At 53.8% G+C, this 57,671-nt stretch carries 51 protein-coding genes and 2 pseudogenes (1 of these 53 running past the window's edge); 27 read left to right on the forward strand and 26 right to left on the reverse strand.

The window, feature by feature from the left end; all coding sequences use genetic code 11:
- Positions 1-116: 116 nt before the first annotated feature.
- On the reverse strand, positions 117-650 hold the full coding sequence (locus tag B4B27_RS09030) for a peptidylprolyl isomerase (RefSeq protein ID WP_290725825.1): 534 nt from the start codon (positions 648-650) through the stop codon (positions 117-119).
- A gap of 140 nt (positions 651-790) precedes the next feature.
- Here B4B27_RS09030 and lepA point away from each other — a divergent pair, with 140 nt between their 5' ends.
- Together lepA and B4B27_RS09040 are read left to right on the forward strand one after the other, a co-directional pair.
- Positions 791-2,611 (forward strand): translation elongation factor 4, encoded by a 1,821-nt coding sequence (gene lepA / locus B4B27_RS09035; protein WP_290725828.1) that lies wholly within the window; start codon positions 791-793, stop codon positions 2,609-2,611.
- Between the two features lie 29 nt (positions 2,612-2,640).
- Positions 2,641-3,597: a S26 family signal peptidase gene (locus B4B27_RS09040; protein ID WP_290725831.1), complete on the forward strand. Its 957-nt coding sequence runs from the start codon at positions 2,641-2,643 to the stop codon at positions 3,595-3,597.
- Between the two features lie 6 nt (positions 3,598-3,603).
- Here the strand turns inward: B4B27_RS09040 and B4B27_RS09045 are convergent, their stop codons facing one another.
- Entirely contained in the window at positions 3,604-3,801 is a 198-nt protein-coding gene (locus B4B27_RS09045) for a hypothetical protein (protein ID WP_173366266.1), read from the reverse strand.
- Positions 3,802-3,937: 136 nt separating this feature from the next.
- Between B4B27_RS09045 and B4B27_RS09050 the strand changes: the two genes are divergently transcribed.
- Complete coding sequence (locus tag B4B27_RS09050; RefSeq protein ID WP_290725834.1) at positions 3,938-4,714, forward strand: TatD family hydrolase; 777 nt, start codon at positions 3,938-3,940, stop codon at positions 4,712-4,714.
- 12 nt (positions 4,715-4,726) lie between these two features.
- On the opposite strand, the gene mfd is transcribed toward B4B27_RS09050, so the two are convergent.
- Both mfd and B4B27_RS09060 read right to left on the reverse strand, forming a co-directional pair.
- A complete protein-coding gene (mfd, locus tag B4B27_RS09055; RefSeq protein ID WP_290725837.1) occupies positions 4,727-8,116 on the reverse strand; it encodes a transcription-repair coupling factor in 3,390 nt (1,129 codons plus the stop codon).
- A gap of 12 nt (positions 8,117-8,128) precedes the next feature.
- Positions 8,129-8,716, reverse strand: a complete 588-nt coding sequence (locus tag B4B27_RS09060; protein ID WP_173366263.1) for a viroplasmin family protein — start codon at positions 8,714-8,716, stop codon at positions 8,129-8,131.
- 41 nt (positions 8,717-8,757) lie between these two features.
- On the opposite strand from B4B27_RS09060, the gene B4B27_RS09065 reads away from it, so the two are divergent.
- From B4B27_RS09065 to nifJ, 7 genes and pseudogenes are all read left to right on the forward strand, one after another.
- The gene (locus tag B4B27_RS09065) at positions 8,758-9,309 is read left to right on the forward strand and encodes a hypothetical protein (protein WP_173366262.1); all 552 of its coding nucleotides are present in this window, start codon (positions 8,758-8,760) and stop codon (positions 9,307-9,309) included.
- Positions 9,306-10,172: a PHP domain-containing protein gene (locus B4B27_RS09070; RefSeq protein ID WP_173366261.1), complete on the forward strand. Its 867-nt coding sequence runs from the start codon at positions 9,306-9,308 to the stop codon at positions 10,170-10,172. Before B4B27_RS09065 ends, B4B27_RS09070 begins: the two co-directional genes overlap by 4 nt.
- Before the next feature lie 46 nt (positions 10,173-10,218).
- Positions 10,219-12,189 (forward strand): hypothetical protein, encoded by a 1,971-nt coding sequence (locus B4B27_RS09075; RefSeq protein WP_290725840.1) that lies wholly within the window; start codon positions 10,219-10,221, stop codon positions 12,187-12,189.
- A gap of 27 nt (positions 12,190-12,216) precedes the next feature.
- Positions 12,217-12,462 carry a hypothetical protein gene (locus B4B27_RS09080; protein WP_290725842.1) on the forward strand — a complete coding sequence of 82 codons (246 nt, stop codon included), beginning with the start codon at positions 12,217-12,219 and terminating at the stop codon, positions 12,460-12,462.
- Complete coding sequence (locus B4B27_RS09085) at positions 12,462-13,142, forward strand: MauE/DoxX family redox-associated membrane protein (RefSeq protein WP_290725844.1); 681 nt, start codon at positions 12,462-12,464, stop codon at positions 13,140-13,142. Before B4B27_RS09080 ends, B4B27_RS09085 begins: the two co-directional genes overlap by 1 nt.
- A gap of 30 nt (positions 13,143-13,172) precedes the next feature.
- Positions 13,173-13,361 (forward strand): annotated as a pseudogene (locus B4B27_RS14655) (adenine phosphoribosyltransferase); the annotation flags it as partial.
- 187 nt (positions 13,362-13,548) lie between these two features.
- Positions 13,549-17,118 (forward strand): pyruvate:ferredoxin (flavodoxin) oxidoreductase, encoded by a 3,570-nt coding sequence (nifJ, locus tag B4B27_RS09090; RefSeq protein WP_290725846.1) that lies wholly within the window; start codon positions 13,549-13,551, stop codon positions 17,116-17,118.
- A gap of 127 nt (positions 17,119-17,245) precedes the next feature.
- On the opposite strand, the gene B4B27_RS09095 is transcribed toward nifJ, so the two are convergent.
- Both B4B27_RS09095 and B4B27_RS09100 read right to left on the reverse strand, forming a co-directional pair.
- Positions 17,246-17,524 carry a type II toxin-antitoxin system YafQ family toxin gene (locus B4B27_RS09095; RefSeq protein ID WP_290725847.1) on the reverse strand — a complete coding sequence of 93 codons (279 nt, stop codon included), beginning with the start codon at positions 17,522-17,524 and terminating at the stop codon, positions 17,246-17,248.
- Positions 17,524-17,757: a hypothetical protein gene (locus tag B4B27_RS09100; RefSeq protein WP_218587597.1), complete on the reverse strand. Its 234-nt coding sequence runs from the start codon at positions 17,755-17,757 to the stop codon at positions 17,524-17,526. Before B4B27_RS09100 ends, B4B27_RS09095 begins: the two co-directional genes overlap by 1 nt.
- Before the next feature lie 507 nt (positions 17,758-18,264).
- Between B4B27_RS09100 and B4B27_RS09105 the strand changes: the two genes are divergently transcribed.
- Positions 18,265-20,352 (forward strand): FISUMP domain-containing protein, encoded by a 2,088-nt coding sequence (locus B4B27_RS09105; protein ID WP_290725849.1) that lies wholly within the window; start codon positions 18,265-18,267, stop codon positions 20,350-20,352.
- A gap of 285 nt (positions 20,353-20,637) precedes the next feature.
- Here B4B27_RS09105 and B4B27_RS09110 read toward each other — a convergent pair whose 3' ends face one another.
- The 8 genes from B4B27_RS09110 to B4B27_RS09145 form a co-directional block, all read right to left on the reverse strand.
- The gene (locus tag B4B27_RS09110) at positions 20,638-21,093 is read right to left on the reverse strand and encodes a V-type ATP synthase subunit K (protein WP_072799628.1); all 456 of its coding nucleotides are present in this window, start codon (positions 21,091-21,093) and stop codon (positions 20,638-20,640) included.
- Positions 21,094-21,111: 18 nt separating this feature from the next.
- Positions 21,112-21,549, reverse strand: a complete 438-nt coding sequence (locus tag B4B27_RS09115) for a V-type ATP synthase subunit K (RefSeq protein WP_290725855.1) — start codon at positions 21,547-21,549, stop codon at positions 21,112-21,114.
- Positions 21,550-21,679: 130 nt separating this feature from the next.
- Positions 21,680-23,608 carry a V-type ATP synthase subunit I gene (locus B4B27_RS09120; protein WP_290725857.1) on the reverse strand — a complete coding sequence of 643 codons (1,929 nt, stop codon included), beginning with the start codon at positions 23,606-23,608 and terminating at the stop codon, positions 21,680-21,682.
- Positions 23,605-24,237: a V-type ATP synthase subunit D gene (locus tag B4B27_RS09125; protein ID WP_088627880.1), complete on the reverse strand. Its 633-nt coding sequence runs from the start codon at positions 24,235-24,237 to the stop codon at positions 23,605-23,607. The genes B4B27_RS09120 and B4B27_RS09125 overlap by 4 nt, the downstream gene beginning before the upstream one ends.
- A 1-nt stretch (position 24,238) precedes the next feature.
- Positions 24,239-25,540 (reverse strand): V-type ATP synthase subunit B, encoded by a 1,302-nt coding sequence (locus B4B27_RS09130; protein ID WP_088656831.1) that lies wholly within the window; start codon positions 25,538-25,540, stop codon positions 24,239-24,241.
- Positions 25,533-27,290 carry a V-type ATP synthase subunit A gene (locus B4B27_RS09135; RefSeq protein ID WP_290725863.1) on the reverse strand — a complete coding sequence of 586 codons (1,758 nt, stop codon included), beginning with the start codon at positions 27,288-27,290 and terminating at the stop codon, positions 25,533-25,535. The genes B4B27_RS09130 and B4B27_RS09135 overlap by 8 nt, the downstream gene beginning before the upstream one ends.
- A gap of 17 nt (positions 27,291-27,307) precedes the next feature.
- Positions 27,308-27,865 (reverse strand): DUF2764 family protein, encoded by a 558-nt coding sequence (locus tag B4B27_RS09140; RefSeq protein ID WP_072812537.1) that lies wholly within the window; start codon positions 27,863-27,865, stop codon positions 27,308-27,310.
- A gap of 12 nt (positions 27,866-27,877) precedes the next feature.
- Positions 27,878-28,480: an ATPase gene (locus tag B4B27_RS09145; protein WP_088627877.1), complete on the reverse strand. Its 603-nt coding sequence runs from the start codon at positions 28,478-28,480 to the stop codon at positions 27,878-27,880.
- Positions 28,481-28,816: 336 nt separating this feature from the next.
- Between B4B27_RS09145 and B4B27_RS09150 the strand changes: the two genes are divergently transcribed.
- The 6 genes from B4B27_RS09150 to B4B27_RS09175 all read left to right on the forward strand — a co-directional run bounded on the left by B4B27_RS09150 (position 28,817) and on the right by B4B27_RS09175 (position 35,190).
- On the forward strand, positions 28,817-30,511 hold the full coding sequence (locus B4B27_RS09150; protein ID WP_290725867.1) for a proline--tRNA ligase: 1,695 nt from the start codon (positions 28,817-28,819) through the stop codon (positions 30,509-30,511).
- Positions 30,512-30,605: 94 nt separating this feature from the next.
- Entirely contained in the window at positions 30,606-31,469 is an 864-nt protein-coding gene (locus B4B27_RS09155) for a carbon-nitrogen hydrolase (protein ID WP_290725869.1), read from the forward strand.
- Positions 31,469-32,491 (forward strand): agmatine deiminase family protein, encoded by a 1,023-nt coding sequence (locus B4B27_RS09160; RefSeq protein ID WP_290725871.1) that lies wholly within the window; start codon positions 31,469-31,471, stop codon positions 32,489-32,491. Before B4B27_RS09155 ends, B4B27_RS09160 begins: the two co-directional genes overlap by 1 nt.
- 18 nt (positions 32,492-32,509) lie before the next feature.
- Entirely contained in the window at positions 32,510-33,562 is a 1,053-nt protein-coding gene (gene obgE / locus B4B27_RS09165; protein WP_173366341.1) for a GTPase ObgE, read from the forward strand.
- Positions 33,563-33,565: 3 nt separating this feature from the next.
- A complete protein-coding gene (gene smpB, locus B4B27_RS09170) occupies positions 33,566-34,039 on the forward strand; it encodes an SsrA-binding protein SmpB (protein WP_173366342.1) in 474 nt (157 codons plus the stop codon).
- Positions 34,040-34,071: 32 nt separating this feature from the next.
- Positions 34,072-35,190, forward strand: coding sequence for an N-acetylmuramoyl-L-alanine amidase family protein (locus tag B4B27_RS09175; RefSeq protein WP_290725877.1), 1,119 nt, complete (start codon positions 34,072-34,074; stop codon positions 35,188-35,190).
- Positions 35,191-35,266: 76 nt separating this feature from the next.
- Here B4B27_RS09175 and B4B27_RS09180 read toward each other — a convergent pair whose 3' ends face one another.
- From B4B27_RS09180 to B4B27_RS09225, 10 genes are all read right to left on the reverse strand, one after another.
- Entirely contained in the window at positions 35,267-36,013 is a 747-nt protein-coding gene (locus B4B27_RS09180) for a YebC/PmpR family DNA-binding transcriptional regulator (RefSeq protein ID WP_173366345.1), read from the reverse strand.
- A gap of 42 nt (positions 36,014-36,055) precedes the next feature.
- Positions 36,056-36,778, reverse strand: coding sequence for a hypothetical protein (locus tag B4B27_RS09185; RefSeq protein WP_173366346.1), 723 nt, complete (start codon positions 36,776-36,778; stop codon positions 36,056-36,058).
- A 30-nt stretch (positions 36,779-36,808) separates the two neighbouring features.
- Positions 36,809-38,422, reverse strand: coding sequence for a phosphomannomutase (locus tag B4B27_RS09190; RefSeq protein WP_290725882.1), 1,614 nt, complete (start codon positions 38,420-38,422; stop codon positions 36,809-36,811).
- A 65-nt stretch (positions 38,423-38,487) separates the two neighbouring features.
- Positions 38,488-39,264 (reverse strand): thiazole synthase, encoded by a 777-nt coding sequence (locus B4B27_RS09195; RefSeq protein WP_290725885.1) that lies wholly within the window; start codon positions 39,262-39,264, stop codon positions 38,488-38,490.
- A 46-nt stretch (positions 39,265-39,310) separates the two neighbouring features.
- Entirely contained in the window at positions 39,311-39,715 is a 405-nt protein-coding gene (locus B4B27_RS09200; protein WP_290725888.1) for a (deoxy)nucleoside triphosphate pyrophosphohydrolase, read from the reverse strand.
- A gap of 33 nt (positions 39,716-39,748) precedes the next feature.
- Positions 39,749-41,725, reverse strand: coding sequence for a cellulase family glycosylhydrolase (locus B4B27_RS09205; RefSeq protein WP_290725891.1), 1,977 nt, complete (start codon positions 41,723-41,725; stop codon positions 39,749-39,751).
- Between the two features lie 111 nt (positions 41,726-41,836).
- Positions 41,837-42,475: a thiamine biosynthesis protein ThiF gene (gene thiF / locus B4B27_RS09210; protein ID WP_290725894.1), complete on the reverse strand. Its 639-nt coding sequence runs from the start codon at positions 42,473-42,475 to the stop codon at positions 41,837-41,839.
- Positions 42,475-42,669, reverse strand: coding sequence for a sulfur carrier protein ThiS (gene thiS / locus B4B27_RS09215; RefSeq protein WP_072978161.1), 195 nt, complete (start codon positions 42,667-42,669; stop codon positions 42,475-42,477). Before thiS ends, thiF begins: the two co-directional genes overlap by 1 nt.
- 22 nt (positions 42,670-42,691) lie before the next feature.
- Positions 42,692-43,462: a nuclease-related domain-containing protein gene (locus tag B4B27_RS09220; RefSeq protein WP_173381954.1), complete on the reverse strand. Its 771-nt coding sequence runs from the start codon at positions 43,460-43,462 to the stop codon at positions 42,692-42,694.
- A 5-nt stretch (positions 43,463-43,467) separates the two neighbouring features.
- Positions 43,468-45,012: a hypothetical protein gene (locus B4B27_RS09225; RefSeq protein WP_290725903.1), complete on the reverse strand. Its 1,545-nt coding sequence runs from the start codon at positions 45,010-45,012 to the stop codon at positions 43,468-43,470.
- A gap of 268 nt (positions 45,013-45,280) precedes the next feature.
- Between B4B27_RS09225 and B4B27_RS09230 the strand changes: the two genes are divergently transcribed.
- Together B4B27_RS09230 and B4B27_RS14660 are read left to right on the forward strand one after the other, a co-directional pair.
- Positions 45,281-45,553 (forward strand): hypothetical protein, encoded by a 273-nt coding sequence (locus tag B4B27_RS09230; RefSeq protein ID WP_173381962.1) that lies wholly within the window; start codon positions 45,281-45,283, stop codon positions 45,551-45,553.
- On the forward strand, positions 45,537-45,815 hold the full coding sequence (locus B4B27_RS14660; protein WP_349678242.1) for a DUF4160 domain-containing protein: 279 nt from the start codon (positions 45,537-45,539) through the stop codon (positions 45,813-45,815). Before B4B27_RS09230 ends, B4B27_RS14660 begins: the two co-directional genes overlap by 17 nt.
- A 9-nt stretch (positions 45,816-45,824) precedes the next feature.
- On the opposite strand, the gene B4B27_RS09235 is transcribed toward B4B27_RS14660, so the two are convergent.
- A complete protein-coding gene (locus B4B27_RS09235) occupies positions 45,825-47,735 on the reverse strand; it encodes a family 43 glycosylhydrolase (RefSeq protein ID WP_290725904.1) in 1,911 nt (636 codons plus the stop codon).
- 609 nt (positions 47,736-48,344) lie between these two features.
- On the opposite strand from B4B27_RS09235, the gene B4B27_RS09240 reads away from it, so the two are divergent.
- The 5 genes and pseudogenes from B4B27_RS09240 (at position 48,345) to ruvB (ending at position 51,781) form a co-directional block, all read left to right on the forward strand.
- Positions 48,345-48,776: a hypothetical protein gene (locus B4B27_RS09240; protein ID WP_290725905.1), complete on the forward strand. Its 432-nt coding sequence runs from the start codon at positions 48,345-48,347 to the stop codon at positions 48,774-48,776.
- Between the two features lie 469 nt (positions 48,777-49,245).
- A pseudogene (locus B4B27_RS09245) lies at positions 49,246-49,452 on the forward strand (BrnT family toxin); the annotation flags it as partial.
- Positions 49,449-49,679 (forward strand): CopG family antitoxin, encoded by a 231-nt coding sequence (locus tag B4B27_RS09250; protein ID WP_290725906.1) that lies wholly within the window; start codon positions 49,449-49,451, stop codon positions 49,677-49,679. The pseudogene B4B27_RS09245 and the gene B4B27_RS09250, both read left to right, overlap by 4 nt.
- A gap of 425 nt (positions 49,680-50,104) precedes the next feature.
- Positions 50,105-50,713, forward strand: a complete 609-nt coding sequence (gene ruvA / locus B4B27_RS09255; protein WP_290725908.1) for a Holliday junction branch migration protein RuvA — start codon at positions 50,105-50,107, stop codon at positions 50,711-50,713.
- A 30-nt stretch (positions 50,714-50,743) separates the two neighbouring features.
- Complete coding sequence (gene ruvB, locus B4B27_RS09260) at positions 50,744-51,781, forward strand: Holliday junction branch migration DNA helicase RuvB (RefSeq protein WP_173366224.1); 1,038 nt, start codon at positions 50,744-50,746, stop codon at positions 51,779-51,781.
- A 20-nt stretch (positions 51,782-51,801) separates the two neighbouring features.
- Here the strand turns inward: ruvB and B4B27_RS09265 are convergent, their stop codons facing one another.
- Positions 51,802-53,295 (reverse strand): BamA/TamA family outer membrane protein, encoded by a 1,494-nt coding sequence (locus tag B4B27_RS09265; RefSeq protein ID WP_290725910.1) that lies wholly within the window; start codon positions 53,293-53,295, stop codon positions 51,802-51,804.
- A gap of 134 nt (positions 53,296-53,429) precedes the next feature.
- On the opposite strand from B4B27_RS09265, the gene B4B27_RS09270 reads away from it, so the two are divergent.
- The 3 genes in view from B4B27_RS09270 to B4B27_RS09280 are tightly spaced (at most 17 nt apart) and all read left to right on the forward strand, a layout consistent with a single transcriptional unit that may run on beyond the window.
- The gene (locus B4B27_RS09270; protein ID WP_290725914.1) at positions 53,430-55,736 is read left to right on the forward strand and encodes an MMPL family transporter; all 2,307 of its coding nucleotides are present in this window, start codon (positions 53,430-53,432) and stop codon (positions 55,734-55,736) included.
- Entirely contained in the window at positions 55,733-56,929 is a 1,197-nt protein-coding gene (locus B4B27_RS09275) for a pyridoxal phosphate-dependent aminotransferase (protein ID WP_173381947.1), read from the forward strand. The genes B4B27_RS09270 and B4B27_RS09275 overlap by 4 nt, the downstream gene beginning before the upstream one ends.
- A 17-nt stretch (positions 56,930-56,946) precedes the next feature.
- Positions 56,947-57,671: the 5' end (the start) of an ATP-binding cassette domain-containing protein gene (locus tag B4B27_RS09280; protein WP_290725917.1), read on the forward strand. 1,351 nt of this gene lie beyond the right edge of the window; 725 of the gene's 2,076 nt are visible here — the first part of the coding sequence; it begins with the start codon at positions 56,947-56,949; the stop codon falls past the right edge of the window.

Here is a 57,671-nt window from a genome sequence, read left to right on the forward strand (position 1 = left end):
TTCGCGGGGGCGGGCTTCTTTGCGGGAGCGGCCTTCTTCGCAGGGGCGGGCTTCTTTGCGGGAGCAGCCTTCGCCGCCGGTTTCTTTGCGCTGGACACTTTCTTGGAACTCATAGGTTACTTCTTTTCCACGATTTTGATGTTAATAATGGGATCGTAAGGTTCGATGCGGCAGACGACATCTTCGCCGCTAATCACCTTGCCAAAAACGGTGTGCTTGCCATCCAGATGATGCTGGGGCATCTGCGTAATGAAGAACTGTGAACCGGCCGTGTTCGGGCCGCGGTTCGCCATCGAAATCACGGCCTTCTCGTGCAGGAGATCGTTCTTTTCGTCGTCGATGGTATAGCCGGGGCCACCCTGGCCGTTACCTTCGGGGTCTCCCCCCTGGATCATGAATCCGTTGATGACGCGATGGAACATGAGACCGTCGTAAAAACCTTTCTGCGCAAGGTCGACAAAGTTTGCGACCGTATTCGGGGCGGCCTTGAAGTCGAGGTCAACGACGATTACACCCTCGTGGGTCGTAATAGTCGCCTCGATGGAGGTGATGCCGGAATAATCCTTGTTAAAGACCTTCCCTTCGGCAAAGGAAAGCCCGACCCCGCACAGGAGAACGAGGACCGACATAATAGACTTGAAACTTTTCATGCTTACTCTATGTTTATCGTCATGGACTTTATTTTTGTCAACGGGAATATAGTTAATTTTTTCATATCGGACCAAGCGGCGCTTCGGGAAAAGCGGTGAAATTTCTATATTTGAGGTCAAAATTAAAGAAAAGACTCTCTATGCCGCAAAACGACAATATCCGAAATTTCAGCATCATCGCCCATATCGACCATGGCAAGTCGACGCTTGCCGACCGCATGATAGAACTGACGAAGACCGTCGCGAAAAACGAGATGACGAACCAGCTCCTGGACGACATGGACCTGGAGCGCGAACGCGGCATCACCATCAAGGCGCACGCCATCCGCATGGTATACGAGAAAGACGGCAAGGAATACATCCTGAACATGATCGACACGCCGGGGCACGTGGACTTCACGTACGAAGTGAGCCGCTCGCTCGCCGCATGCGAAGGCGCCATCCTCGTGGTGGACGCAAGCCAGGGCATCGAGGCGCAGACGCTTTCTAACCTCTACCTCGCCATCGAAAACGACCTCACGATTATCCCGGTACTCAACAAGGTGGACCTGCCGGGCGCACAGCCCGACCACGTGGCCGAACTCGTGGGCGACCTCCTGGGCTACGACCCCGACAAGATTCCGCGCATCTCCGCGAAAACGGGCCTCAACGTGGAACAGGTGCTCGACAAGATCGTGGACGAAATTCCGGCCCCCACGGGCGACAGCGGAAAACCGCTCAAGGCACTGATTTTCGACTCGGTATACGATTCCTACCGCGGTGTCATCAATTACATCCGCATCGTAGAAGGTTCGCTCAGGGCGGGCATGAAAATCCGCATGATGAAGACCGGCGGCGAATACATGGTGACCGAGGTCGGCACGTTCAGCATGCGCCGCGACCCGCGCGACGAACTTTCCGAAGGCATGGTGGGCTACGTGCTCGCGAACGTGAAGACCATCAGCGACGTGAAAATCGGCGACACGCTTACCGATGCCGCAAACCCCGCCACAGAGCCTCTCCCGGGCTACAAGGACATCTTGCCGATGATCTATTCCGGCATCTACCCCATCAACCCGGAAGACTACAAGGACTTGCGCGAGGCTCTCGAAAAACTCCGCCTCAACGATTCCGCCATCAGTTGGGAACCGGAAACCTCCGAAGCATTGGGCTTTGGCTTCCGCACTGGGTTCCTCGGGCTCTTGCACATGGAAATCGTACAGGAACGCCTCGACCGCGAATTCAACGTCGACATCATCACGACCGTGCCGAACGTGGAATACCACGTGTACATGAGCGACGGCACGATGGTTAAAATCGAGAGCCCCTCCAAGCTCCCCGATGCAAGCCGTTACGACCACATCGAAGAACCCTACGTGAAGGCGCAAATCTTTACGCCCAAGGAATACGTGGGTGCGCTCATGACGCTCTGCGATGAGAAGCGCGGCGAGTTCGAGACGATGGAATACATCGACGAGGCGAAGGTGATTCTCAAGTACGATTTGCCGCTCGCCGAAATCATGTTCGACTTCTACGACCGCCTGAAATCCGTGAGCCGCGGCTATGCAGGCCTCGACTATGCGCCGAGCGAATACCGCAGGAACAACCTCGTGAAGCTCGACATATTGCTGAACGGCGACCCGGTGGATGCGTTCTCCGTGATTATCCACAAGGACAAGGCGCACACCTACGCGAACGCCATCTGCGTAAAGCTCAAGGACCTGATTCCGCGCCAGCAGTTCGACGTGGCCATCCAGGGCGCCATCGGCGGCAAGATTATCAGCCGTTCTACCGTGAAGGCGGTCAGGAAGGACGTGCTCGCCAAGTGCTACGGCGGCGACATCACCCGCAAGCGCAAACTCCTCGAAAAGCAGAAGGAAGGCAAGAAGCGCATGAAGAGCATCGGCTCGGTGGAAGTGCCGCAGAAGGCGTTCCTCGCCGTGCTTTCGCTCAGCGACGATTCCAGCAGCAGCGGCGAATAAGGTTCCAGCGCAAGCGTTTTGAACAAACTATGTCTAAGTTGAAGAACAAGGTAAAATCGCTCCATCGCAAGAATTCCAAGGGAAGGGTCGCGATGCTCGTCCTTGTTCTCATTTCGGCATTCGTGCTCGCCATGGCCGCACGCTTCTACATTTTCGAGCCGCTCCAACTGCACGACAACTCGATGTACCCCCGCCACAAGGACCGCGAAATCCTCTGGATGTGCAAACTCCCCGGCTGCATCGACCGCATCGGCTACAACGATATCGTCTGGGCCAGGCTCCGCAACGGAGAAACGCTTGTCCGCAAGGTCATCGCGCTTCCCGGAGACAAGGTCGATTTTTCCGATAACGGCCGGGTCAAGACACCCCACGGAAAATTCAAGTGGAGCGAGGAGACCGCTTTCATCCAGAACAGGCAGGTCCACATCCCGCGCAAGGGAGACACGCTGCATATCGCGCAGCTGAACGACGTGGAAGAAGACTACATGATCAACCTGCTTATTGAGCAGGGCGAAGAGTTTTTTGTAAAGACCACGCTATGGCAGGGGGACCGCGAAATCGGGATCGAACGCGTCGGCGCGGCCAAGCTCGGAAACAGGCAAGTGAGCCTTCAGGAAATCGACTTTTTGCCGTGGCAGGACCGCTACCTGCTCGAGCAGCAGATTTTCCATTCGGAACCCGGGAACGCTCCCATCCAGATGCGCAGGGAATTCCTCCGCAAGTCGGATTCCACACGCATCGAGAGCATCGTCGTCCGCGAAGACTGCTTCTTCCTCGCCTGCGAAAAGGGAGCTTTCTGCCTCGACAGTCGCGAAACAGGCTACTTTACCAGGAGTCACCTTCTTGGACGCTACGTGAAGGAACCGAGGCAAGCCATCAATGCGGTAAAGAATTTCGTTTCTAAAATCCTTTTGCCATCCAAGGTCAAGAAAACAAAAGAGGCCGCGCAGCCCAATGGCGATGCGCAGCCCGAAAAGGCGAAATAGATAACGCTACAGGCCCTTGCGTTCCAAGTCTAGCAGGAGACCCTGCAAGGAATCTTCCACAGAATCACGGAAATTGGCGGCACCAAGGCTGCAGCTGGCGACAACCTCCCCTTCCTTGGAAATACGGATGACGGCATAGCCGTTCTCGTTGGAAAAAGTGACGCTAAGGCCTTTCTTCAAAGCTTTTTCGAGCAGGTCGCGCATAGAGACTCCTTTATATCTTACGTTCTAAGGATACAGATTCTGTAAAAGGCGGGAACAAGCCCCGCGCCCCTTAAACTAGACTTTTGAGGGCAAAAAAACAAGCACTTTTTTCAAAATTTCGTATTTTATTGGGAAAATGCCGATTTTTGACTCACATTTGCACCTGGCGAGGCTCCCTCAGCCCCTGAAATTGGCCGCAGAACTGCACAGACGCGGCTACCGGTACACCGCCGTGGCATGCGAGCCGTGGGAATGGGAGGCCCTCGACAGGATATGGGCCGAAGCCTCCGGAGCCGGTTGGCTCGATGGATGCGGACGCGCCTACGGAATCCACCCGATGATTGCATCCGAATTTGCAGAAGCCGCGAACCCAAATTTCGAAAAAAAACTCGCGGAACTGCGCCGGCTGCTGGAGAGCGATCCGAACGCACAAGTCGGAGAAGCGGGACTCGACAAGCGCTATGCGGGCTATGAACCGGGCGGAGCGCAAGAGGATGTCTTTCGTAGGCAGGCGGAAATGGCGCTCGAATTAGGGCGCGACCTGCAAATCCATTGCGTGGGCGACTACGGACGCATCATCAGGGTGTTGCGCGAAGCCGGGTTTGGCGTTAAACGGCCGCACCCCATATTCCACAGGTTCGGAGGCGATGCGGGCATCGTGAAGGCAGGTCTTTCGCTGGGCGCGTTATTCTCCATCCACGCGGATACACTCCGCAAGAAGGCGACGCGGGAAGCGCTCGCGCTTATACCGCGGGCGAATCTCCTTTTCGAAACCGATGCCGACGAAACGTTTATCGAAACGCTTGTCGCCACGCGCGGGCCAAAAGACGATGTCACGCCGCAAGAAGTCGCCGTAATGCTCGAGGAAACGCTAAAAGAAGTTTCCTCAAGATTCTCGCCTGCGCGAGAATGACGAAAATTACTCCTAGTTCAGGATATTCGTGTCCTGGAAGAGCGGGTTGGAAGGTTCCGCCTTCGCGGGCGTCAGCGTGATGTCAGAAAAATTACGGAAGAGCTCCGCGATTTTATCGGCCATTTTCTCCGCGGGCGCTGCACCCAGTTCGAATACCGCCTGCAAGGGCGAAGTTCCCACGTAGCGCATGGGACACGTGCTCTTCCCGGCAATTTCGCCAAGCACACGCGTCTCGATGGGCGGGAACTCCACGAATGTCGCCACCAGGATTCCCTTGCGCTGCTGCAATCCCTGAATGCGGAGGCGACCGGCAAGGAGCCCGATCTCGGTGACAAGCAAAAGCATCTTCGCTGGCACAGGCAACTCGCCGAAGCGGTCCGCCAGTTCCTGCCGGATATTCTCGACTTCCTGGGAACTCGAAATGCGCGCAATACGCTGGTACATTCCGATTCGCGTAAGACCGTCCTGGATGTAGTCCTCGGGAAGGTAGGCATCCACACCAATCTCCACACGCGGCTGCACGGGCTTTTCTGTCGTTCCGCCCCGAAGCTGTTGCACCGCCTCGCGCACCAAGCGCACGTAAGTTTCGAAACCGACCTCGGCAATAAATCCGTGCTGTTCCTCGCCAAGCAAGTTCCCCGCGCCACGGATTTCGAGGTCGCGCATCGCAAGCTGGTATCCGCTTCCGAGGTCGCTGAACTGTTCCAGGGCCTTGAGGCGGCGCATGGATTCGGGCGAGACTTCCCCGCGCACGGGCGTCACAAGGAATGCCTTCGCAAGCACATCGCTTCGGCCGACGCGGCCACGCATCTGGTAAAGCTGGCTGATGCCGAAATGGTGCGCGTTCATGATGATAATCGTATTGGCGTTCGGCACATCGAGCCCGGACTCGATGATACTCGTACTCACGAGGATATCGAACTCGCGCGAAAGGAAGCTCTCCATCACGCGTTCCAGGTCGCGGTCGTTCATCTGCCCGTGGGCCACCGCCACGCGGGCTTCCGGCACCCAGGATTCCACTTCCTCGGCAAGGGCATTGATATTCTGCACGCGGTCTTTGACAACGAAAACCTGGCCGCCCCGCGCAAGCTCGTCACGTACGGCGGCGGCAAGCACCACATCGTCGCGCTTCATGAGCTTGGTCTCTACGGGCAAACGGTTCATCGGCGGCGTGTTGATAAGCGAAATGTCGCGCACGCCCGTCATGCTCAAATGTAACGACCGCGGAATCGGAGTCGCACTCATGCTGAGCGTATCCACCGACATGCGCATTTCACGCAGCTTTTCCTTCTGCTTCACGCCGAACTTCTGTTCCTCGTCTATCACGAGCAGGCCAAGGTCCTTGAACTGGTTCTTATCGCTCAGGAGCGCATGCGTCCCCACGACAATGTCGATTTTCCCTTCGGAAATCTGCTTGAAGATTTCCTTTTTCTCCTTCGCGGTCTTGTATCGATTCACAAGGGCGATGTTCACCGGGAACGCGGCAAAACGGTCCTTGAAATTCTCGTAGTGCTGGGCGGCAAGGATTGTCGTCGGGACAAGAATCGCCGCCTGTTTCTTTGCCGAGATGCACTTGAAAACAGCACGCATGGCAACTTCGGTCTTTCCGAAGCCCACATCACCGCACACAAGGCGGTCCATGGGCTTCCCGTCTTCCATGTCGCGCTTGATTTCGGCCGTAGCCTTCACCTGGTCCGGCGTCGGATCATATTCAAACGCGTCCTCGAATTCGCGCTGCAGCTGGCCGTCCTGCGGAAAATGGAACCCAGGCACGAGTTCACGCTTCGCATAGAGTTCCACGAGGTCGCGCGCTATCTTGACGACCTTCTCCTTCACACGCTTCTTGAGCGTTTCCCAGTGCTTGCTTCCCAGACGGTCGAGCTTAGGGATTTCGCCCTCGCGCGGATCCAGCCGCTCGATTTTCTGCAAGTCCGAAACAGGGAACTTGAGACGGTCCCCGCCGTCGTATTCCAGGAGGGCGCAGTCGACAAGGCCCCCGTTCACTTCTACGCGCACAAGTCCGAGGTAGCGGCCGACACCGTGGTCCTCGTGAGCAACTAGGTCCCCGCGGTTCAAGGATTCGACCATCAGGGCAGCCGTCACGGAGCCCGAAATCTGGCGCTTGCGCGACTTTGTTGCATGGCGGTTGAAAATGCGGGTTTCCGTCAGGAAGGCCACCTTGTCCGTATCGAGCCAGAATCCCTCCGTCAGGTTACCGACAAAATAATCTTCTATCGGCAAGCCTTCAAAAACATGCTTCAACCGGGAAAGCGCACCTGGTGTCGGGGCAATCACATATACTTCGCCACCGCCCGCGCAAAAATCCTCAATCTTCCTTGCAACTTCTTCCGTCCCTGCACTTGCAAAATCCTGCGGGCGGGATTCAACCTTGAACCAGTTCGAAGCATCCGTTTCGGCTTGGGTTATATCGAGCGAGGCATGTCCCGGAAAGCGCATGGAAAGTTCACCGAACTTCCACCATATCGCATTCGGAGGAACCGTGTCGACAACCGAAGTGCGCAAATCCTCGAACGCGTCCCCATAGTTCTGGACAAGGCGCGAAGCCGACTCCGAAAGCGCCGAAAGATTCTCGAAAACAAGGGATGCGCCCGGAAGATAGTCGAGCAGGCTGGAATCAAGCTTCTCGTAAAGGGAACGCTTCCACCAGAGCCCCGCACGCTCGTTGCCGAGCTTGAGCAATTCCGATTCTCCCAGGGTCCATTCTCCCATCGGGTAGAGCGACACACGGTCCATATTCTCCACAGAACGCTGGGTAAAGATGTCGAAACTGCGAATGGATTCAATTTCATCGCCAAAAAACTCGATTCGAATCGGATGCGGGTACAAGAAGCAGTTCACGTCCACGATGCAGCCGCGGATGGAGAATTCCCCAACCGAACTCACGACCGGCTGCTCCGTAAACCCATGGTCCAAGAACCACGGGCGCAGCGACGAAGGTTCAAGGACATCGCCCGTCTTGAGCGTGCGCATGCCGTGCGCAAGGCCTCCGGGAGCCGGAAGCTTCGCCAAGAGCGCATCGAGCGGGCTCACGGCGACTATGGGCTTCTGTGGATTGCCAGCATCCCTGAAAAAGCGGAGGCGTTCTTCGAGAACCCCCTCGAAGGGTTCCTTCTGCTCGTAAGGCTTGAGGCCGATGGACGGGAAAAAACGTACAAATTCATCGCCTACAAGCGTGCGGAGGTTTTCCATCCACGATTCGGCGCTCTTGAAATCGCGCGCGACAACCAGAACCGGTCCCGGATTATCGAAAAAGCGCTTCGCCACCATCATGGAAGCGATCGGCACCGTCGCGCCACAAACATGGAGCGCCTCTTTACCCGCATCCGCAAAAAGCGAAAGCGACGGGATTCGAGAATCTTGAATAAATTCCTGGAAAGTCATACTGCGCCGGCCCTAGCCCTGCCTCTTCAATTTTTCGACAGCCTCTTTCGCTAGTTTATCTACAAGTTCGTTCCACTTGACGCCCGTATGCGCAGCCACTTTCTCGAACTTTACGCGGAAAAGGAAGGGCTGCACGGCTTTCACGTATTGCTGGGCGATACTGCTTTTCGCCTTCCACTCCCCCCTCGCCCATCGAGCGATTCCCTCGTAGTCATGGCACAATGTTGCATACTTGTCGTTCAAGTCCAGCCAGCGCATCGCCTGGTAAGACGCCATACATTCGCCATCGATATTCCGGCTTTCGGCCGCAAAGGCCGTATGCCCCGAGCCGCGGGCAATTTCGTTCCCGTCTTCTACAACAACAAAGGCCCAGCCCGCCTTGTCACAGCCCGGCATAAAGGAGCCGTCGACATAGATTCTGAGGCCCCTGGGTTCCTCCGCTTCGACGCCATCTATCCAAGCCTGAGCTTCGGGACGCGAAGAGAATGACTTGTACTTGAGCCCCTTCTCTCCACGGACTATTTTTTCGCACGCATCCCACGTATCGACGATTTGTCCCCCGTCTGGGCGCTTGATTGCATAGAATTTCTGTTTCGGCATGGGCACAAATTTATATATTTTGACGAAAAATTGGAGTTAACTTGAAGCCATCGCCATATTTTGTAGACCAGTTTCGCTTTTTCTTCAAACGGTTCTCGAGCAGGGATTCGCTGTTCAAGTGGTTCCTGAAAAAAGCGGGCGACGACTCTCAGGCGTTCAACTTTCCCGATGCGCTCAAGGATCACCCCAAGACGCTCGTGTTCCTGCCACGCGATATGGAAAGTTCGGCAGCATTCCTGCACAAGATGCCGCAGGCATGGTTCGAAAACGTTCTGTTCGTCGCCCATGAATCGCTCCATGCGCTCATATCGGCAAAGCGTTCGCATGCCATCTACTATAGCGACACGGAATGCCGCTACGGCGAACGCGTTTTCGACGAGATTTTCCAGAAAATTCACGAATTTGCCCCCACGGTCTGCATTTACCTCGGGCAGGAATTCCTTCCCAGGCTCTACCTCGCAAAGACAAGCGGGGCCGCATGCCGCATCGGGTTCAACTGCGAATCCCTATACCCGTTCCTCAACCTGAGCCTCCACCCGGAACAATCCAGCGAGGCCGAGCTTATCGCACGGTACTACGGAGTCACCAAGTGATTCGGGGAACGATCATCACCGAAAAAGGCGGATACGCAGACCTGCATCTGCACACGCGCCTTTCCGACGGGACCCTCTCTGTCGAGGAGCTCCTGGCCCTGTGCAAGCGCAAGGGGCTTCGCTGCATCTCCATCACGGACCACGACAACCTGGATTCCTACAAGATAGCCGAAGGGCCCGCCCACGACATCGGGCTCGAAATCATCCCGGGAATCGAGATTTCGGCCGTTTGGCAAGGCAAGGACATCCACATCCTCGGCTACTTCTGCGATCCGACGAACCTCGCCCTGAACATGGAACTCGAAGATTTCGCAAAGCAGCGCATTGCGCGCGTAAAGGCGATTATCAAGAAGTTGAACGCGCTCGGCATCGACATTACCTACGAGAAGGTCCATTCCTACTGCAAGGGAAAAGTCATCGGGCGCCCGCATATCGCCATGTCGATGGTGGACGAAGAATACATCGGCAACTTCGCCGAAGCCTTCACCAAGTACCTCGGAGACGGATGTGTCGCCTTCGTCGAAAAGAAGGGGCTCAACCCGCAGCAGACCATCCGCCTCATCGAAAACGCGGGAGGCATCGCCGTGCTTGCCCACCCCTACAAGTCCGGGCTCTCCGACGAATTCATCGAGAACATGGTGGAATGGGGAATCAAGGGAATCGAGGTCTACAGTCCCGCGCAAAAGGGCGCCGTCGGCCGCAAGTACAAGGAAATGGCGGTCCGCTACGGCCTCGTGGGCACCGGCGGTTCCGACTTCCATACCGAAGGCGGCGCCTACCCTCCCGGCTGCATGAAAATGCCCTACACTGTCGTGCAGGCGCTCAAGGAATGCCGCGAAAAATCACGCGCAGAATGGTTCTAGAATGAAGTCCTGTCGCGCACTCGCAATAGTATTCTCCTTTCTTGCCATGTTCGCCGCAACTGCAAGCGCACAAGTCTTGCAGCCTACGCAATATTCCCTCCCCTCAAGGCAGGATTCCATAAAAACGGTCCCCGACCGCATCGACGCACAAGTCCGCGAAAACGACGCCGGACGCTTCGGCATCGTCCATTCCGAAGTCATGGAACGGCTCTACGACGTCTCGGGGCAGAAATCCGAATGGCTGCTCGGGACCTCCATCCTCGGCGCTCCGGAACTGGACCCGACCGCCCTGGGAATGGCAAGCACGAGCAAACGCTACCCGGCCATGCTCTCGGGAATCTACACCACACGCCTCGGGTTCGACCCGTCGCGGCTCTCGCTCAACGGCGAAAACGGGATCCTCTTCGAAGAACGCCACGGCATTCCCGTCGACACCCCCGTCACCGACCTCGCCTGGGAACGCGGGGCCTTCGGCGGAAACGCGCTGCATCTCGATTTCAGGAGGCTCGTCACCGATTCCATCACGCTCGACTTCGGCCTGCAAAGCCGTTCGAACAAGGATTCCAAGGAATACGACTACCAGAACGTCACGAGTTCGCCCTATTTCGCTCTCGGACGCGACTCTTCGAGCATTCCCTTCACCGGGCGCAACATCGCCGCCAACACGATGCATATCCAGCCCATCCTCACATGGAAATTCGGGCTCGGCAAGGCGTTCTTCAAGATGAATTTTCTCTCGCTCAAGAACGCCGACAACACAAGCTACAAGGTGCTGCTCGATTCGCTCGACCTGACCAAGCGCACCTTCCAGAAGCCCTACTACACCATCGAGGAGAGGGCCGTCACCTACGGCGGAGGAATCGAGATCTCCCCCATCAAGAAACTGACCCTTTCAACAAGTTTCCATTACGGGTCGCACGAAATCAAGGAAGATTCGCTCCCCCAGGTTTCGTTCGGGACCAAGATAGTCAGGGATACGCTCGGAAACGAAAGCGAAGACAGCCTCTACTACGACACCCGGCACGGCTACACCTACAACACCGTGCTCGGCGACGCGGCCATCCGCTATGCGACATTCCTCAATCCGGCCATCCGCTTCCAGTACGAATTCGTGAATACCGACGAAAAGCGCGATGACCTCGAGATTTCCAAGACCTACTACCAGGACCGAGAAATTGGATACGGGGAAATCTCCGACACGCTCCGTTTTGCATTCTTCCGTGTGCAGGCGGGCATGCAGCGCAACAGTTCGCTCATGGACCACGTCGATTTCGCACCCGCCTACTCCGCCGACGCCACCTTTAACCTGCCCTTCCACCTGAAGCTCAACGCGATGTTGCGGCACGACAACAAGTTTCCCGACATGAAGGAACTCAAGCTTCACGAAACAGGACGATTCTCGTTCCCGAACGAGGACCTGAAATTCGAGAAGAGGAACCGGCAGGCCGCTACCCTCGGATGGTATTCCCGCGAAGTATTCTATGGCATCGGTCTACGCCACGAAAGCGCAGAGAACCTGATGAAACAGCGCTGGGTGCTTGGCGAAGGCATGGAAAGCGTCAATAGCGCATTCCAGTGGACCAACCTCGACGAAGCTTCCACGCTGGACTGGCTGTTCAAAGTCGGCTTCAGGCTCGGGAACTGGAAATTTTACCTGGAACGAGGGCAAATCCTCGACCGCGACAAGCGCGTTCTCGACGTCCAGGAGCTCTACTACAAGGGTTCCATCCACTGGCAAAACCGGTTCGTCCGCGACAGGCTCGGCGTGAGCGTCCGCGTGGACTGGCAGTGGTTCGGCAAGCATTACGACTGCACCATCAACGAGGAAGGCCTCCCGGAACTCGAAACGATGGAAAAATACCTCGCGCTCGATTTCGAAGCCCGCATGCAGATTCTTTCGTTTGAGCTCTACAGCCGCATCGAGAACTTCAACCACAGCATCTACATGCCCGCTTCCGGCTACACGCCCGAGGGGTTGCGGTTCGCCTACGGCATTGTCTGGAGTTTCGGAAATTAACATCCACCTTTTTTGTATATTAGCGCTATGAAGTTTTTCGAATTCATCACCTCCGTCCTAATGCTCTGCGTGTCGGCAATCTGCATTCCGCTTGCGCTTGCCTTCAGTGCCGCCAAGGCCTACGCGAAAAAACTCAACTGGGTCGTCCTCATCGGCATCGCCGTCTTCTGCATCGTCCTCGCCATCGTGAACAACATCCGCGTGGGCGAAGGCAAGTCCGTCGATTGGATTGGCACCCAGGACGTGATGGAAAAGCCCGCGGAGGTCCTGTAATGAAACGTACAATCGCTTCCGCAATCCTCTTCGCCATCGCGACATTCTTTATCGCTTTCGGCATCGCCGAAATCAGTTTCCCCGAGAGTTTCCTCACCTTCACTGACCACGAATGGCTTCTCGAAATCTGGCCCAAGGCTTACCGCTACAACATGCACTTCGGAATCGGGGCCTGCGCCGTATGCGGCCTTCTCCTCATTCCCGCCTACAGGCTCCAGAAGGATTTCGCCATCCGCATGCTCGAAACGCTCTGCCGCATAGGCATCGGCGGGATGTTCATCTTCGCATCCATTTTCAAGATCCAGGATCCGCACCAGTTCGCGACCCTCGTCGCGCAATACCAGTTCTTCTCCGCCCTTCACCTCGATTTCGTCAACAACTTCTTTGCGCTAGTTTATCCGCAATTCGAGCTCTGGTTCGGGCTCGCGATGATCGTATCCCCGTTCGTCCGCGAATCAGCGTTCGCCATCTTCTGGATGTTCGTGAGCTTCATCATCGCGCTCGCTTGGGCTCTGTGGAACGACCTCGGCATCACCTGCGGCTGCTTCGAACTCGAAGGCGCCCAGGACAAGGCCGAAGCCTGGACTAGCCTCATCCGCGACCTCATCCTCATCTGGCCCACGTTCTGGCTTGCCACCCGCAAGAACAAGAGTCTTATCGGCATATGGCGCAAGAAGTAAAAGAAGCCGCGAAAAAAAGTCGAGGACTATATCATTTCCGTTCCGGACTTTCCGAAACCGGGAATCCTGTTCCATGACATCACGGGCATCCTGAACGATACCGACGGCCTGAAGCTCCCGCGCGAGACTGTCGGAGTCTCCTATGACCTGGAATACGGGAGCGCGAGCATCGAAGTCCACAAGGATGCCGTAAGGCCCGGGCAAAAGGTCGTCATCATAGGCTAGCCAAATACACGTAAAAGCGAAAATACACTCCGATTTAGGAATTTTTTCAAAAAAAATTTCCTTTTTACCCCCCAATCTTTATATTTTTTCCATTGGATTTTTGCGCCACGGGTGTGGTACCACATGCCCGGGGTGTATATGATCAGATTTTTTCGAAAAAACCTAAAAATTGGAGACACACATGGCAAAAAAGATGATTGCGTGTGATGGTAACGAGGCCACCGCTAGCGTAGCGTTTGCTGTTAGCGAAGTTGCGGCTATTTACCCGATTACACCGTCTAGTCCTATGGCTGAGCACGCCGACAACTGGAGTGCTGCAGGCAAGAAGAATATTTGGGGACAGGTTCCCCGCGTGTTTGAAATGCAGTCCGAAGGTGGCGCTGCCGGTACCGTTCACGGTGCTCTGCAGGCCGGTGCCCTCACCACGACCTTCACCGCTTCCCAGGGTCTTCTCTTGATGATCCCGAACATGTACAAGATTGCGGGCGAACTGACCCCCACAGTCTTCCATGTGACTGCCCGTGCCCTTGCCATGCAGGGCCTTTCTATTTTCGGAGACCATTCCGACGTGATGGCCTGCCGCCAGACCGGTTTCGCCATGCTCGCCTCCAGCTGCGTGCAGGAATGCCAGGACCTCGCTCTCGTGGCCCACGCTTCCACTCTCGAAAGCCGCGTTCCGTTTATGCACTTCTTCGACGGTTTCCGCACCTCCCACGAAGTGATGAAGATCGAAGCTCTCGAAGACGGCGTTATCCGTAACGTCATCGACGAAAAGTATGTGAAGGCTTGCCGTGAACGCTGCCTCACTCCGGACCGCCCGACCATGCGCGGTACCGCACAGAACCCGGACGTCTACTTCCAGGGCCGCGAAACGGTGAACCCGTTCTACGCCAAGGTTCCGGAAATTGTCCAGAAGTACATGGACAAGGTCGCGAGCTACACCGGCCGTCAGTACCACATTGTCGATTACGTCGGTGCACCCGACGCCGAACGCGTGATTATTTCCATGGGTTCTTCGACCTGCACCATCGGTGACACTGTCAAGTACCTCAACGGGAAGGGCGAAAAGGTCGGTCTCGTGAACATTCGCCTCTACCGTCCGTTCCCGATGGAAGCTGTCGTTGCAGCCCTCCCGAAGACTGTCAAGAAGATTGCCGTCCTCGACCGCTGCAAGGAACCGGGTTCCGCTGGCGAACCGCTCTTCCAGGACGCCCTGACCGCAATCAGCGAAGCCGTGATGGCTGGCAAGATGGCTATGCCGAAGATGATCGGCGGCCGCTACGGTCTCTCTTCCAAGGAATTCACCCCGGCTATGGTCAAGGCCATCTACGACGAACTCGCCAAGGCCGACCCGAAGGCTCGCTTCACCGTCGGTATCAACGACGACGTCTGCCACACGAGCCTCACCATCGACCCGAACTTCAAGCTGGAAAGCGACTTCTTCCAGGCCATGTTCTTCGGTCTGGGTTCCGACGGTACCGTGGGTGCCAACAAGAACTCCATCAAGATTATCGGTAACGAAACCGACAACTACGCCCAGGGCTACTTCGTCTATGACTCCAAGAAGTCCGGCTCCATGACCACCTCTCACCTCCGCTTCGGTAAGAGCATCATCGACGCCCCGTACCTGATTGGCGAAAACGAAGCCGACTTCGTGGCATGCCACCACACTCCGCACCTGGAATCCGTGAACATGCTGAAGTACGCGAAGGATGGCGCAACCTTCCTCGTGAATACTCCGCATTCCGCCGACACCGTGTGGGATACCTTCCCGCGTCCGGTGCAGGAAGAAATCATCAAGAAGCACCTCAAGGTGTACGTGATCGACGCCTACGCCGTTGCCGCGAAGACCGGCATGGGCCGCCGCATCAACACCGTGATGCAGACCTGCTTCTTCTCTAAGCTCGGTAACGTGCTCGATGCCGAAACCGCCATCAAGTACATCAAGAAGTACGCCGAAAAGACTTACGCCAAGAAGGGGCAGGAAGTGGTCCAGAAGAACTGGGACGCTATCGATGCTTCTCTTGCTAACCTGTTCGAAGTCAAGGTTCCTGCTACTGTCACCAGCAAGAAGGAATTCCGCGCTCCGATCCACGGCGACGCTCCGAAGTTCGTGAACGAAGTCACCGCAGAAATCATCAAGGGCAACGGCGAACTCCTCCCCGTTTCCAAGATGCCTTGCGACGGTGTGTTCCCGACCGGTACCACCAAGTACGAAAAGCGCGACCTCGCCCTCAACATCCCGTCCTGGAATCCGGACGCTTGCGTGCAGTGCGGCAAGTGCGCCATGGTCTGCCCGCATGCAGCCATCCGCGTGAAGGTCGTTGACGAATCCGCAGTGAAGAACGCTCCGGAAGGCTTCAAGTACACCCCGGCCAAGGGCTTCAAGCTCGAAGGTTCCGACAAGCCGGTGTTCGCTATTTCCGTGTCCAGCTACGACTGTACGGGTTGCGGCGTCTGTACGCAGGCCTGTATCGGTAAGGACAAGACCGACGAGACCAAGAAGGCCATCAACATGGTGCCGCAGGAACCCATCAAGGTCCAGGAAGGCAAGTGCTGGGACTTCTTCGTCGATCTCCCGGAATTCGACCGCACCAAGGTCAACAAGAACCTCGTCAAGCAGGCCATGCTCCTCGAACCGCTGTTCGAATTCTCCGGAAGCTGCGCAGGCTGCGGCGAAACCGCTTACGTGCGTCTCGTTTCTCAGCTCTTCGGCGACCGCATGGTTGTCGCGAACGCTACGGGCTGCTCCTCCATTTACGGCGGTAACCTCCCGACCACTCCGTGGGCAAAGAACAAGGAAGGCCGCGGCCCCGCTTGGGCCAACAGCCTGTTCGAAGACAACGCTGAATTCGGTCTCGGTATGCGCCTCGCTATCACGAAGCATGCCAAGCAGGCTTTGAGCCTCCTCGAAGCCGTGAACGTTCCTGCCGAACTCAAGGAAAAGCTCACGACCCAGGAGCAGAATGACGAAGCCGGCATCAAGGCCCAGCGTGAAAACGTCGCCGCCCTGAAGGCAGCTCTCGCCGGTGCAACCGACGAAGCATCCGTCAGCCTCCGCGACGAATTCGCCGACTACCTCGTGAAGAAGTCCGTGTGGATCTTCGGTGGTGACGGTTGGGCATACGACATCGGTTACGGTGGTCTTGACCACGTGATGGCAACCGGTGAAAACGTGAACATCTGCGTCCTCGATACCGAAGTGTACTCCAACACCGGTGGACAGGCTTCCAAGGCCACGAACCGTGGCGCAGTCGCCCTCTTCGCTGCCGCTGGTAAGCGCGCCGGCAAGAAGGACCTCGGCCTCATCGCCATGAGCTACAAGAACGTTTACGTGGGCCGTATCGCCCTCGGAGCAAACGACGCTCAGGCCCTGAAGGTCCTCCAGGAAGCAGAAGCACACAACGGTCCGTCGCTGATCATCTGCTACTGCCCCTGCATCAACCACGGTTTCGATCTCAACAGCCAGCTTCAGCACCAGAAGATGGCCGTGGATTCCGGTTACTGGACTCTGCTCCGCTACAACCCGGCTCTCGCCGCCGAAGGAAAGGCCCCGCTTATCCTCGACTCCAAGAAGCCGACAATCCCGGTCGCAGAATACATCTACACCGAAAACCGCTACAAGCAGCTCACCCGTAGCAATCCGGAAGTGGCCAAGAAGCTCGCCGACGACCTCCAGAAGGAAGTGGACGCCCGCTATGCCTTCTACGACGCCATGAGCAAGGACACGGAAGGGCTGATCAGCCTGTAATCCGCAACTTGTCATCCCCGGCGCCTGTCCTCGCTTGACGTGGATGACCGGGGATCTCCTTTCAAAATTAAAGACGAGTGAAGAATTTCTTCACCCGTCTTTTTTTTTCATCAATTTGTTGGCTGTTTTACTTCTTGAACAAGTCCGAATGCGTTCCTGTTCTTGTCAAGTACAAAATCAGACTTTCTTGTGCGATTTCGTAAATCAGCAACCAGTCTGGCTCAATATGACATTCCCTGCAACCACTGAACTTGCCTGATAAGGAATGATCGCGGTTGGACTCGGGCAGCGTTTCTCCAGCGGCAAGTTTCTTGATGACATCGGTCATCTTCTGTATGTCATAGCCACGTTTTTGAATAAGTTTAAGGTCTTTCTTAAACTGCTTGGTAGGCTTGACAGAATACATTACGCGAGCAGCTCCTGCATCATCGTATCGACATCCGTATAGGATTTGCCCTTAGACGGATCAGCCTTCATCTCTTCCACTTCGCGAAGGGCCGCCTTGGTCTCTTCATTCAAATCGTCTTGGGAACTTTCCTTCTCAAAACGGAACAATATGAAATCGAAGAATTCATCGACTTCATCAAAACTGTCTTCAGGCAGCGTTCGCAATTTTTGTTCTAGAAGTTCCAAGGACATAAACAACCCCTTTCAAGGACTATTCTTCTCCAAATATACTTTTTTCGTGCCGCAGATGCAAGCAACGGTTATGTTCATTCGGTATTGCGATACTAGAATATTGAAGAAAATGCTCTTTTTTGAAGAAATTTCCGGTAGTAACGGAGCTATTTAAAGTTATTTATGTTATTTTTAAAACGTAAAAGAGTTTTTGCTTTTGTTCTCCAAACGGAATCCAGACACTTCCAAATACACGAGGACAAGGCGAACGCTCACGCAGGTATGCCGTTTTCGGCATATCTCGGTTTGTCGTGTCAGCTATTCAGCTGATTTATGGTCGTATCGACCAATGGCAACAGCCCTTTTGGGGCGTGGGTCGTTTGTGTTTATCGTGTAGAGGCAGACTGGAGCCCCGTTTGGATAAATGCGACGATCTACGCCTTTTTTTTGTTTCCTTACAAAATCGGTATCGCGCTTTCTAGGCCGAAAAAGGCGAAACTCCAAGGAATTTAACCGATGGAGGCTGTTGTGGCTAAAATAATGAATGTAGGCTTGATTTCGTTGTTAATGATGCTTTTGGCGTTATCGTTTGCCGTAGCTGGTGAAATTCACCCAGGTCTAAAAAACGCAATTGACAACGGCGATTACAAGATGGCGAAAAATCTTGTAGCAAAAGTTGGTGTAAAAGATATTTACTGTCCGGCATCATTAAGTGTAAAAGAGGCAGAAAACATTTATTCCTCAATCTTGCAAAAGAACCCACTCGCAATAGTAAATGGGGATGGAGAAAACGTATTCTATGAACCAGAATTTAATGTTAAATATGCTGAAGCAAAGTGTAATGGGAAACTAGCTATAGATAATGAAATTTGCACACAATGGCGAAAAAGATCTTACGACACGTCCTATGAATTGTTCAGCAAATGGTTTGAAGAAGAAAAGGGCTTATGTTTGAATGCGGAAACAATGGAGCAATGTGAGTGGTTTGCTTGGGAATCAAAATTGGATAAACGTATGGAAATCTTTAGACAAGTTGAAAAAAAGAAATTGATTAGTTATGATAGGATGATTGAAAGAGACACAATGGTCCATAAACCTATTCCTAAGGGAGAATGTTTGAATAATCTTAAAGAATATGAAAAGAGTCAGAAAGTCATAATTGGTGCGAAAAAGAATGCGACGGGTTGGTATAGTTTTCCTTTTGACGCATGCTACTTTGACAGAACAATGAAAAATATTGATGTCTGTATTGACAAATTAAGAAAGGCTGTAAAGAAAGCCGAAGATGAGTGTAAAAGAGGGCTTGCAACGAGAGATGAAAAAAAGAAAATCAAAAGAAAGGAGAAAATTTTCCCGTTGAAAAATGTTATGGAAGATACAAAAGCTGAAATGCTGAAAAAAAAGTGGTATCAGATGGATGAAAAATGGGTGGAGGACTTTCTTTTTCTCGCAAAACACGTGGGAAAAGAAGATGAAAAAGAAATTATAGATGAAATAAAGAAAGAGTACTCTTTGCAAGGTGATTTAGGAATTTCTTATTTGGTAAGAAGTTGTAAAGTGTATCCATCTATAGACAAAAAAATAAAAAAAATCCTTGGTGTTGAATTATTTTCTTGCAGTCACATTATTGCCAAATACCAGCCACTGGGTGCACAATGTGATGCTTCTAATGCAAGCTGGATGCTAAAATCAGGTTATACTTTAAATAGCAAAGATTCGTCAGATGCAATTATTGTTTGTGATAAAAAAACAGGCCGGTATCGGCTTCCAGACAAATACGAATCCATTAGTCAGGAAATTTGTGAAAATCCAGAATCTAGTTGGGCCAAGACATACGGAAGTGGAAGTAAGGCTACTACACTTGTATGTGATAAAAAATTAGGCAGATTTAGAGAATCTGTTTACCCAGAATTCGTTGCAGGACTATGTACCAAGGAGTCTGAAAAAAAAGAGTACGTTTGGTTCACTTGCCTAAATGAAAAATGGGAAGACTCGAAGGAAGTCAACACGAAAAATTTGCAATTTGACGTAAATGTTTTGATTAAAGGTGAGGTAAATCCTGATTATATGTACTTTAAGGATTTTAGAGATGGTCAAATATATCGAGCTGTAAAAATAGGTGATCAGATTTGGATGGCTGAAAATTTAAACTATGTAGACAGTTTGTTAAAAAGAAATTGGTGTTATTATCCAAATGATTGTAAAATGTTTGGTCGCCATTATTCATGGCATGATGCAGTAGCTGATGATAAGAAAAATCCTGTCCGCGGAATATGCCCCGAAGGATGGCACATACCTGATACGACCGAATGGAAGACTTTCTTTGCTGCGGTAAATTCCTCGGTTTATTCTATACAAGCGAAAGCTCTTGGTAAGTGGACTAATTCAACGGATGCTACAGGTTTTTCGGTTATTCCTGTTGGGTTCCAATTCTATAGTAACCGTCTAGAAGAACAAGGGTCTGAGACTCATTTCTGGAGTGCGAACGAATGCGACTATAATATAGCTTATGGTAAAGCCCTTTCATGGGTGCTAAAGACAGATCAAGCTTCGTTTGGCTACGATGATAAAATGGACGCAGGAAATTCTGTTCGATGTGTAAAAGATTCTGAATAAAGTGAAATTGTGGCTACTAGTGCCTGATTAACCGATCCGATTGGGTCGGTTTCTTTTTATAAAACGAAAACCATCAACTAAGTTGGAGGTTTTCGATCTATAAGAGGCTGTAAACTAAACTGTGTGTTTGTCTTTATCCATAGGTTTTCTCAATACAATTATACAAAAATAGCGGGGCATAGCCCCGCTATTTTCATTGTTTAGGAGTTCCTTCGACTTCGTTTCCTTCGGCGGTTCGGCAGGCTCACCGACCTTAGGAAACTTCGCTCAGGATGACACTTTGTCCTACGACACGAGCATCATGGAGAACACCATGACGAACAGTGCGACGGTTTCGCCGACGCCGAGCACCATGAGGTAGTTCACCAGGCCCTTGCCAGTTTCGCCGAGGGCGTTGCAGGCGTCCGCAGCGGACTTGCCCACGTACCAGGCAGAGGCCATCATGCCGATGCCACCGAAGATACCGACACCCAGGTATGCAGCCCAGTTGGCCGGAGCCGCCTGGGACTTGTTCAGGATGTACATCATCAGCAACATGCCGTAGATTGTCTGCGCAATCGGCGCGCCCACGAAGATGAGCAGCGTAAACAGCGCGTTCTTACCCTTGAGATACGCCTTCTTCCAGGCCCCGATGGCCGCCATGCCGGCAGTCCCGCAGCCCAGCGCAGAACCCACCGCGGCAAGGCCCAGGGCCGCCACCGCGCCGAGTTTCGCGAGCGTTAAAAGTTGAGCTTGATCCATACGTGTTACCTCGCTGGATTAAAGCACCATCATGGAGAACACGAGAACGAACAGGGCCACGGTTTCCACAATACCGAGCACCATCAGGTAGTTCACCATGCCCTTGCCGGTTTCACCGAGGGCGTCGCAGGCCACAGCGGCGGACTTGCCCTGGTACCAAGCAGAAGCCATCATGCCAAGACCGCCGAAGATACCGGCGCCGAGGCAGCCGCCCCAGTTGGTAAAGCCGTTTTCAGCAGCCTTGCTCAAGATGAAGTTCATGAGCAACATGCCGTAAATCGTCTGGGAAATCGGGGCACCCACGAACACCAGCAAGGTGAAGAGGGCCGACTTGCCCTGGGCATAAGCCTTCTTCCACATGGTGATGGCGGACATACCAGCCGTTCCGCAACCAAGGGCGGAGCCCATTGCCGAAATGCCGAGAGCGGCAGCAGCACCCCTATAATGACCGAACAACCTTTGGTTGTTCTCTCGCCAGCACGACTAGCTTACGCTGAGTCGCTTTCTGGCTCACGGTAGCGAGAGTCACCATTGTATTCGGTTCCATTGTTTTTTCCTCATTAAGTAGCGGGAATCATCCCTTGGTTTAATTTTTCTGCTTGGCGAAGGGCGCGAACGCGAATCCGCTCCATTCCTGGCCAAGTCCATTTGAAAATTCGAGTGTGTTAAGACGTACGGCGTGGACCGCGACGCCCATGACCGCAAGCGCGATATTCAGGCCGTGTACGAAGAGCAGCAAGAAGGCAGCACCGGCGATACCGACAGCGGAGCCGAACAGCGGCGAGAGCATGTCGTTGAACGCCTCGGCGATGGCCGCACCGGACATGCCCACAGCAAACAGACGGATGTAACTGATCACGTCAGTAAAGCTGTTCACCACGTCGAGCACCAGCATCGGGATGCTGATGAAGTCCTGCTTGAGCCTCTTGGGCGGCACGGTAAAGAGCACCAGGAGTACCGCTTCCACGATGAACATCGGGATGACGAACTTCGGCATGTCGATACCGAGCACCATCTGGCAGGCCAGGAAGAACATCACCCAGCAGCCGATGAGCCAGCCCACCTGCGCCATGAACGTGGAATCCTTGCGCTTGATGCGCACGCAGACGTTCCACACGTGAGCGATACTCAGGTGGACCACGGCGATGCAGAAACAGAACAGCTGGATATGCTGCATCTGGGAGGCACCCGCCGCCTTCGGCACGAAGCTATCGGGCAAAATCGTGATCGACTGGGCGAAGGCCTTGTAGGCTTCGAACTTCGCCGGGTCAGTCGGGGCGCTCGTGCGGATCCAGAGCATCGCGTTTTTCAGCGGTTCAGGCAACCAGCCGTAGTTGGTGATGTCCAGGTAATACGTCCACCCCGCAAGCGAGGGGCTAAGCCCCAAGAAGCTCGCGTTGATGACACCCCACACGATGGTGGCGATGCTCATGAGGTAGATAAAGTGGAAACCAGCAGGGCTCGCCTTCGGCATCTTTTTGCGGGCAAAGAGTGCAAGACCGAGGAAGAGCAACCCGTAAGCGGTATCCCCCACAATCATCGCAAAGAAGATGCTAAAGAAGCAAAGGAACACTGCCGACACGTCCACTTCCTTGTACCCCGGCGAAATACCGATGATGTCGTACAGGAACTGCATGGGGCGGCTGAGCTTGCTGTAGGTAAGCAGCGTCGGGATGTCGTCGCCGTCGGCTGGGTCGTCCACCAGGAGGCCCCAGCCGTGCTCGCGGGCGGCCTTCTCGAGTTCGCCCACGCGAGGTGCAGGGCAGAAGCCCTGCACGGCGGCGACGTTCTTGTCGCCCACCATCGAGGCTTCGGCTTCGACCATGCGGTAGTCGTCACCCACTTCGAGGAGCTTGTCCTCGATAGATTCGCGGGCACCCGAAAGTTCACCCAGGCGACGCTCGACGCGGGCAAGCGTTTCCTTGGCTTTCGCTTCCATCTCGCGGTACTCGGCAAGGGATTTGGGCGGCATCGAGAGTTCAGTGAAATTTCCCTTCACAGCCACAGGGGCTTCTCCCCTGCTCACGACAGCCACATACTTGCCGTTTTCATCCTGGCCGAATTCCTCGATAACACCTTCGCCATCGAGTTCGAACGGGATTTTACCGTCATGGAGCTGGTACAGTTTGACATAGATACCCTTCGCCTGCAAGGCAGCTGCCGTTGCGGGGTCCAGGTTCTTGAACATGGAAAGTTTAGAGAGTTCCTCTTCGGCCTGTTCCTTGTCGATTTCTGCCTGCTTGCTTTCGGCAACCAGGTTCTGGATTTCATCGATAAGGCTTGCAGCTGGAGCGGCATCCTTCACGGGAGTCACACCCTTCGGGGCTTTTTCGGGCACCACTTCCAAGGCCTTTTGCACGCGGTTCATTTCGCCGCGGGCCTTGTTCAGCTTGGCGCCTGCAGCAGCCTGCAAGGGCGTGAGGTGCAAAATTTCAAGCGTACGGAGCACCTGAAGCGTTTCCTCAACCGCACTTGCAACCGTCAGCACCGTCACTTTCTTCATAGGAGTAATCATGCGGCGGCCTCCTTCGCGAGTGCATCCTGAGCAGCGGTACGAGCGGTAGCCTTACCCTTCGCAAGCTTGCTGCGGGCAACGCCGGACGTCTGCTGGTCGCCCAGGAAGATGTTGATAACGCGGATATTTTCCTTCGCTTCGGGAATCTTCACCTTTTCGAACAGGTTCACGCGCTGGCTCGTGGTACGCAGTTCCTTCGAGAGGAGCTCGTACTGCTTTTCGAGCACGCGGCGTTCGAGACGCAGCGAAATCAGGCCCTGAAGGCTTCTGATACCGTCGTCCAGCCACACGGGCGTGGTGAAAAAATCCGGAATGGCGATATTAAAGTCTACCCCGTCGTATGTCGGAATCTTCACGCCGGCGATGTTACCTTCGCCCTGGCGCACTTCCTTCACCGACAGGTACTTTGACCATTCGATGGGTTCGGCAAACAGCGAAATCCAGGAAGCCATGCTCTTGCGGAGCTTATCCTCCTCTTCTCGCTTAGCCATCACCCTCTCCTGGAGCGTGCGCATTTCCATCTGCAGTTGCTGCTTTTTCAAGAGCAACGTCGGCAGATAGCGCTGAAAGCGCTTCAATGCGTCGCGTTCCGCCTTGAGGGCGTTTTTAGTTAACTTGACCTTCGCCATATTACCCCTTCTTGGGCCAATATTCGTTGATCATCTTGGTCGGAATACCCGTTTCTTCGGGTGCGAAACAGTCGGCAAGGATTTCCCAGCCAAGGTCCAGAGCCTTTTCCAGCGGAATGTTGACGGAAAGGTCCATCATTTCGCTTTCGAAACGCTGACCATACTTCAACAGCTTCTGGTCCCAGTTACTCATGTTGAAGCCCATGGACTGCTTTTCCAAAGTTTCCTTGTAGCTTGCGTACAGCTGAATCATGGTGTTCATGATGGTACGGTGGTCGCTACGGGTCTTGCCGTTCACCTGCTGTTTCAAGCGGCTCAAAGAACCGAACGGTTCGATACGGCCCTTACGCAGGTAGAACTGACCTTCGGTAATGTAACCGGTGTTATCCGGAACCGGGTGGGTCACGTCGTCGCCAGGCATGGTCGTAACAGCAAGGATAGTGATGGAGCCCGAACCTTCGAAGTCCACAGCCTTTTCATAACGGCTAGCAAGCTGAGAGTAAAGGTCGCCAGGATAACCACGGTTCGACGGAATCTGTTCCATGGTAATGGCGATTTCCTTCATGGCGTCGGCAAAGTTCGTCATGTCGGTAAGGAGCACGAGCACGTTCTTGCCTTCGGTGGCGAACTTTTCAGCCACGGCAAGGGATGCATCCGGCACGAGCAAGCATTCCACGATCGGGTCGGAGGCGGTGTGCATGAACATCACCGTACGGCTAAGGGCACCGTTCTTTTCGAGGAAGTCCTTCAGGTACAGGTAGTCGTCGTGCTTCAGGCCCATACCGCCGAGGACAATCACGTCCACTTCGGCCTGCAAGGCAATGCGGGCCAGGAGTTCGTTGTACGGTTCACCGGCAATGGAGAAAATCGGGAGCTTCTGCGAAACCACGAGCGTGTTGAACACGTCGATCATCGGGATACCCGTACGCACCATCGTCTTCGGGATGATACGCTTGGCGGGGTTCACGGAGGGGCCGCCGATAGTAATGCGTTCGCCGTCCACTTCGGGGCCGTTATCGCGGGGCTTGCCGGCACCGTTAAACACGCGGCCGAGCAAGGCTTCGCTGTACGGGACCTTCATCGGTTCGCCAAGGAAGCGCACTTCGGAGTCGGTGGAAATACCGCGGGCACCTGCGAACACCTGCAAGTCCACCATGTCGCCGTCAATGCGGATCACGCGGGCAAGGGATGTTCCGAACGAGCTTGTCACCTGGGCAAGTTCCTGGTTTGCTACACCTTCGGCGCGGAGCGTAATCACGGAACCGGCGATGCGTTCAATACGATGGTATGCCACATTATGCATTAGCGGAAACCTCCTTCACGGAAGCAAAAATACTTTGTTCAAGGTCCTTGAATTCCTGGGAATCGAACTTGACGCGGTTCCAGTCCTTCGTCGACTGAGTAAGCTTAAGGAAGAACGTACGGGCGACGTCCTTCTCGCTGAACTTCATCGGGGTCTTGAGGATGGTGTAAACCTTGTCGAACACGTACTTCTGGCGTTCGGCGGAGCAAGCGGCGTCGATTTCGTTGTAGGCGTCCTGCTGCAGGTAAACGGAGTCCAGGTATTCGGACTTCAGGTAAATCACGAAGTCGTCGATAGAGGTACCTTCTTCGCCCACCACCTTCATCATGTTGTTCACGTCCACGCCGCTTGCGAGGATGTGACGGGCTTCGGCCACCTTCTTGCTGTCGATAATGCCTTCGTACTTGGACCAGGAATCCAGCGGATGGATTGCCGGGAAGCGGCGCTGGTCGGAACGTTCACGGCTAAGGCCGAGGAATGCGCCCACCACCTTCAAGGTAGCCTGGGTCACCGGTTCTTCGAAGTTACCACCTGCAGGCGACACGGAACCGCAAATCGTCACGGAACCGGTAGAGCCGTCCTTGAGGCGAACCACGCCACCGCGTTCATAGAAGGCGGCAATCACGGATTCGAGGTAGGCCGGGAAGGCTTCTTCGCCCGGAATTTCTTCCAGACGGCCGCTCATTTCACGCAGAGCCTGTGCCCAACGGGAAGTGGAGTCAGCCAAGAGGAGCACGTTCAGGCCCATCTGGCGGTAGTATTCGGCGAGAGTCACGCCCGTATAAACGGAAGCTTCACGGGCAGCCACCGGCATCGAAGACGTGTTACAAATAATCAGCGTACGTTCCATGAGGGACTTGCCGGTACGCGGGTCAATCAGTTCAGGGAATTCGCGGAGGGTTTCCACCACTTCACCTGCACGTTCACCGCAAGCGGCCAAGATCACGATATCCACGTCGGCGTAGCGGCTCATGAGCTGCTGGAGCACGGTCTTGCCGGCACCGAAGGGGCCCGGCGTACAGAACGTACCGCCCTGCATCACGGGGAAGAACGTATCGATAATGCGCTGCTGCATGGTCAAAGGCTTGCTCGGGCGCAGGCGTTCTTCGTAGGCCTTGATCGGCATCTTCACCGGCCAGGTCTGCACCATGGTCACGTCCTGGGTTTCGCCGTGAGCGTTCTTGAGCTTAGCAACAACAGTTTCTACAGTGAATTCGCCCGCGGCAGAGACCGATTCCACGGTCCACTTGCCCAACAGGCGGAACGGCACCATGATGCGGTGCGTGAACACGCCTTCGGGCACGGTGCCCAGCGTATCGCCAGCGACCACCACATCGCCCACCTTCGCGACCGGGGTAAACGCCCACTTCTTGTCGCGCGGGAGCGCCTTCAAGTACTTACCGCGCTGCAGGAAGAAGCCGCATTCTTCGGCAAGCTTCGGGAGCGGGTTCTGCAGACCGTCAAAGACCTGGGTCAAGAGGCCGGGGCCAAGTTCTACGGACAAAAGTTCGCCGGTGAATTCCACCTCGTCACCCGTCTTGAGCCCCGTGGTGTCTTCGAACACCTGGAGTTCGGCGTAGTCGCCGCGGATACGGATGACTTCGCTCTTGAGGGGGATAACTTCGGACTTGCCGTCCTTGTTTTTCTGAGTAAGCTTGGCATACGCCACTTCGTTCTGGGACACGGCGCTTTCGAACTTGACGCGAATCAGGTTACCGTTGACGCCGATGATTTTTCCGATACTAGCCATTGAAAATGGACCTCCGGTCATTCCTGTGCCGCCGCAGGGGCGTATGCAGGATCGTTTGCATTAATAACATTCAACACGGCAGCGTCGCCCGCTTGTTCGGAGAGGCGCGCCCAACGTTCACAAATCTTCAGTTTGATCGCATAAGCGTAAACATGCTTGACGGTACCCTCGCCTACACCTGCAAGCGAGTCCACAAGCCAGAAACGAGCCTTGTCGATATCCTGCTCTTTTTCCATAGGATTCGACTTGGCAAACGCATCTTGAATCATCTTGGCAAAGGCGACATCGTAACCCGGGAAGGACTTTTCCGTAAAACGGATATCGGGCCCCCATGCGCTTGCACGGAGCCTGCCCGAAACGTTCTTCATCTGGATTTCGTGGGCCTTGTAGGCGCGCACGAACTCGTCGTCGCACTCTTCGCATTCACCGTCATCCAAAAGCGCGTCCAGAGCCGCAAGTTCCGGCTCGGACAGCACACCGATGCAGCGGTGGCGAAAATCTTCCATACTGAGCGGGGCTGGATCGCCGAACTCAATCATCGGAAGAGATGCCATCAAGTAAGAAGGACTGCTCATCAAGTACCCGCGTTACTTCGCCTGTGCGGCAGCGTTTACCACTCTGGCAAGTTGCGGACGGAGCAGGGCCGAAAGAGCGTCGGCCATTGCAGCTTCTGTAAATTCGTGGGTGACCTTGCCGCCATCGAGCTTGATGCGGAAACCGAACTTGACACCCTTGTCGCTTTCGACCTTCACGCCGGCGGAAAGCTGCTTCTTGAACTCGCCCATCACAAAGGAGCTGAGCTTACGGGCATCGGCATCGGAGAAATCCACCTCGATGTCGGAGGTATAGGACTTGGCTACCGTGAGGAGCATGCTCTTGACGGTGGATTCGTCCAAGGACTTCTCCACCTCGAGGTTCAACAGGTCCATAATCATCTTTTCGAGATTCTTGCCTACCGAAAGCAAAAGGTCGCGGGCGGACTGTTCAAGGGTGCGTTCGCTACGTTCCGTGAACGCTTCGGCGTCCTTGTCGGCCTTTTCCAGACGGGCGGACGCTTCGGCCTCGGCAGCCTTCACGATATCGGCCGCCTTTTCCTTGGCCTTGGCAATGATAGCCGCCGCCTCGTTTTCTGCTTTATCGACAGCATCTTTCTGGATGCGTTCCATAAGGTATTGCAAGTCTTCTGCCATATATATCTCCAAATTACGCTCCGGATTGGGATTACACGACAAAAAACGGCCCTGCTAGCCCTAATCCAGAAAATTTTGATAGTAATATATATGCTATTTTCGCAAAAAAATACCAAATTCTGCAAATTTTTTGAAAAAAAAGACGAAATGGTGCTTTTTGGCGATAAAAAGCGCTTTTTGATGTAAAATTCAGTTTACAAACATTCTTGCACCCATTCCGCCCTCCTTTTCAATCATCTTTTCTTGACATTGGAAGAAATCGGACGACCACGTTTCATTTTTCTATCTTTCCCCTCCGAAATTATACGGCGGCAGGCCCGCCAAAAAGGACTAAAAATGAAACTCTCGAAGTACTTCTATGTGACGCTCCGCGAAACGCCGAGCGATGCCACCATGCCCTCTCACATCTTCCTCATGCGCGGCGGCTACATCAAGCCTGTTTCTACCGGTATCTATTCCATGATGCCCATGGGCTTCCGCGTAATTCAGAAGATCGTGAACATCATCCGCGAAGAAATGAACAAGATTGGCGGTATCGAAGTGGACCTGCCGGTGGTGCAGACTGCCGAACTCTGGAGCGAATCGGGCCGTTACCAGGCCATCGGCGAAGAACTCCTGCGCTTCAAGGACCGCAACAACCACAACATGGTGCTCGCCATGACGCACGAAGAAGCCATGACCGACCTCGTGCGCTACGTGCTCAACAGCTACAAGCAGCTGCCGGTGATGCTCTACCAGTTCAAGACCAAGTACCGTGACGAAGCCCGTGCCCGCGGCGGTCTTATCCGCGTCCGCGAATTTTTGATGAAGGATGCCTACAGCTTCCACACCAGCCAGGAAGACCTGGACCGTCACTACCAGGAAGAATACGACGCCTACCTGCGCATCTACCGTCGCGTAGGCATTGAACCGGTGGTGGTGCAGAGCGATACGGGCATTATGGGCGGTAAGGTCGCTCATGAATTCATGCTCGACACTCCGAACGGCGAAGATTACTTGATTCTTTGTAAGAAGTGCGGCTACCAGGCCAACCGCGAAATTGCGAAGTTCCAGCGCGTGCCGTTCAAGGGCGACGAAAATGCAGCTCTCGAAAAGGTCGAAACTCCGCACTGCGCAAGCATCGAAGATCTCACCAAGTTCCTGAACGTCCCTGCCGAATCGACTGCCAAGTGCGTGTTCTTCGACTTCGAAGGCAAGCTCATCACGGTCGTTGTCCCGGGCAACCTCGACGTTTCCGAAATTAAGCTCCACAACTTGCTGAAGGCCAAGGAACTTTACCCCGCCGAAGACTCCTTGATTAAGGCCTGCGGCATGGTTCCGGGCTTTGCATCCCCGATTAATTCTCACGACACCCGCATCATCGTGGACGAAGCGATTGCCGATTCCTTCGACCTCGTGACCGGCGCCAACGAAGAAGGCTTCCACTTCAAGCATTGCAACCCGAAACGCGACTTCCCGAAGTTCGAAGTGGCCGACATCGCCGAAGCATCCGAAGTCTGCAAGTGCCCCTGCTGCGGCGAACTCCTCACCGAGACACGCGGTATCGAAATGGGCAACATCTTCAAGCTGGGCACCAAGTTCTCCGAATCCATGGGTGCGAAGTTCCTCACTGCCGAAAAGACCACCGCTCCCGCTATCATGGGTTGCTACGGCATCGGCGTGGGTCGTTTGATGGCCTCCGTCGTGGAAAACAGCCACGATGACTTCGGACCGATTTGGCCCAAGTCCATCGCTCCGTTCCAGGTGGAAATCGTCCCGATTGGCAAGGAAGCTGAACTCGTGGAACTCGCCGAGAAGTTCGAGAAGGAACTCGAAGCCTCCGGCATCGACGTGCTTGTAGATGACCGCGACGAACGTCCGGGCGTGAAGTTCAAGGACGCCGACCTGTGGGGTTCTCCGGTGCGTATCGCCATCGGCAAGAAGGGACTTGCGAACGGCGAAGTCGAATGGAAGTTCCGCAACGAGAAGGAATTCTCCATGGTCAAGGTCGAAGACGTCGTCGCCAAGGCCAAGGAATTCTTCAAGGAGTAGAAAATGTCACCCTGGAGGGAGCCATCGGCGACCGATAGGGTCCATGGATTCTATCGGCCTCTTTGAGGCCTCCAGAATGACAACGGGAGTCAATATGAGCAAGATTAAAGTCGCAACTTTGCAAGGCAAGTGGACAGGCGATTTCGACAGCAACAACGCCTGGTACGTGGAACAGGCCCGCGCCCTCAAGGGCAAGGGCTACGACCTGGTGGTTCTGCCGGAGCTTTTCCATACGCCCTATTTTCCCTTCGAGGAAAACGCGGACTTCTTTGACCTCGCCATCGAGAAGGACCACCCGCTGGTAGCGCAGTGGCAGGGCATCGCCAAAGAACTGAACGCCGTGGTGGTGTTCCCGTTCTTCGAAAAGCGCGCCCGCGGCATCTACCACAATTCCGCCTTCGTGTTCGAACGCGACGGCAGCATTGCAGGCCTCTACCGCAAGAGCCACATTCCTGACGATCCCGCCTTCTACGAAAAATACTACTTCATCCCGGGTGACACGGGTTTCGAGCCCATCAAGACATCCGCAGGCACCCTCGGCGTGCTCATCTGCTGGGACCAGTGGTTCCCGGAAGCAGCCCGCATCATGAGTCTCAAGGGCGCAGACGTGCTCATCTACCCCACGGCCATTGGCTGGATGGATTCTGAGCCCGAGGAAATCTACCCGCGCCAGCAAGACAGCTGGACAACCGTCATGCGCGGGCACGCGATTGCCAACCGCACGTTCGTGGTGGCGGCTAACCGCATCGGCACCGAAGGACACCTCACGTTCTGGGGCACAAGCTTCGTTGCCGCTCCCGATGGATACTTCATCGAGAAATGCTCGCCCGATTTCCTCGGAGTCTCTACCGTAGAAATCGACCTCGCCGAAACCGAAGAGAATCGCCGCTGGTGGCCGCATTTCCGCGACCGCCGCATCGACCTTTACAAGGACATCCTCAAAATCTGGGGTGAATAATGACAACGAAAATTCGCTATCCCGCCGAATGGGAAAACCAAAAGGCTACATGGCTAGCCTTCCCGCACAACAAGCAGAACTGGCACGGAGAACGCGGAATCAAGATTCGCAAGTTCTACATCGACCTCATCCGTACCATTAGCGAGTTCCAGCCTGTCAACGTGCTGCTCCCGAAACTGGATTTCCTTACAGCCGAAGAAAAATTCGCTGTAGCCGACCGTCCTTTTCCGGCCACGTTCATTCCGCTCAAGACCGATGATATCTGGATTCGTGACTATGGTCCGTTCTTCGTAAAAAAGGGAAACAAGACAGCCGTCTCTGAATCCGTATTCAATGCGTGGGGCGCAAAATTCCCGCCTTGGAAAAACGACAACCAGATTCCCACCAGAATTGCAAAAGCATTCAAATATGCCAAGGGCAAAAGCATTCCCTATATTTTCGAAGGGGGTGCCATTGAAGTAAACGGGGATGGTCTCGGAATCACGACACTGGACTGCCTTGTAGGCAAGAACCGCAACAAGCCGGAAGACCTGACAAAGATCATCAAGGCGATATGCCAGATGCTCGGCCTCAAGAGTCTGCTCATCCTTCCCCGCGGTCTCAACGGCGACCACACGGACGGACATATCGACAACGTAGCCAGATTCGTCGCCAAGGACCGCATCGTCATGGCATGGGATACAAGCCGCAAGGGACCGAACGCCCCCATCCTTGCTGAGGCTAAATACCTCCTAGAAACCTGGCTCGGCGCCTATTACGGAAAAAAATCGAAGGTGGACACGCTTGCGCTCCCGCCGCAGCGAAAGCTAAGCGACGGACAGATTCTCCCGGCAAGCTACATGAACTTTATTTTTGTGAACGGCGGACTAATTTACCCCAAATACAAATGCAAGAACGATTCCGTCGCCCAGAAATATTTCGAGAGCGTTTATCCTGACCGGTTCGTCATCGGACTCGACTGCCGCACCGTCATCGAGGAAGGCGGAAGCCTGCACTGCATGAGCAAGCACGAAAGCCTCTAAAATTTCTACATTTGGCCTATGTTCCTAGACGAAAAAACCATTGAAGTGCGCTCCGGCAAGGGCGGTGACGGCATCGTGAGCTTCCACCGCGAAAAGTTTGTTCCCCTCGGAGGCCCTGACGGCGGCGACGGCGGTCGCGGCGGTCACGTGATTCTGCAGGTGAACGAGCAGTATTCCACGCTCCTCGACATGGGCAACGCACGCGTATACAAGGCGCTGGGCGGCCAGCCGGGTGGAGCGAAGCGCTGCACCGGGCGTAGCGCCGAAGACCTCATCGTCGATGTCCCGCGAGGCACCATCGTGAAGGATTCCGAAGGTCGCATCCTCGCAGACCTCACGCAGCCGGGCCAGAAATGGATTGCGGCGCGCGGCGGCAAGGGCGGGATGGGCAACCAGCATTTCGCGACCCCGAAGGTGCAGGCACCCCGCAAGTGCACACCCGGCGAAAAGGGCGAAAAGCGCGAACTTTTCCTGGAACTCAAGCTCATGGCCGACGTGGGCCTGGTCGGGTTCCCGAACGCGGGCAAGTCGAGCCTCGTGAACAAGATTTCGAGCGGACGCCCGAAAGTCGGCGACTATCCGTTTACCACCCTCGAACCGGTGCTCGGCATCGTGCAGACGAACGGCCACAGTTTCGTGGTCGCCGACATTCCCGGCCTGCTGGAAGGCGCCAGCGAGGGCAAGGGCCTCGGGCACCAGTTCCTCAAGCACATCGAACGCACGCACACGCTCCTGTTCGTCATCGACGGTTTTGCCGAGAACGCCTACGAGCAGTTTACCGTGCTCAAGAGCGAACTCAAGGCATTCCACCCGAAGCTCGCCGAAAAGCCCTTCGTGATTGCACTCAACAAGGACGATCTCGGAATCGAGAACGCCATCAAGGAATTCAAGAAACACCGCCAGAAGGTCATCGTGACGTCCGCCATGACGGGCGACGGCTGCAAGGAACTCGTACAGGCTCTCGACGAGGCTGTCCCGCACGTACAGAAGAAGAAGGTCGGCTGGGAATCGAAGGCCCTCGAAAGCAGCAAGGCCAGCGGCAAGAAGAGCGGCTGGGGCAAGAAGGCTTAACGCATGGCAAAGAAGGAGCAACAGAGCACGCCGGTCATCATGAACCGCAAGGCAAGCCACCTCTATTTCGTCGACGAGACGTTCGAGGTGGGCATCATGCTCATCGGCTCCGAAGTCAAGTCCATCCGCGACGGCAAGTGCACCATCGGTGAAGCCTGGGTCGACGTCGACGACAAGAAAGACGAACTCTGGCTCATCGGCGCCCGCATCGACGAATACCTTTTCGCGAACAGGTTCAACCACTTTCCCGCCCGCAAGCGCAAGCTCCTCGCCCACGCGCACGAAATCCAGAAAATGCGCAAGGCGAAGGAACTTAAGGGTTGCACCATCGTCCCGCTGAAACTATACTTTAAGAACCGACGGGCAAAACTCGAAATTGGAATATGCAGAGGCAAGGATCAACGCGACAAGCGACAGGATATAATCAACCGCGAAGCGAAGCTGGAAATGGACCGCGCCGCAAAGGCACACCGCTAGTTTTCGCCCTGTTGCTGATAATCGGCTGGGCAATGTCCTTCGCCGACGTCAGTGCCGTCGATGCTGAAGCTTTCGCCAAACAGAACGGCGCCTCTTTCCACTGGTTCCCCATCCAGAAATCGTTCATCCTCGTCACCAAGGAAGACACAGCCAAGTTTGCAGTCGGCATTCCCTTCGCTTCGGTGAACGGCGGAACCATCGATTTATCCGCAAGCCCCGTCCTCGAAGACGGGCACCTGTGGATTGCAGAAGAGGACGCGAAGCAGATTTTCAAGAAAGTTCCTGCCAGCAGCAGTTCAGCCGCAGCAAAGGATTCGAGCTCTTCGACCGGTTCGGCAAGTTCCGCGAAGGCCGAACCCGCGGCAGCGCCCGCAAAGGCAGACCAGAAGGCGGTTTCTGCAACCAAGCCGAAGAACGAGACCGCGGGCACCCGAGAAGTCAAGACCATCGTAATTGACCCCGGCCACGGCGGCAAGGATTCTGGCGCTCTCGGCAAGAATGCGCAGGAGAAGGACCTCGTTCTCGCCATCGGCAAGCTCCTGAAAAAGGCGCTCGTGAAAGAAGGGTTCAACGTAAAAATGACCCGCGACAAGGACGTGTTTATCGAACTCGGGCAGCGCGCCAACCTCGCGAACCAGTGGGACGGAGACCTGTTCATCAGCCTCCACTGCAACGCCGTCGATGCGACTCCCGAACGCAAGAAGCAAATCAGGGGTTACCACGTGTACGTGCTCCGTGCCCCCGAAAGCGAAGAAGACAAGGCGATAGCCCGCCGCGAAAACAAGGTGGCGACCCTCTACGGCGAAAAGAACGCGAAAGAGGAACTCTCCCCCATCGAATGGTTCAAGCTGGAAGCCCGTCTCGAAAAGTATAAACAGAACAGCTACATGTTCACCGAGGAAATGCTCAAGGCGATGGACGGCGGAAAAATCCGCAGGCAGGCGGGAGGCGTCGGAGGTGCCGGGTTCATGGTGCTCGTGGGTGCGCTCATGCCCGCAGTGCTATTCGAAATCGGATTCATCAGCAACCTCGACGACGAGGCCTACATGATGAGCAAGGCCGGCCAGGAAGATATCGCCGACCGAATAGCGAAGGCCGTGAGCACCTACAAGGCGGCAGTGCACAGCTACCGCGAGACTCTCGGGCGATAAGCCGCATCACTCCTCAAGCACAAAAAAACCGACTGCTCCAGGCAATCGGTTTTTCAAATTTTGGAACAAATAGAGCTTACTCAGCAGCGTCCATATCGGCTTCGTCGATTTCGGCGTTGTGGTAAACATCCTGGACGTCGTCGTGGTCTTCGAACTTGTCGATGAGCTTGAGGAGCTTCACGGCATCGTCGTGACCGAGCTTGACCGGGTCATTCGCGACGTAGGTGATTTCAGCGCTCATCATCTCGATTCCGGCGGCTTCGAGAGCCTTGGAAACGGCGTCGAAAGCTTCCGGAGAGGTGGAGATTTCATGCACGCCGTCTTCGGTGGACATGTCTTCGGCACCTGCTTCGAGCACGAGGTCCATCACCTGGTCTTCAGGATACTTTTCTGCGTCGACAATGATCACGCCCTTGTAGGTGAAGGCCCAGGAAACGGAGCCCGATTCACCCATGGAACCGTTGTTCTTGTTGAAGATGTTGCGGATTTCGGCAACCGTACGGACCTTGTTGTCGGTCAGGCACTGCACCATGATGGCAATGCCGGCCGGGCCGCGTCCTTCGTAGAGCGGTTCCGTCATTTCGGTACCGGAGTTTGCACCCGTACCCTTGGCGATGGCGCTTTCGATGTTCTTGGTCGGCAAGCTCTGGCTCTTGGACTTGAGAATTGCCGCACGCAGGCGCGGGTTTGCGTCAGGGTTTCCGCCGCCGAGCTTAGCAGCAATGGAGATTTCCTTGATAAGCTTGTTCCAAGCCTTCGCACGAGCGACGTCAGTCTTGGCTTTCTTGCGTTTGGTGGTGGCCCATTTGGAGTGACCGGACATAGATTACCTCGAATAATTCAGGTTTTCGATTTAGTGAAACTTTTACTTTTTCTTCATGCGGCAACGCTTCTTTTCTCTCGGAGAAAGGTTCGGGTCATCGCATTCATCCCTGTTGGACATTTTTTTCTTTTTCTTCTTCGGCTGATCGTCGTCAGCCATATCCTTCATGCGCTGTTTCCTCTTCTCGGCAACAGACATTTCGGAATCCTCCGCTTCCATCTTTTTCTTCTTCATGGACTGAAGCTTGCGCTTGTCAATCGGATCGGCGGAAGCCTTCGTGATAGCCCTTTCGTACTTGCCCTTCCAGATCTGGCCAAGAAGCGAGCCCGAAGCAAGAGCGTCGTTGAGGATTCCCTTCGACCAATCGTCATCGGCCGGAGGCAACAGCCTGAACTTCAGGTTACGGATCGTGGTCGGTTCTTCATCATAGTAGAGCATGATGTCGAAGAGGCCCACGTTATACTGTTCGCCATTGACTTCCACGGGGGAATTGTCAATATAGGCAAGAACCGCATAGACTTCGCCTTCGAAAAGGGCTTCGCGCAGAAGCTCGGGATCGCCGTTGGGAGCTCGAACCTCACCGATGGCCTGGAACGCCCAGGGGGCGACATCCACCTTCAGCGAGAACTTCAAAAAACCCTTCTCCGAATCCTTGAGCTTGAGCAACGCACCGGAGAAGGCCTGGAACTTAGGCCTTATAGAACCTTCCTGTGCATAGCCCACCATGGAAAGCGCCAGCACAAGTAATATCAGTATTTTTTTCATATATGCTTTCCTTTTCCCCAAATAAAACACTTAATTCTTGAAGAACAGCGCCTTCGCAGCCTCGAACATCGGGTCCTTTTCGTCCGGTTCGCGGCATTCGGTGTAGATACGAACCTTCGGTTCGGTACCCGACGGACGCACGAGCATCCAGGAGTCGTCTTCGAAGATGACCTTCACGCCGTCGAGCGTAAGGAGCTGCTTCACGGTCTTTTCGTTCTTGCCGACCAAGACCTTTGCACCCGGCTTCGCGATTTCGGCGATGGCGTCGACCTTGGCCTTCAAGGGAGCACCCACGAGGGACTTGTCGACTTCGAAGCCCGAACGGGTCGGGTAGAAGCGGCCATATTCTTCGTAAAGGGCGTCGAGGTATTCACCGAGGTTCTTGCCGGTCACCGCCATGATTTCAAGAGCGATGAGGAGGCCGAACTGGGCATCCTTCTCAAGCGTGTTGTTGAGGCCGGAAATGCCATCAGATTCTTCGAAAGCCACGAGAGCCTTCTGCTTCGCATTGCGGCTGAGCCACGGGCGGAAGTTCTTGAAGCCCACCGGAGTTTCCATCACGGGCACGCCGAGCTTTTCGGCAATGATGTTCACGAAGTTGGAGGTCGCGACGGACTTGGCCACGCAGCCCTGTTCCTTGCGCCAGGTCGCCATGTAGTGGAACGCGATGGCACCGAACTGGTTCATGTCGATTTCGCGCGTACCGTCGTAGAAGCGGATGCGGTCGCCATCCGGGTCAAAAATTGCACCGAGGCGGAATTCGCTCTTGCTTTCGTCGAGCACCTTGCGGACCTTCTCGAGGTTCTTGCTGGACGGTTCCGGGGCGATGCCGCCGAACAGGGAGTCATCCTCGTTGCGGAGCGTGATGAGGCATTCCGGATTGTCGAGCAGCGCAGCCGGGCGGCGGCGGGTAGAGCCGTGCACGTGGTCGCACACGAGGGTCAGACGGCCCTTCTTGATGAATTCCTTGATGCGGTCGAACTTGATGGTTCCCTGCTTCACGAGGAATTCCTTGTAAATCTTGAGAGAGTCGATGAGTTCCCAGTCAACCTTGCCCACCGGTTCAAACTTCCAGGTGGCCATCATTTCGTTGCTGAGCTTGGTGATGACGTTCGTGATTTCCGGACCGGCGGGACCGCCGTCGGCCGGGTTGAACTTGATGCCGTTGTAGTGGCTCGGGTTGTGGCTCGGGGTCATGTTGATGGAGCAGGCGGCACCGAGCATCTCGATTGCGGCGCTGAATTCCGGAGTCGGCATTTCGCCACCGTAGTAGACCTTCACGCCGGCCTTCGCGAACTGGTCGGCAACGGCCTCGCAGAATTCGTGACCGAGGAGGCGGTTGTCGTGGCCAACGACCACGCCGCGCTTCTGGAGTTCGGCAAAGTCCTTCACGCCGAGAGCGGCAAAGAGTTCGGGAGTCGCTTCCTTGTAGAGGCGAACGATGGCGGCACCCACCACCTGGAGGTTGCGGAGCGTAAATTCGGAACCGATTTCACCGCGCCAGCCGGACGTACCGAAGCTCACCTTGGCGGGCTCCTGGGAGGTCAGCGCTACCTGCTTTACCTGTTCGACCAGGCCCATGTCGGTTGCCGGGTTGAATTCGGGGGACTGAATCTTTTTCCAAATCTGGGTAATGTTTTCCATAACGGTTCCTGTATTTGAATTTAACGCCTTTAATTTAGCAAAAAATTTTTCTGCGACAGAGCGGACTAGTCCCGCAGGAATCCCGTGAGCGGGTCGGACGCGGAAGCGCCGCGCGTAAGGACGCGCCCAAGGCCTGCAAGGTAGGCCTTGCGACCCGCCTCGATTGCAAGCTTGAAGCTCTGCGCCATCATAGGCAAATCGCCAGCCGTGGCAAGCGCCGTATTCGCCATGATCGCGGCGGCCCCCATCTCCATTGCGGCACAGGCCTCGGAGGGTTTCCCGATTCCCGCATCCACGATAACCGGAAGTTCAATTTCGTCAATCAGAATTTGAATAAACTCACGAGTGGAAAGGCCCTTGTTGCTCCCGATCGGGGCAGCAAGCGGCATCACGGCGGCGGCCCCCGCGTTCACAAGGTCGCGCGCCACGTTCAGATCCGGATACATGTAGGGCATCACCACGAAGCCTTCCTTCGCAAGCGTCTCGGTCGCCTTCACCGTCTCGTAGTTGTCCGGCAAGAGGTACTTCGTGTCGCGCATGATTTCAATCTTCACGAAATCGCCGCAGCCGAGCTCGCGGGAAAGACGCGCGATGCGGACCGCCTCGTCGGCGGTGCGGGCGCCGGAGGTATTGGGGAGCAAGGTCACTCCTTTCGGGATATAGTCCAGAATATTTTCATGGTCCTTCGTGTTCGCCCGGCGCACCGCGAGTGTCACAATCTGTGCACCCGCATCGCGCACCGCAGCCTCAATCAGCTTCAGCGAATACTTGCCAGACCCCAAGATAAACCGCGATGTAAATTCATGATTTCCAATAACGAGAGTATCTTTTTTTTCTTCCATTTTACTTTACCTTTTTCCGCTTTTTCGGAGTAAAATATAGAATTTCTTAACGTTTTTCTAACGCCTCCACCACCAGCAAATCGGCGGGGAGCCAATCCACAGAATGCAACTCCGCAGGAGAGAGCCACCTTGCAGCTTCGTGTTCCAGCAGTTCGGGAGACTTTCCGCCCGCAACCGTGCAAAGATAGCAGAGCATAGTCAAGTGAAAAGCGGGATAATCGTAATCCACGGTGCATACAAAATCACCGACAAGGACATCGACGGCCAGTTCTTCCCTAAGTTCGCGAACAAGCGCCTGCTCGGGAGTCTCGCCGGGTTCCATCTTTCCGCCGGGGAATTCCCAGTAATCCTTGTAGTCGCCATAACCGCGCTGGGTAGCGAGCATCCTAGTCCCCGCCAACCGCGGATCGCCATCACAAATAATACCCGCCACGACTTCTATCGTTTTCATGGCGGGAAATTTAGAAATTTTACGATGTAAAGGCTACTTGACTATAACGCGGAAGATACGTCCGCCCTCTTGCGACTTGACCAGGTAGGATCCGGGACGCTTGACCAGAGAGGCAGTCTTCGCCTGCAGATTTTCGGAGCCCTCGCCCATGAAGCGCGCAATAAATTTTCCCTGCATGTCGAACACGCTGTAGCAGGAAACACCCGACGAACCGAACCGCATGATGCGTGCTGCGACCGAAGTCGTAGTATCAACTGTCGACGAGGTATCGGCTGTTCCGCACTGAGCCGCCGCACAAAAATCAAGCCAGTCAATGTTTACGTAATTGCCAACGATTTCGAGCCTGAGCACATGCTCGCCCGCCGTGAGGTTCACCTTTCCCGCATCGAACGTGGAATAAGTCTCCCAGTCGCTACCCTGCGGGAATATCACGTCGTCCGTAACGGCCTTGTCGTCGAGATAAAGCTTGAAGCCCGCATTTTCCGAAGAAGTCGCATAGCTCGCGGACAGGCCATACTCGCCCGCCTCGGCCACCTTCACGGTGTATTCGAGCCATTCGCCTTCCTGCGTGTAGCCGATGGCGTAACCCGAGCCGCCCTTCACGATATCGACAGCGTCTTCACGATACTCGCCGCCCTTGTTGTCGTCGTCCTTGTCGAGGTAGGCCTTGCCCGAACCGCCGACATCGTAATTTTCGACTTCGACCTTGCCCGGGATTGCAGCGGCGACATCTTTATAAGGAGCCTGCGGGATAATCGGGGTGATGTAGACGCGGTAGCCGTACTTGGTATTCGAGATGTTCACCGGCACCGTAATCTTGCCGTCATTCACGTCGTATTCCTTGTCGGACACCAGGTTCGTCGAAGGAACGGCCTTGTCCTTGTTTTCCCAGACCACGTATTCCACCGTCACATTCACCTTGTTGCCAAATGCAGAGGGAATGCCCGAGATGTTCACATTGATATCGCCCTTGGTGTTTCCGCCAAGCACGATGCTCGCAAAGCCCTTCTTTTTATCGAGAGCGGCAAAGCCATCGACACCGTCGCTCTTGTCGTTGGGTGGCGTGACCTTGGCCATGTAGCCGCTCATGTCGCCATACCACTTATAGAGCCACCAGCCACCACCGCGTTCGTTATTGGAGGTAAGGAGACTCCCCAGACGGCCCGGAAGCGGTACGAACCACCAAGAAATCATGGCGCTTTCGACACCGTGACGTTCGAACTTGGCGATAAACGGTACGGACAGGCCAGGGCATCCTTCCTCGGAATGTTCCTCGGAGGAATACTCGTTGATGCTGAGAGGACGCGGCTTGACATTATACTTCTTTTCGAGAGCGCGGTAGGTCTCGACAGCGCCCACAAAGCCGCCACTTCCCCACTGGTGCCAGCTTACAACGTCCGGCATGCAGTTGTTCTGCGAGCAGTACTTCACGAATTCTTCCATCTTGGAAGCATGGTAAAAAGAATACGACGGACCGATAATTTTTGCCCCCGGGTCCATCTGGCGAATCAAATCATAGGTCTGTTTCCAAAGACCGGAATTGAAGTCGATGCCAGAGACCTTCCAGGTGTCATTGGGCTCGTTCCAGATTTCGTAGCCGTCAAAGTTCTTGTTTTTGGAAGCAAGCTTGTCGTTGATGACGGATTTCACCTCGTTTTTCCAGTGGTCCATGTTCTGGAACTTGTAAGGCCAACCGGGCAAGACGTCGGCCAAGCGGATCTGGATCTTGGCACCGATGCTTTCCACACGCGGGGCCACGAGGAAGGCTCCGCCTATACCCTGCTGGCGGCCGCTACCGCTACGCGCAGGCGAAAGGAACACGTTCGGCTTGAGCGGGGCGACATCTTTCTCGATATTGGCGGGAAGCGTCTCGGTAAGCCCGTAAAGCGAGCCCGTGGCCACGTGGGTCACCGGCTTGATGCTGTCCCCCAGGCTCACGTTCAGATTGACGGCCGCGTCCGAAAAGGCGGCCATGGCCAAAATAGCAACAATGCTGTTTATCTTTTTCATAAACATCTCCATAATTCACCAATAAAAAAAATACCCCTTTTTAGGGTATATTTTCACTTTTTTATCATTTTTCTATGGATGGATTGTCAACGGGCCATGCACGGCACTTTTTTAGGCCAGGTCAAGAAGAATCCGCACCACGGTCAGGGCCTGGTGGGCGGCGCAAAGCATCACACGGGGAGCAACGAGCCCGATTCCGTCGTTCACATCGCTTTTGCCGTCACCGCAAACATAAAAGCGTTTGGTCACCTTGCGGGTCGTAATTGAATTTCCGCTATCGTAGCCCGCCATTCCAGAAGCCGCGACCAAGAACTTTTCGGGCATGTTTTCGAGCACCGTGTTCACAAGCATCGCCTTCGCCTCGGCATTGTCGAACGCCTCGCAAACCACGTCGGCCTTGGCCAGGAGCGGGACCGCATTTTCGGCAGTCACCTTTTCAAAGTGAGTTTCATATTCCGTATACGGCGCGATCTCTTTCAAGTTCGAAAGCAGAGCATCCGGCTTCGGCATGCCCACCTGGCACGCCCTGTACTGCTGGCGGTGCAGGTTCGTCACATCGACGCAATCGAAATCAATCAGGACCAGCTTGCCTATTCCGGCACGCGCCAAGGATATCGCGATGTTCGATCCGAGCCCGCCGAGCCCGCATACGGCGACCGTCGCCGACTGCAACTTGCGCACGGCTTCGGCACCCTGCCGCCTCTCGAGCGCGGCAAGCACCTCTTCGCGGGTCGGCACGCGGGGTTCCATCACCCGCCACCTACGAAATTCACGACCTCGACGACATCGCCATCGGCAAGCACCGTCTCGGCATACTTTGCCTTCGGAACAATCTCCTCGTTCCGTTCCACGGCAATGCGCACCGTATTGTACCCCGCTTCCGCAAGGTATTCGGCAACGGTCTTGCCCGCCGCATCGACACTCTGTCCGTTAATGGTAAGCATAGTATAAATATAGGAAATGTTTTTAGGCTATTGGCTTTTCTATAAAACGTTGCAAAGAATCGGCGATTCTTAATACATCATTTAAAGGAAATTTTTCCCGTTCCTTATCAAAGAATCCGGCAAAGGCGCCATCATTAATTATCCAATATTTGGAGAAATCTTTATTGATATTATTCACATACGCTCCAATCATTATACCAACCCTATACACAGGATAACGCTTTTTCGTCCACTCATTAATCTTCCCTTCTAGCCATCTCCCCTGCGACTCAATTTTATGCATCAGGTCACTTTGCAGGACGCCAGTGCTATCAATCAGTTCCCCATCTTTAAATATAAAGTCTGCCTTGTTATAATCCCTATCTGGCAAAGCCCTATTCTTTGTATCAATGGTAAATATTCCCTTTGTGCTAATTATAACATGATCTATGTTAAATTTTCCGCAAACAACATCATGAAAAACAAATGTGCTATTAGAAGATAGTCTTTCTAACTTTGTGCCTACATAGCGTTCGCCATCAAGACCTTTGCGATGATTCTTTATTTGCCTATTAAGTTTCCTTATTTTAACAAACGCCCTTACAGAAAAGACGACCAAAAGGATTGTCATAAACACAGCAGAAAGAAGACTTACTGGCAAAAAACCTAGGTAAATCATCCAAATGAATACTGATGCAGCAAACGTTACCATCGACGGCAGCAACGCTTCAAATACTTCATCACCCAATTGATTGATTTTGTTCTCTAGAGACTCCCCTTGCACATGGGGTCTGAAATGCTGTTTGCGATTCATAAGAACTATTCCATTTCCCATTTCAATACGGGATACCCGTCGTTGACGTCGGTATCATAAGTAAATTCTTCGCCAAGGAGTTCGGCAAAATCGTCCGATTTCATTTCGTCATCAGTTTTAGGAGTGGCGACTCCACCACCATTGTTGAGACCGAATGGTTCCTGTTCACCTTGTTCGAGGTAATAGTAGTCCGCCATGGTCGTGTTGTAATTATAGCCAATCATTAATCCGACTAGAGAATCACCATCAACCTTGCCAGTAGAATAGGCAGAACTAGTGACTCCTTCTTCGTTGTAACCAATTATACCACCTACATTAATGGAGCCAAAAACAGCACCTTTATTGTAGATAGATTTAACTATAGACCTTTTCGCATGACCAATTATACCTGCGGAGTACTTATCACCAACAATTGAATCAACATTTGCAGACTCCGTTATAGTGACACACAACGCTTCCCCGACAACCCCTGCCGTATAATTCGCTCCTGTAATCTCTCCACGATTAAAAGCATTCTGTATTGTGCCGTAATTTGTAGACGCAGGACAATAACTATTTCCAAAGGAACCAACTATACCAGCGATATATTCTTTCCCTGTAATTTTTGCAAAATTCGAGGCATTCTTTAATTCAGAATTCGATCCCAAAGAAGCAACAACTCCACCAACAGTAGTAGTGCCCGCAACTTCAGCATAGTTTCTGGCATTTGATATTTTTATAGAACGTCCTGTTCCAATAATTCCTCCAACATTTTTTAATCCTGTTACGGGGCCCTGATTTTCAACATTCTCCACTATTCCATTCTTATCATACGCCGACTCATACGAACCAATTACACCACCAGTTACTGTTCCTATCCCAAAAACGGAAGTCCTATTAACCGAATTTCTTAAAGAACCATTTCCTTTCAAATTTCCTATTATTCCAGCCGTTGCGCTTCCTCCACTCACCCACGAATTTTCAACTTTCAAATTTTGCACAGTACCACTCGAATTTCCAAACAGTCCATTATGTGTACTCGTGGTATTGATGAACATCCCGCTAACCGTGTGCCCATCGCCATCAAAATTCCCAGTAAATGCAACACTCGAGTTGCCAATAGGTGTCCACTTGTGGAGCTTGGTAGAATCTCCTACTAAGGCTCCCTTGTCATCAATGACCTTCCCGTCGTTGAGTTGTATATCCGCTCCAAGCTTGTAATATTTTCCCTGATAAGCCTTATCGTTTGAACCAACTATAAAGGACAATTTCGCCAACTGCTCTGCCGTCAAAATGATGTACGGGCTCAACTTGGTGCCCGCACCACAAGCAAAATCCTTCGCCGTAGTTCCGTCCCAAGGCTCGCCCGCCTCCCCAATGCAACCTTCATCCAAGTCCTCCGTGCTGCTTGAGGATTTCTTGTCACCGTTTTTGCTCTCGGAACTTGTTCCCTTTTTACTGGAACTGCTGATTTCAGACGAATCATCGTCATTTTTAGGCGCAGAGACCGTTTGCGAGCAAGCAACAAGCAAAGCCGCAATTCCAAGAAATCCAAACAAAGAGTAGCGCATAAAAGCCTCAAAATTGTCTATTCGCTAAAATATATATTACGCAAACAAAAAAAACGTGCGGGGAATATTCCAACATGGAAACTGCAAAAAAAACTCTTTTTTCTCTTGACAATTACATTTCACAGATTTATATTTAGTGCACAAGTGAGTAGAGTCGCTCACAAAACAAGCAGACAAAGCCCCGCCTTTTCTAGCATGCAGGCGGAAGGAGCAAAAGATGAATACTAGCCAAACCCGGCAAGAAAAAGTTATATTGCCTTTTAGCAATATGATGTACCCCTTCATGACATTAGACGACAACGCTGAAATCGTCCATTCCGAAATGGGCAATGACGGGCGCGTTAAGGTGTACATCGAAAAGCCCGACGCAAAAGACGGATTCCATCGGGCAACATGCTATTTACCCTCCTACACATGGGAAGACATATTCGGTTTTTCAGATGAGGAACTCGACCGCTACAAGAAGGTGATTGAGTCAACGGCTCATTTGATAATGGAATTTTCTCAGAAAGGTGGGTTTAGCAATGCCGCAAATCTTTAAGATTGGTTCTTTCTGGGTTTACTTCTGGTCCAACGAGAACAATCCTTTGGAACCAGTTCACGTTCATGTATCTGAAGGCCCTCCCACTGCTAACGCCACCAAAATCTGGATTACAAAAGCAGGGAAATGCCTTCTAGCACACAATAACTCCCGCATCAATCCGAAGGTTCTTCAAAACATCCTTCGGATTATTGAAGCAAGGAACGAAGATGTCATCAACAAATGGAAAGAATTCTTTGGAACGATTTCGTACTACTGCTAATCACTGTTCCTAGAACATCACGCGATAGCGGATTCGTCTGTCGAAATGACGGCCCTTGAGGTCGCGGTAGCCCTTGGCTTCCAGTGAACGCATTCCGTTGTGGAGCACTGCAGGCTGCGCAGCATCGTGATTCCAGGACCTGATCGCAGTCGAGGTATCCTTCACGCCTTCGTCAAACTTGATGTTGCCTACGAGCGTTTCGCCGCCGAGGTTTTCCGCCGTCAGGTAGAAGTCCTGCACACCCTTGAGTTCCGGCAGGTTGCTGCAGCGCACGTCAATCCACTTGCTCTCATCACCCGCCGAGGGCAACTCGCACTTGGAAATCACGTCGCCCTTCTTGCCTTCCTTGCGCAATGAGAGCGTACCGCCGGCTCCGTTCTTTACCTGCACAAGTACGCCCGGGCCCACGATGGAATCCGTAATCACGTTCTCAAAAATCGCGTAGCCGCCGTCCTTGATGGCAAATTCGTCCTTATCCGTCAAACGCACGCGGATGCCGTTGTCGAATCCGTTCGCAGGAATCGTGTCGCGGATAATGCGCAAGAAGTCGAGGCGGTCGAGTTCCGCATAGTGCTTGCCCTTCGTAATCTCAATGAAGTTCGAACCGCGCTTGAGTTTCGCGGGAATGTACACCACCGACTTCTCGGGGAATGCGCTCCACGCGCCCGTCAGCGGCAGTTGCACTTCCTGGTTCTTGCCGTTGATGCTCACGAAGTGTGAACTGCCGTTCGCGCCGTCTTCGGTCCAGTTGTTATCGTAGCGGTAGCGGATCAGGTAGTCGCCCGCCTGCGGGATAATCATCGGCAGGCGAATCTTGCTGTCTTCGTAGTTGATGTAGGCGCAGAACTCGCCGTTCGATGCATCGGAGCTACTCGAAATATCCACATGCGTCAAGGCGCCGTGTTCCGCCTCGGCACTCAGGTAACGCCCGAGGAACGGCTGCCCCAGTTCCGGCCAGCCGTCGTCGGTATAAACGATATCGCGAACTTGTATGTAAGAATTTCCGCCGTCGTTCTTGTCGTAGTAATGGTTCACGAAACGCTGGCGGTTCACGTCCTGGAACGCCTCGCCGCCCGCAGGCCCGTAGTAGCGACCATAACGGCTCAGCAGAATCGTGCCGCCACCATTCAATAGAGCCTTGCCGCTGCGGTCCACGTACCCGCCGTCGATGCGGTTGGAGCGCCCGACCGTAGTCTTGTAGGAATTGTTCTCGAGGTCCGCGCCCTTCTTGCAGCAGTTGTCCCACGCCGTAAACAGGTAGTAGTAACCGTCGTGCTCGATGAGGCTTGCGCCCTCGATGCCCGAACCGCCGCGGTTCGCGATGTTGATCATCTTCGCACCATCTTTCACCTTGCCTGTCGATTCGTCAAGTTCCAGAATGTGGATGCCCGTGCCCCACGAACCGAACGCCATCCAGACCTTGCCATCGTTGTCCTTCAGCACCGCCGCGTCAATCGCGTTGTAGGCATCGCTCTTGACCGTGTGAATCACCTCGCCCTGGTCTGTCCAGCCGTAGCCGGGTTTTGCCGGGTCGATTTCCTTGCTCGACATGAACCCCATGCCCGACGAGCGGATGCCCATCTCGGAACCGCAATAGTACATGCGGTATTCCCCGCCAATGTAATGAATGTCCGGCGCCCAGATGTCAATCATGTTCGGGGCGTAGTCGTAAAGCCACTGCGAAAACTTCGGCATGGCCTGCTCGCCGTTCTTCCAGTTCAGCGCATCCTCGGAAAACTGCATGAGCATGTGGTTGTCCGTCGTGGCAAGCGCATAGCCGTCCTCGTAACGGATAATGTCCGGGTCATGCCCCGCCCAACGCGTCTCCTTCGCGTACCAGTCGGCCGCAAGGGCCGAATAAGCCAAAGTAAGTATTGCCGCAGTCGTTACGGCAGAAGCCTTGCCAATCCCGAATTTCATTTTTCCTCGCTTTACCCATACACCATACCCTAAATTTATACACCCTTAAGCCTTTCGTCAACCACCCAGCGGTCCAATACCATTGATTTTTTCACAACAAGAAACAGCGTTTTTCAGCATCCAACCGCTTGCGAACCCGCATAAATAAAGGTATATTCAGAAAGCAGGTCTTATAGGGGCTCTTTATGAGCCGAGGGAAAACAAAATAAATGTACTCGCTATTTTTATTTCTTTTGTCAATTTTTCTATTGGTGGAGGCGCTTTTCACCAAAGAAATCAAATTGAAAGGACCGCGAGTTACTTTAAAAGAAAATCCGAATGTTTATAAACTTTTTATTGTTTTTTATACGTTGCTTGTCCTTTTTTCGTTATTATGTATATTTGGAATTATTGAATAAAAAATCCTTCAAAAGGTCGCCCCGGCGGCTTTTTTCTGTATCTTATAGGGGCTCTTTATGAGCCGAGCTAAAACATGACGAACATATCTTCACCGACGAATTCGAATTTGTTTCCGTCTAGTCCGTTTAAATAACCTTTGTGTTTAATTGATATTTGTGTTTTTGTTATATTGTAAAATGTATTTTTTTAACGAATTGGAATAGTGAAAATATGAAGGATCAAAAAAATGAGATGGAAGAGGTGTCAAAAATAAAGATTTCGGGGTATGTGATTTTCTTTGCATCGATAGTTGGCGGATGGCTTGGCCTGCATTGTGTTATTGCCCGTCGATACCGCAGGGCGTGTGTGTATTTTCTTATGGGTGGAACGCCCTTTGCATGTCTTAATGGGTTGATGAATAAGTCGGGCCCAGTGTGGTTTTATTTTATTGCGTATTCTCTGATGTTTATTCAGATAATATGTAATTTGATTGATACTTATAAAATCAGTAGAGGAAATTATACGGATAAGACGGGAAATATTATATATACTAAAAGTCAGTGGATGCCAATAGTCTTTATTATATTTGCTTTTTTGTACCTGCGCTCCTTTTATTATGATGTAATTCATCTTGCGGTTCAAGTGGTTAAATTATTGCAATAACTGTTTATTGGGAAAAAGCCCGTAACGGGCTTTTGCAAGCATATTGCGAGCGGTATTCCGTAAAAAATAAAGCCCCGGTTTAGCCGGAGCAGTTTAAAGCGCGAATATAACGGCGCGGTTGCTGTGAGACAAAAAATCGCCTTTCATGAGACAAAATGAAAGGCGATTTTTTAACCATTTGGAACAATGCTATTTAATTGTTCCCATCCATCTTGATTGCTGTTGATTTTATAGAATGTAATACCATAAGGGCTTATAGTCACTTTACGAGTTTCAGAACCAGTAAGAGTGGCAGATGATGTCTTATAAGGGCTCTTTATGAGCCGAGGTAAAACTAAAAAAAATACTTGACTTTTATACATCATGTATATATATTATATATATGATATTCTAACGGGACGATAATAAGGCTAAAATCAATTTTGCCAAGCACAAGGTGACATTTGAAGAAGCCTAGACCGTATTCTATGACGAAGAGGCACTTTTGCTTGCGGATGAAAAGCATTCCGATGACGAGGACCGTTTTATTTTGATGGGAATGTCTAACTTGATGAGAACGCTTCTAGTCTGCTACTGCGAGCGTGACGGCGATGGTGACGAACTCATCCGAATCATCTCTTCGCGAAAGGCTAACAAGAAAGAATCTGAACAATACTGGAAAAGGAGGTCGCCATGAAGAAGAATTACGATTTCAGCAATGCGGTCAAGAACCCCTATGCAAAGAAACTCAAGAAAACAATTTGCATCAACATCAGCGAATCGGTTATCGCCTATTTCAAGGCTCTCTCCGAAAAGACCGATATTCCGTATCAGGTGCTGATTAACATGTTCCTTGCGCAGGCAAAAGCGGAAAAAATGGAACCGAGGTTTATTCCAAAGTCCCGTAAAAAACAGGTTGCTTAAACACGGATTTCCATTGAAAAAAATAAAACACAGACTTTCAAGTCCGCGTTTTTTAATTTGATTTTTAGATTCATAGAGGTTTCTTATCTTATAGGGGCTCTTTACAAACCGAGGTAGAACCTCCGAAGGCTATATTGCACTAAATGCACCACTTTACTCTGGATTTCCACAGGCACCTCCATTTCAATAGTGCGCAAAGTAAAATATACACAATTTACCAATAGTGAGCAATGTATTTTCTGTAAAAATCATCAATAAAGCGCTTTGTTTCAGCACAAATGTGACCATCACTGAAACCGCAGCCGGAATGCAGTCAGAACGCAATGACCCCGCAGCCTTGTAAAAAAAATACGGAAAGGCTTGACAGAGCCAATGAATTAGTATATATTTGTGCAGTAGCACAAAAGTGCATATTCGGAGTTTTTATGATTGAGCGCATTCGCGGAATCCTTATCGAAAAATCCCCCACCTTCGTCGTCGTTGACGTGAACGGTGTCGGTTACGGAGTAAACATTTCAGCCTACACGGCCGGCAAGTTGCCCGAAGAAGGCTCCGAGGTGACTCTCCACACGAATCTCGTGGTCCGCGAAGACTCCATGACGCTCTTCGGCTTTGCGGACAGGATCGAAAAGGACACGTTCCTGATGCTCATCGACGTGAACGGCGTGGGGCCAAAGCTTGCACAGCGCATCCTGAGCGGAGTCTCGCCAGCCGACCTCCTGAACATGGTGGCAAGCGACAACAAAAGCGCCCTCGGCAAAATCAAGGGTCTCGGCAAAAAGACCTGCGAGCAGATGGTCCTCACCCTCAAGGACAAGGCGGGGGCGATGCTACAGGCGCTCGACGATGTCGAAGGCTCGGGCATTACCGGCATAGGCGTCCTTACCGGCGCGAAGATGGAGGCGGTCCTCGCCCTTCACACTCTCGGCGTAAAAGACCCTGCGGCAGAGAGAGCCGTTGTCAAGGCGGCCGAAATTCTCGGGGATTCCGCCGATGCGGCTACCCTCATACCCGAAGCTTTGAAGTATCTTTGATCGCAAACCACAAACGAGGAATGATTTTTCATGGACGACCAGCGGATTATTTCGCCCGAAAAAAGAATCGGTGAAGGCGACGACGTGGATCGTACGCTCAGGCCACCCAGCCTCGCGGAATTCACGGGACAAGGAGACATCAAGGAAAGTCTTTCCATCGCCATCGAAGCGGCGAAACACCGCGGCGATTCGCTCGACCACTGCCTTTTCGCCGGCCCTCCGGGTCTCGGCAAAACGACCCTCGCAGGAATCATCGCGAAGGAAATGGGCGTCAACATCCACATCACGAGCGGCCCCGTCCTCGACAAGGCTAGCGACCTGGCCGGCCTCCTGACAAGCCTGCAGGAGAACGACGTCCTCTTTATCGACGAGATCCACCGGCTGAACCGCGTGGTCGAGGAATACCTCTACCCCGCCATGGAAGACTACAGGCTCGACATCATGCTCGATTCAGGACCGACGGCGCGTAGCGTCAACCTCCCGCTCAAGCACTTCACCCTCGTCGGAGCAACCACTCGCAGCGGCATGCTCACGGGTCCTCTCCGCGACCGATTCGGCCTCCAGTACCGGCTGGAACTCTACAACGAGGACGACATCGTCAAAATCCTTATCCGGAGCGCGCGGATCCTGGGCGTCGGGCTCGAGGAGGACGCCGCAAGGCTGCTCGGCGGACGTTGCCGCGGGACGCCCCGCATCGCGAACAGGGTGCTGCGCCGTTGCCGCGACGTGGCCCAGGTACGCGGGAACGGGACGATCGACCTCGAAGCCGCCCAGCGCACACTGCAGATGCTCGGAATCGACACCGAGGGGCTCGACCCTACCGACCGGAAGATCCTCGGGCTCATTATCGACAAGTTCGACGGCGGGCCAGTCGGCATAACAACCATCGGGGCCGCGATGGGCGAAGAGCCCGACACGCTAGAAGAAGTCTACGAGCCGTACCTCATCCAGAAAGGTCTCCTTTCCCGAACCCAGCGAGGGAGAATCGCCACACGCAACGCCTACGCCATGCTCCACCGCGATATTCCGCAGAAACAAGTACCAAGCGACCAGATTGAACTTTTCTAGGCGACGCGGGGGCCATGCCCCTACTTGAATTCGGGCGCGATGGTCATCACCAGGTTCACGCCATGGAGCCCGTGAAAACCAAGCTGCACGCGGAACCAGTACATGTCCGGCTTGCGGACGCGGACGCCGAACCCCCAGGAATTGTTGAGACGGTGAACCGACCAGTCCTTGAATGTCGGCGAAAACATCGCATACTCGTTGAACAGGACGCCGTCCACATAATAATCGATAGGCCAGCGGTATTCCATGCTCAGGCTCATGACATGCTGGGCCGCATAGTAATCCTGGAACCCTCGCAGCGGAAACCTCGGCCCGACGAGAGAATACAGCTTGAACGGGGCTCCCCCCTCCTCTATTTCCCAACTGTCTATCATCCTGAACTGAAGCGCTATCACCCTCCTTTCGAACAGGGTTTCACGGACATTGTCGGGCCGCCACATGCGAAGGGCGTCGTTCCAGTTGAAGTCCATGTAAAAGCGCCGATTCTGTCGCGCCTCTTTTTTTGTCAGGTGGAACTTTTGCGCTTTGCCAAAATAGAAATAATGCTGGAACACGAATTCCGTCCGCACGAAGTCGTGGTTCATGCCGTTATCATCGAAATCAAACCTTGTCGGCCGATTTCCCGGCTCCTCCGCATTCTCGAAGGATATCCCGCTGTATTTTCCAACAAAAAAGTAACGGGCCAGCAGCTGCATGCGGCTCCCCCGCGAAGGCGCGAAGGGAAAATCGAGATTGTCGAACAAGACCGAGAGCCCGACAGGGAACATCAGGAACGACTGGTAAAGGCCGCGGTCGTCGATGGAAAAATCACGGCTGACAAGGATGCTGTCCTGCGAATTTCCCGGAAGGCTACGGTTCACGATATCCACCGTGCCCAGCAGCTCGAGACTCCAACGGCCATCGCTCGTAAGGGGTATGCCCGCCTGCAAGTCGATGGTGAATGAGGAATCCGGCATGACAAAGTCCTCTCGCGTCCCCGGATAGACAAAGAACCCGTCGCGGTCCCAGAACTTACGAAGCCGAATGCCCCCAAACAAGTCGGTCCCGAAAAGTTCGTGCTTCGTGTAGCGCAGGTCGACGAAGAAATCGCCGTTCGCGAAATACTGCGGCGAAAGGACTAGGTAATCCTTGCCAAAGAACAGGCTCCTGTGGCGGTAGGTCAACCCTAGCATCGTGGAATTGCCGGGTTTAAGGTTCATTATGGGATAAAGCAGAATGTTCCGTTTCTCGCCAAACGTAATCAGGTCGACAGCCGTCTCAATGACCCCGTTGTCGAACGCGTAATGCAGGGGTTGCGCTATCGGATAGACCGCCGCGTTCAGCACCGGCTGGATGATATGTTCGAAAGGCCAGGTGAAAAAACGTTTCCACGACGAGGAGGATTCTTCGACTGTAGCCGAAGAATCGGGACCGTGCGCCATCGAGTCGGCAACGGCCACAGAATCCGCCTCGGCAAAGGCGGATGTGGCCAGCGCAAGGGCAAAGGCGATTATGCAAAGCCGCAAGCGAATCATCTCAACCCTAATTTATAATTATATTATAGCCGATGTTTTCCCTAATCAGCAAAATAACCAGAAGACTTACACGATTTCCTGTAGCCGTTTTGCTTTTCGGGACCATTTTCGCCATTCTTTCGGCGTTTCCCATCATGAACCTGCGGTGGGACCTCCAGTTGCAGGACACGCTCTCCTTCAGCGACGAGTCCAACAACGACTACAAGCGTATCGAAAGCGACTTCGGCGGGCTCGGGAGCCTCGTTGTCGTCCTGCATTCCAAGGACAGCCTCCAGAACTACACCACCGCGAAAAGTCTAGCGCAGATGTTGCGCAAGGATCCGCTGGTCCACTTCGTGGATTTCGAAACCGACACCGACTACTACACGCGGCACTGCCTTCTCTATATCGACGAGAGCGACCTCGATTCCACCATCAACCGCATCCGCCCCATACGGGACAAGTTCATCAGCAGGAATAACCCGTTCTACGTCGACCTGGACGCCGGCCTCGATTCCTCCACGGAAAAGGAAATCGAATTCCGCGTGAACGACCTCCAGGAAAAATACGCGAGAATCATGAACCGCAGCCACTCGAATCCCGACGGCACCATCCGGGTTGTAGAGATATATCCCACGCACCCGCTAACGGACCTCAAGGCAAGTCGCGAACTCCTGTCGCAGACCAGCACCTACCTCTCCGCAATCATCCAGGGCGGCGACGTGCAATCCTACTTTACCGGAAAGGTTTTCGAGACAATCCGCCGCGGACGGACGCTCCTTCCCGAAGCCCAGCTAGCGGGCGGACTTACCGCCCTCATCATCCTGCTCCTCTTTGTCGTGAATTTTTACAGGCAGCCGCAGCTGATATTTATCTCGTCGGTGGCGACGGCGCTCCCAATCGTCTACACGCTCGCCCTCGCATCGCTCCTCTACGGGAGAATCAACCTCTACACCCTGCTCCTCGCCATCATCCTGCCGGGCCAGGCATGCCAGATAGTGAACCACGTCTACAAGCGCTATTTCGAAGAACGCGCCCGCAACCTGAGCCCGCAACTCTGCATCGAGAGCGCGATTCTCGGCATCGGCCCCTCCACATGCGCATCCTCGTGCATCATGGCCTCCCTCTTTGCATGCATGATGTTCGTGCCGCTTCCCGGGCTGCAGGAACTTGCCATCCTAGGGAGCCTCGGGACACTCATCAACTGGATGGTCACCCTCCTTGTCGCCACCGCCCTCCTGCGCGTATTCCAGAAGAGCCGTCCGTTTTCGGTCAACTCATTCAAAATAAATCCGTCCTCGCACAAAGTGACGCTTCTCCCCCATAGGCTCAATGTCGTCCTCATCGCCATCGTGTCTATCATTAGCCTCGTATGCCTTGTCTACGGAGGGTCAAATCTCAAGTTCTTCTACGATTTCAGCAAGACCGAAATCAAGAAGACAACCGGCACGGCCGATTCCCTCCTCGCCCAGACCGGATTCCCGCAATACGACCCCATCATCGTCGAGACAACAAGCGCAGAGGCAAGCACGGAGCTCTACCGCAACTTCGAGCAGCTAAAGAAGAAAGGCGCCATCCCGAACGTCCAGAAGATGTACACGCTCGCCAAGACTGTTCCGCACGCAAGCGTTTCTCGCGAACAGAAACTCGACACGCTGGAGGCTTTCGCGAAAGGAATCGACGTCAAGGATCTCGACGAAAAGCAGAAGAAAGCCTACGACTTTATGGCCGAGGCGCTTTCGAACAGGAAGGTCGACGACGAGGACCTGCCCGACAACGTGAAAGTCAAGTTCAGCGACAAGAACGGGAACCGCGGCGTTTTCTCTTTCATTTTCCACAATATCGATCCAGACGACGGACTCGCGTGCCGCAGGCTGAACGAGAACCTCGACAAGATCAGGGGCCCGGAAAAGGAAGGTATCCTGATGACCGGGGAACCCGTCATCCGCGCAACCGTCCTCGACCTCATCCTCAAAAACCTGGACAAGACCCTCTGGATTGGAAGTTTCCTCGTATGGTTCTTCCTGCTCATGTTCTACAACCGATTCAGCAGGGCCATATTCACCCTCCTCCCCTCGGTATTCGCCATAAGCTGGCTGCTGATCCTCATTAGGCTGCTCGGCATCGAGCTTTCGTTCTACAGTTCGCTCGCATTCCCCCTCATCATCGGGGCTAGCGTCGACGGTTCGCTGCAGCTCTGGAGCGCCTTCTACACGAAACAGGCAGGGACAGCCATCACGGTCCTCCAGACAAAGTTCTTCGGCATCCTCCTGAGCCAGGCGGCATCGTTCATCGCCTCCTTCAGCCTTATCATATCATCCCATCCCGGACTCCGCAGCATCGGCCAGGTCTTGCTACTGGGGCTCGCCTGCATTGCGCTTGCACAGTTCACCACCTTCCCGCTGATTGCCGGAATCCTCGACAACTACCGAATCTGGAAAAAGAAGAAAGAGTCAAAATGACACGTCCCCTTTCGACACGAACAGAAAATATCGCAGCATCGCTCACTGTCGCCATCGATACGCTCGCCAAGCAAATGATCGCCGAAGGCAAGGATGTGGTCAGCCTCGGCGCGGGCGAACCCGACTTTCCGACTCCAAGGCCCATCTGCGATGCCGCCACCAGGGCGATTACCGATGGCAAGACGCGCTATACCGCCCCCGTCGGGATTCTCGAGGTGCGCAAGGAAGTCTGCAACAAGCTCAAGCGCGACAACGGCCTCGACTACGCTCCCGAACAGATCATCATGACTAGCGGTGCGAAGCACGCCGTGTTCAATTCACTCGCGGCCCTCGTAAACCCGGGCGACGAAATCATCATTCCCGCCCCCTACTGGGTCACCTACCCCGAACTCGTGAAGTGGCTCGGCGGCGTTCCCAAGTTCGTGCCGACCACCATCGGGAACAAATTCAAGATGACCGCGGAGCAGTTGCAGAGCGCCATCACCGAAAAGACGAAGGCGATCCTCATCAACAACCCCTGCAACCCGACCGGAAGCGTGTATTCGCACGAAGAACTCGCCGGCCTCGCTAAAGTCATCGTCAAGAACGACATCTACTGCATCTCCGACGAGGTTTATGAATACTTCGTCTATGGCGCACAGTTCGCAAGCATTGCGAGTTTCGACGGGATGGCCGAACGAACCATCGTCGTGAACGGGTTCTCGAAATCGCACTGCATGACGGGCTGGAGAATCGGATACGACGCCGCCCCCGCTCCGATTGCAAAGATAATCGGCAAAATTCAGGGACAGGCAACACACCACCCGAGCAACATCGCGCAATATGCAGCCCTCGAAGCTCTCCGCATGGGCATGGGCGAAGTGGATAAGATGCGCGCGGCATTCCGCAGGAGGCGCGACTTCATGGTATCGCAGGTTTCGAGAATCCTCGGCGAAAGCATCTCCGCGCCCGAAGGCGCATTCTACCTGTTCGCGCCCGTCGCAAAGCTCTACGGCAAAAAAACTCCCGCAGGTGCAGCCGTAAACAGTTCGATTGACTTCTGCAAATACCTGCTCGAGACACAGGGACTCGCCATCGTGCCGGGAGCCGCCTTCGGAGACGACAGCTGCGTGCGGTTCTCGTATGCGGCAAGCGACGAGACGTTGGCAAAAGCCTGCGAAAGATTCGAGAACGGAATCAAAGAGCTCAAGTAATGCGGCGGTAAGCGGCCATGTTCAGAATCATTACGCCAGATACAAGCAAGCCCTTCACCATCGGGCGCAGAGAAGGAAGCGACCTCCGCTTCTCGGAGCGTTTTGTATCCAGGGAACATGCCGTCATTGAACGAAAGCAAGGTCCGAACGGAACCGTCTGGAAAATCCGCAGCCTTACCGAAAACAGTTTCACCCTCCTGAACGAAGCCCAGATAAACGAAAGCGAACTTCACGACGGCGACATCATCGGAATCGGGGTCAAGAGGCTGAGGGTCGACATCAAGGAAGACAAACTTTCCCTCCTGCTTTACGACATCAACGACGAAGTCCAGGAGCAACCGCTCGAAGACAAATTCTGCATGGTGGATCTAGGCGAGGACGGTTCGACAAAACCCATCCAAGTGCGCAAGGACGGAGACGGCGCCGAAATCCGTTTCCAGCACCCCATCATAGACGAGGAAGGCAAGAGCAGGAAAAAAATAGGGCTCCGCCCCGGCGAAGGAATCCGATTCGACCAGACGGAAATGAGCGTCAGGGATGGGAAGCTCTTCATGCGAAAAGTGGGAGCAGGGTTCGAATTGCACGTCCGGGACCTCGACGTATACGCGGGGAAGAAGCAGCTCTTGTCGGGTATCGACTTCGACCTCCCCGCCGGCGAAATACTCGCCATCATCGGACGCTCGGGACAGGGAAAATCAAGCCTACTGAAACTCTTCGAAGGCACCTACCGCAAGGGCGAAAG

The organism is Fibrobacter sp. UBA2449, assembly GCF_002342555.1.
Lineage (GTDB): Bacteria > Fibrobacterota > Fibrobacteria > Fibrobacterales > Fibrobacteraceae > Fibrobacter.

Excerpts from the sequence above, each read along its gene's own strand:
- B4B27_RS09075 (WP_290725840.1), top strand. The coding sequence starts at position 10,219 with ATGTTCGCCGCAACTGCAAGCGCACAAGTCTTGCAGCCTACGCAATAT.
- B4B27_RS09185 (WP_173366346.1), bottom strand. The coding sequence starts at position 36,778 with ATGAAAAAAATACTGATATTACTTGTGCTGGCGCTTTCCATGGTGGGC.
- B4B27_RS09230 (WP_173381962.1), top strand. The coding sequence starts at position 45,281 with ATGATGTACCCCTTCATGACATTAGACGACAACGCTGAAATCGTCCAT.
- B4B27_RS09080 (WP_290725842.1), top strand. The coding sequence starts at position 12,217 with ATGAAGTTTTTCGAATTCATCACCTCCGTCCTAATGCTCTGCGTGTCG.
- obgE (WP_173366341.1), top strand. The coding sequence starts at position 32,510 with ATGTTCCTAGACGAAAAAACCATTGAAGTGCGCTCCGGCAAGGGCGGT.
- B4B27_RS09100 (WP_218587597.1), bottom strand. The coding sequence starts at position 17,757 with ATGTCCTTGGAACTTCTAGAACAAAAATTGCGAACGCTGCCTGAAGAC.
- B4B27_RS09190 (WP_290725882.1), bottom strand. The coding sequence starts at position 38,422 with ATGGAAAACATTACCCAGATTTGGAAAAAGATTCAGTCCCCCGAATTC.
- B4B27_RS09130 (WP_088656831.1), bottom strand. The coding sequence starts at position 25,540 with ATGCATAATGTGGCATACCATCGTATTGAACGCATCGCCGGTTCCGTG.
- thiS (WP_072978161.1), bottom strand. The coding sequence starts at position 42,669 with ATGCTTACCATTAACGGACAGAGTGTCGATGCGGCGGGCAAGACCGTT.
- B4B27_RS09275 (WP_173381947.1), top strand. The coding sequence starts at position 55,733 with ATGACACGTCCCCTTTCGACACGAACAGAAAATATCGCAGCATCGCTC.
- B4B27_RS09110 (WP_072799628.1), bottom strand. The coding sequence starts at position 21,093 with ATGGATCAAGCTCAACTTTTAACGCTCGCGAAACTCGGCGCGGTGGCG.
- B4B27_RS09225 (WP_290725903.1), bottom strand. The coding sequence starts at position 45,012 with ATGCGCTACTCTTTGTTTGGATTTCTTGGAATTGCGGCTTTGCTTGTT.
- B4B27_RS09150 (WP_290725867.1), top strand. The coding sequence starts at position 28,817 with ATGAAACTCTCGAAGTACTTCTATGTGACGCTCCGCGAAACGCCGAGC.
- B4B27_RS09195 (WP_290725885.1), bottom strand. The coding sequence starts at position 39,264 with ATGGAAGAAAAAAAAGATACTCTCGTTATTGGAAATCATGAATTTACA.
- B4B27_RS09265 (WP_290725910.1), bottom strand. The coding sequence starts at position 53,295 with ATGATTCGCTTGCGGCTTTGCATAATCGCCTTTGCCCTTGCGCTGGCC.
- B4B27_RS09270 (WP_290725914.1), top strand. The coding sequence starts at position 53,430 with ATGAACCTGCGGTGGGACCTCCAGTTGCAGGACACGCTCTCCTTCAGC.
- ruvA (WP_290725908.1), top strand. The coding sequence starts at position 50,105 with ATGATTGAGCGCATTCGCGGAATCCTTATCGAAAAATCCCCCACCTTC.
- B4B27_RS09045 (WP_173366266.1), bottom strand. The coding sequence starts at position 3,801 with ATGCGCGACCTGCTCGAAAAAGCTTTGAAGAAAGGCCTTAGCGTCACT.
- B4B27_RS09205 (WP_290725891.1), bottom strand. The coding sequence starts at position 41,725 with ATGAAAAAGATAAACAGCATTGTTGCTATTTTGGCCATGGCCGCCTTT.
- B4B27_RS09135 (WP_290725863.1), bottom strand. The coding sequence starts at position 27,290 with ATGGCTAGTATCGGAAAAATCATCGGCGTCAACGGTAACCTGATTCGC.
- lepA (WP_290725828.1), top strand. The coding sequence starts at position 791 with ATGCCGCAAAACGACAATATCCGAAATTTCAGCATCATCGCCCATATC.
- B4B27_RS09240 (WP_290725905.1), top strand. The coding sequence starts at position 48,345 with ATGAAGGATCAAAAAAATGAGATGGAAGAGGTGTCAAAAATAAAGATT.
- thiF (WP_290725894.1), bottom strand. The coding sequence starts at position 42,475 with ATGGAACCCCGCGTGCCGACCCGCGAAGAGGTGCTTGCCGCGCTCGAG.
- B4B27_RS09200 (WP_290725888.1), bottom strand. The coding sequence starts at position 39,715 with ATGAAAACGATAGAAGTCGTGGCGGGTATTATTTGTGATGGCGATCCG.
- B4B27_RS09140 (WP_072812537.1), bottom strand. The coding sequence starts at position 27,865 with ATGAGCAGTCCTTCTTACTTGATGGCATCTCTTCCGATGATTGAGTTC.
- B4B27_RS09175 (WP_290725877.1), top strand. The coding sequence starts at position 34,072 with ATGTCCTTCGCCGACGTCAGTGCCGTCGATGCTGAAGCTTTCGCCAAA.
- B4B27_RS09125 (WP_088627880.1), bottom strand. The coding sequence starts at position 24,237 with ATGGCGAAGGTCAAGTTAACTAAAAACGCCCTCAAGGCGGAACGCGAC.
- B4B27_RS09180 (WP_173366345.1), bottom strand. The coding sequence starts at position 36,013 with ATGTCCGGTCACTCCAAATGGGCCACCACCAAACGCAAGAAAGCCAAG.
- B4B27_RS09030 (WP_290725825.1), bottom strand. The coding sequence starts at position 650 with ATGAAAAGTTTCAAGTCTATTATGTCGGTCCTCGTTCTCCTGTGCGGG.
- B4B27_RS09040 (WP_290725831.1), top strand. The coding sequence starts at position 2,641 with ATGTCTAAGTTGAAGAACAAGGTAAAATCGCTCCATCGCAAGAATTCC.
- mfd (WP_290725837.1), bottom strand. The coding sequence starts at position 8,116 with ATGACTTTCCAGGAATTTATTCAAGATTCTCGAATCCCGTCGCTTTCG.
- B4B27_RS14660 (WP_349678242.1), top strand. The coding sequence starts at position 45,537 with ATGCCGCAAATCTTTAAGATTGGTTCTTTCTGGGTTTACTTCTGGTCC.
- B4B27_RS09155 (WP_290725869.1), top strand. The coding sequence starts at position 30,606 with ATGAGCAAGATTAAAGTCGCAACTTTGCAAGGCAAGTGGACAGGCGAT.
- B4B27_RS09160 (WP_290725871.1), top strand. The coding sequence starts at position 31,469 with ATGACAACGAAAATTCGCTATCCCGCCGAATGGGAAAACCAAAAGGCT.
- B4B27_RS09095 (WP_290725847.1), bottom strand. The coding sequence starts at position 17,524 with ATGTATTCTGTCAAGCCTACCAAGCAGTTTAAGAAAGACCTTAAACTT.
- B4B27_RS09120 (WP_290725857.1), bottom strand. The coding sequence starts at position 23,608 with ATGATTACTCCTATGAAGAAAGTGACGGTGCTGACGGTTGCAAGTGCG.
- B4B27_RS09060 (WP_173366263.1), bottom strand. The coding sequence starts at position 8,716 with ATGCCGAAACAGAAATTCTATGCAATCAAGCGCCCAGACGGGGGACAA.
- B4B27_RS09250 (WP_290725906.1), top strand. The coding sequence starts at position 49,449 with ATGAAGAAGAATTACGATTTCAGCAATGCGGTCAAGAACCCCTATGCA.
- B4B27_RS09085 (WP_290725844.1), top strand. The coding sequence starts at position 12,462 with ATGAAACGTACAATCGCTTCCGCAATCCTCTTCGCCATCGCGACATTC.
- B4B27_RS09220 (WP_173381954.1), bottom strand. The coding sequence starts at position 43,462 with ATGAATCGCAAACAGCATTTCAGACCCCATGTGCAAGGGGAGTCTCTA.
- B4B27_RS09235 (WP_290725904.1), bottom strand. The coding sequence starts at position 47,735 with ATGAAATTCGGGATTGGCAAGGCTTCTGCCGTAACGACTGCGGCAATA.
- smpB (WP_173366342.1), top strand. The coding sequence starts at position 33,566 with ATGGCAAAGAAGGAGCAACAGAGCACGCCGGTCATCATGAACCGCAAG.
- B4B27_RS09050 (WP_290725834.1), top strand. The coding sequence starts at position 3,938 with ATGCCGATTTTTGACTCACATTTGCACCTGGCGAGGCTCCCTCAGCCC.
- nifJ (WP_290725846.1), top strand. The coding sequence starts at position 13,549 with ATGGCAAAAAAGATGATTGCGTGTGATGGTAACGAGGCCACCGCTAGC.
- ruvB (WP_173366224.1), top strand. The coding sequence starts at position 50,744 with ATGGACGACCAGCGGATTATTTCGCCCGAAAAAAGAATCGGTGAAGGC.
- B4B27_RS09145 (WP_088627877.1), bottom strand. The coding sequence starts at position 28,480 with ATGGCAGAAGACTTGCAATACCTTATGGAACGCATCCAGAAAGATGCT.